This is a genomic window from Nonomuraea sp. NPDC005650 (assembly GCF_040605375.1).
Lineage (GTDB): Bacteria > Actinomycetota > Actinomycetes > Streptosporangiales > Streptosporangiaceae > Nonomuraea.
Genome location: NZ_JBEXCR010000045.1, coordinates 56429 through 111495 on the forward strand (window position 1 = coordinate 56429; position 55067 = coordinate 111495).

The following is a 55067-nucleotide window of genomic DNA, read 5'->3' on the forward strand; positions in this document are numbered from 1 at the left end:
AGCGACCGGAACACGGGCGTGTCCTCGACCTTGGAGCGCAGGTAGAGCCCGATGAGCCCGAGCGGCGCCGCCAGCAGGAACGGGACGCGCCAGCCCCAGCTCTGCAGCGCCTCGGCCGTGACCGTCGAGGTGATCAGGAAGCCGACGCCGGAGCCGGCCACGCTGGCCAGGCCCACGGTCACCGGGACGGCGGCGGCGAACCGGGCCCGCCGATCTTCGGGCGCGTACTCCACGATGAACGCCGACGCCCCCGTGTACTCGCCGCCCGTCGAGAAGCCCTGCGCGCAGCGCAGCAGGAACAGCAGGATCGGCGCGGCCGTGCCCCAGGCGGCGTAGGTGGGCAGGATGCCGATGAGGAACGTGGCGCCGCTCATCGTCAGGATGGTCAGCGCCAGCATCCTGTTGCGGCCGAGGCGGTCGCCGTACCTGCCGAAGAAGGCGGCCCCGAGCGGGCGGGCGACGAACCCGCCCGCGAAGATCGCCCAGGTGGCGAGCAGCGCGGCGGCCGGGTCGTAGTCGGGGAAGAACAGCTTGGCGATCGTCGCGGACATCACCGCGTACGCCGCCGAGTCGAACCATTCGACGAAGTTGCCGATCGCGGAGGCCATGGTGACCTTGCGCCGGACGGCCGCGGAGGTGTGGGGGGTCATTGCTCACTCCCTATTTCTGGTGGCGGAGCCGGAGCTGGGCGCGCTGGATCTTCCCGGTCGCCGACCGGGGCAGCTCGTCCACGAACTCGATCTCCCTGGGGTAGGCGAAGCGCGAGTGCGTGGTCTTGGCGAACTCGCGGATCTCCCGTGCCAGCTCCTCGCCCGGCAGGTAGCCGGGCGCCGGTCGGACCCACGCCTTGACGGCCTGGCCGCGTACGGGGTCGGGCACCCCGGCCACGCCCACGTCGGCGACGGCGGGGTGGGCGCGCAGCGCCTCCTCGATCTCGTCGGGGCCGACGCGGTAGCCGGAGGTCTTGATCACGTCGTCGACGCGGCCGAGGAACCAGTAGTAGCCGTCCTCGTCCACGCGCGCGTGGTCCTTGGTGTGGAACCACTCGCCGCCGAACACCTCCCGGGAGGCCTCGGGGCGGTTCCAGTAGCCGAGCGGGAACTGCGGGTTGCTCCGCGTACGCAGGCAGATCTCGCCGACCTCGCCCGCCGGGACCGGCCGCTCCCGCTCGTCGAGGAGGGCCACGTCCCAGCCGGGCAGCGGCCGGCCCATGGACCCCTCCTTGACCGGCGTCCCCGGGAAGTTCCCGATCAGCGGGTACGACTCCGTCGAGCCGTAGTAGTCGAGCAGCGTGACCCCGAACTGCTCGCGGAACCAGCCGATCAGGTCGGCGGTGAGCGGCTCGTTGGCGCAACAGATCGTACGGAACCGCTGCGGGTACCGGCGGCCCGCGTCGGGCGTCCCCTCGCGCATCTTGCGCAGGAACGTGGGGTTGACCAGGCCGGTCGTCACCCCGTTGCGCGCCATGCTGGCCAGCAGCCCCTCCGGGTCGAACCCGGCCGCCGGGCGGTAGACCAGGTGCGTCGCGCCCGCCCTGAGCGGGCCCATGAGCTTGGCCATCGACCAGGCCCACTCCCCCGCGCCGTAGAAGACGTCGCCGGGGCGCAGGTCGTGGCAGTGCCGGAACTCGTTGTGGCCGAGCAGCGTGCGGTGCGCGTGCACGATGCCCTTGGCGGGGCCGGTGGTGCCGGAGGTGTAGAAGATCAGCGCGGGGTCGTCGGCGGCGGTGTCGGCGTCCTCGAACTCCGGTGTCAGCAGGCCGATCGCCGGGTCGTCCACGTCGACCACGGTCCCGCCGTACCCGCCCGCCCGCCGGATCGCGCCCGCCTCGGTGACCAGCACGGACGCGCCGGAGTCGGCGAGCCGGTAGGCGATCTGGTCGTCGGCCCAGAGCAGGGACATGGTCACGAGCACGGCGCCGGTACGCAGCACGCCCAGGTAGGTCGCCGGGGTGTCGGTGCGCTGCGGGAGCATGACCGCCACCCGGTCGCCGGGGCGTACGCCGAGGCCGTGCAGGCAGGCGGCCACCTGGCGGGAGCGGTCCTGCACGGCGCCCCAGCGGACCTCCTCGTGCGCTCCTGTGTGGTCCTCGAAGATCAGCGCCACGCTCTCGCGGGGGTGGCGGTCGGCCACGTCCACGGCCATGTTGTAGCGTTCGGGAACGCTCCATTCGGTCACTTGGCGCGTCCCTTCAGAAAACGGGCCATCTCCCGCTGGGGCTCGCCCGAGGCGTACGCGGCGGCGTGCACCTGCTTGGCCGCCGCGACCGAGTCGGCCAGGGCGTCCCGTTCCAGCTCCCTGAGCCGCCCCTTCGTCAGCGCCACCGCCCCGGACGGCAGCGCGGCCAGCTCCTTGGCCTGCGCCACGGCTGCGGCCGGCACGTCGCCCTCCCCCACGAGCCGGGTCAGCAGGCCGAGCCGCTCGGCCTCGGCGCCGTAGACCAGGCGTCCGGTCAGCGCGAACTCGATGGTCTTCGCGCGACCGAGCACGCCCCACATGGCCCAGATGCCGGTGATGCTCGGGATGCCGGACAGCACCTCGGGCTGGCCCATCCGGGTGCCCGCGTGGCCGATGCGCAGGTCGGCCAGGAGCGCGAACTGGAACCCCGAGCCGGCCGCCACCCCGTTCACCGCGGCCACGACGGGCTTGTCCAGGTCGAGCACCGCCCGGTAGAGCCGGTCGAAGCCGTCGATCCAGGCGTCGGAGGCGGCGTGGTCGCCGGGGTCGATCCCGGCGGTCTCTCCCAGGTCCTGACCGGCGCAGAAGGCGCGCCCCGCCCCCGTGAGGACGACGGCGCCCACCTCCGGGTCGGCGCCCGCCGCGCGCAGCAGCTCGATCAGCCGCTCCCGCATCTCGGCGGTCCAGGCGTTCAGCTTCTCCGGACGGTTCAGGGTGATCACCGCGACGGGTCCGTCACGGTCCAGCAGCACACTCACTAGTGTCCCTTCGCAGGTCAACGGGGCTTGCGGGGGATATAACCAGGTCCTGAGGGGTGCTGGCCAACATCAATGTGGACTCTTGGCGATATCAGAGCGATATGGTCAGGGTGATGGAGCTACGCCACCTGCGCTATTTCGTCATGGTCGCCGAGGAGCTGCACTTCGGCCGGGCCGCGGAGCGGCTGCACATGGCGCAGCCGCCGCTGTCCCAGCGCATCCGCGACCTGGAGCGGGAGCTGGGCGTCCGGCTGTTCGACCGCAACCCGCACCGCGTCTCGCTCACCGAGGCCGGCGCGCTGCTGCTGGAACACGCGCGCGGGGTGCTGGAGCGGGCGGACGCGGCCCGCGAGGCCATGCGCCGCATCCGTCCTGGCGACTCGGGCGTGCTCCGGGCCGGTGTGCCGCCGGACACGACGCCGATGGCGCTCAGGACGCTGGTGGCCACGTTCGCCGAGCACGTCCCCGACGTGCTGCTTGAGCTGCACGAGCTGACCACCGCCAGCCAGCTCGCCAAGCTGCGCGCGGAGGAGCTCGACGTGGGCCTCGTCCGGCATCCCTGCGACACGGTGGGGCTGGAGTCCAGCAAGGTCGTCCACCGGCGGCTCGGCGTGGTGCTGCCCGCCGACCACCGCGCGGCCCGGCAGGAGGTGGTACGCCTGCGCTCGCTCGACGGGTCACCCCTGGTGATCTTCCCCCGGGAGATGGCGCCCCAGCTCTATGACCACATGCTGGAGGCGTGCCGGGACAACGGGTTCCTGCCCGGCGCGATCAGGCACGCCCGCAACCCCCACTTCGTGCACGGCCTCGTCATGTCGGGGCTGGGGGCGCACCTGAACGAGGAGCCGTACGACGGGCTGCCCGCCGGGCTGGTGTGGCGGCCGATCGACGAGCCCCGGCTGACCTGGTCGACCTCGGCGGTGTGGCTGCCGGCGCAGGGCGGCGAGGTCGTCACGGCCTTCGCCGACGCGGCCCTGGCGGGGCTGCGCGAGGTCGGCCACGCCTTGCTCGCCTGAGCGCCGGCAGCGCCGGGATCGCCGCCAGCACCACGGCGGTCAGCACGGCGATCCCGAGAAACGTCCTCTGCACCCCGGTGGCATCGGCGAGCAGGCCGAAATACGCCGGGCCGACGAGGTAACCGAGATAGGCGACCGTGGAGATGGCGGACGTGGCCCGGCCCCGTGACCCGTCGGGGACGGGCCGGAGCCCGTAGGACAGCAGGGTGGGAAAGAGCGCCGAGGTGCCCGCGGCGGCCGCGACGATGCCGCCCAGGGCGAGCGGCATCGTGGGCGCGAACGCCGTCAGCACGCCTCCGGCCGTGGCGATCACGCTCGCCGCGACCAGCGTGGCGATCGGGTGGCGCAACGTGACCGTGCCGGTGGCGAACCGGGTCAGCGCCGCCGTCGTGGCGAAGGCCGCCGGCGCGACGGCGGCCAGCGCCGGCGAGGCGGTGAACGCGTCGGTCAGCAGGACGGCGCTCCAGGACTGGTAGGCGTTCTCCGCCGCGAACGCGAACGCGCCGATCGCACCGACCGTGACCAGGGCGATCCACCACGTGAGCGTGCCCTGGCCCTCAGGTGCGGCGGCGTCCTGAGCGGGGATTGAGCGCGTCGTGGCGACGACGGCCAGGCCGAGCGCCACGACCGCCACGGCGCCCGCGGCGAAGTTCACCAGCAGGCTGTCCGCGATCCCGGTGAGCACGCCGGTGCCCAGGCTGGAGACCGCGACCAGGGCGGAGAACGCCGCGTGCGAACGGGTCACGACGGGGCGCCCGGTTCGCTTCTCGACCGTCGCCGCCAGCGTGTTCAGCGCCACATCGGCCGCCCCCGAACTCGCTCCCGTCAGCAGGATGCCGGCGCACAACGCGGCGTAGTTCACCGCGGCGGCGAAGAGCACGACGCCCATGACGCCCAGCAGCGCGAGCAGCACTCCGGCGACACGCAGGCCGAGCACGTCGACGAGCCGCCCGGTCAGCAGCATCGCGGGCAGGGCTCCGGCGCCGACGAAGAGCAGCACAACGCCGAACTCCGCGTCGCTCACACCGGCTCGGTCACGCAGCAGGGGCAGGGTGGCGCCCCACACGCCCCAGAAGACGCCGAATCCGGCGAAGCCGAGGAACGGCGCCGCGCGGAACAGGGCAGCGGGGGGAGCGATCACGGTCGACACATGTGTAACGCTACACAAATAAGATGGTGCCGTGCCAACCGACCGCAGACGCGTGACGCTGAAGGATGTGGCGGCTCGTGCCGGGGTGTCCCCCATGACCGCCTCCTACGCCTTCACCCGGCCGGCGCGGGTCGCGTCCGCCACCCGCGAGCGCGTGCGCCGTGCGGCCGACGAGCTGGGCTACCGCCCCGACGCCGTGGGCCGCGCGCTGAAATCCGGGCGAACGCATCAGATCGGGGTGGTCTTCAGCGAGCACCTGGCGTACGCGTTCGACGATCCCCAGGCGGCACAGTTCCTGGCCGGGGTCGCGGAGGTCTGCGTCGAGGAGGGCAGGGGCCTGACGTTCATCCCCACGCGGGGCGACGCCGCCGACGCCGATCGCGTGCTGTCCGCGGCGGTCGACGGCTTCGTGCTGTGGACCACCGCGGAGGACGATCCGGTGCTGGCGGCGGTCGCCGGCGACCCCCGCCCCGCCGTCATCCAGGGCGGCCCGCCGCGCCGGGGGATCGCGTGCGTCACCCAGGACGACTACCGGGCCGCGCTCGCGATCGCGTCCCAGGGGCTCCGCGACGGCCGGACGCCCGTCGTGATCTCCTTCCCGCTCGATCGCGACCGCGAGCACCTGGTGACGACCGGCGCCGGGCTGCCGCCACACGCGCCCTTCCCCGTCACCGACGCCCGCCTGCGCGGCTATCGCGCCGCCGTCGAGCAGGCCGGGCTCAGCTGGACGAGCACACCGGTCGCCGTCGTGGCACGCAACACCCAGCAGGACGGCCTCGACGCGGCACGGGAGCTCGCCCCCCTGCTCACCCCCGATGCGCTCGTCATCGCCATGAGCGACGAACTCGCCCTGGGCGCCCACCAGGCCCTCCACGAGACGCACCCGGAGGCGGCCTACCTCGGCTGGGACGCGTCGCCGGCCGGCCGGCGGCTCGGCATCACGTCCGTCACCAACCCGCTGCGTGACCAGGGACGCCGCTGCGCGCGGCTGGCCCTCGACCCCGGCCGCCCCCCGGACGACCAAGAGATCCCGTGGAGCGTCACGTCCTGATCCGCGACCCGCCGCAGGGCGTCGACGGATCCTCAACAAGATCTCAACGGCCGCCGCCGCACTCTTCGGCCGTGACAGACCGTACTCCTGGGACGCCGCCTCCCGGGCCGCGCACTCCGGCCGAGTTCGTCGCGGGGCTGCGCCGCCTCAAGGCGTGGTCGGGGCTGACCTACCGGCAGCTCGAAGCCCGCGCGACGGCCGCCGGGGACTGCCTGCCGTACAGCACGCTGGCCTCGGCGTTCGGCCGCAACCGGCTGCCCCGGCGGGAGCTGGTCGGCGCCTTCACCAGAGCCTGCGGCTGCCGCCCCGAGGAGACGGCCGCCTGGCTGGACGCGCACCGCGGCCTCGCCACGCAGGCCGTCACCGCCCCGGCCGCCTCCCCCGGCGACGATCCGGTCTGGCCGCTGGGCGAGGAGCTGGCCGTCCTCGGCTACCGCCTGGTCATGGCCGCCGCGAGCAGGACCCCCGACCCCGCCACCGAGGCCGCGACCCGCCAGATCATCGGCGAACTCGCCGATCTGGCCAGGAGACGGGGTTAGGCGGCCCCGAGCCGGCGTACGACGACGCCCACCACCCACTCCGGACTGACATATCCGAAATGTCGGGAGTCGAAGGATTCCTTGGCGTTGTCGCCCCGCACCGCCAGATGCCCGGCGGGCACGGTGGGCCCGCCGGGCACGGGGAAGCCGACGCGGTCGCCGCCCGTGGCCACGGCCCGCTTGATGAGCAGCTCCACGTCCCAGTCGAAGACCTCTCCCTCTTCCTCCTCCCAGGCCCGGCTCTGGGCCGCCGTCGCGTCGGTGGCCCCGCCCGTGGGCGTCTTGAAGACCACGGCCTGCCCCCGCCTGACCGCCGCCGCCGCGACCCGCCGTACCAGGACCTTGTCCCCCGGCCGGTACGTGGGCCCCATGCTGTGCCCCCGCACCGTCACCACCAGGTAGCGCCTCCGGAGCACCACCATCACCACGAGCACCAGGACCACAACGATCGCGACAATCATGGAACGCTCTCCGCATCGACGTATCCCGAGGCCTGCCTGGCCCACAACCTGGCGTACGAGCCTGCGCGGGCGAGCAGCTCGTCGTGCCGGCCCATCTCCCCCACCCGCCCATCGACCAGCACCGCGATCAGGTCGGCGGCGCGGATGGAGCCGAGCCGGTGGGAGATGAGCACGCTGGTCCGACCGGCCCTGATCTCCCGCAGCCGGCTGTGCACCTCGTACTCGGCGTCGGGGTCCAGCCCCGCGCTCGGCTCGTCCAGGATCATCAGGTCCCGGTCGCCGCGCAGGAACGCGCGGGCCAGGGCCACCCGCTGCCACTGCCCGCCCGACAGCGGCACGCCCGTCTCGGGGTCGCCGTCGTCGTTCTCGCCGAAGAACATGCGGGTGAGGGGCGTGTCGTAGCCGCGGGGCAGCCGGGCCAGGGCGTCGTGGACCCCGGCTCGCCGCGCCGCCTCCTCGACCGGAGCCGTCCGTCCCAGCACCGCCAGGTCGCCCACGGCGATGTTGTCGGCGGCGCTGAAGTCGTACGCCATGAAGTCCTGGAAGACCGCGCCGATCCGGGCGCGCAGCCCGTCGGCGGGGAGGTCGCGCAGGTCCACGCCGTCCCAGAGGATCGCGCCGCGCTGCGGGTCGTAGAACCTGCACAGCAGCTTGACCAGCGTGCTCTTGCCCGCGCCGTTCAGGCCGACCAGCGCGACGGCCCGGCCGTGCGGGATGAACAGGCTGACGCCGCGCAGCACCCACGGATGGTCCTCGCTGTAGCGGAACCACACGTCGCGCAGCTCGATGCCGCGCCGCAGCGGCGGCGGCCCGCCCGCGTCCGGCGAGGGCAGGTCGGGCTCGGCGCGGCGGACAGCGGTGTAGTGCCCGAACATCAGGAGCTGCTGGTGCGCCTGGCCGGTGGAGCCGACCAGCCCCTCGATCGCGCCCTGGATCCCGGCCACCGCCGCGATGAACATCGACACGTCGCCGACGGACAGCCCGCTCCCGACGGCCCAGATCAGCCCGGCGCCGGCGGTGAGCGCGGACAGCGCCGCGAGCGCGCCCTGCGCGGCCAGCTCGCGCCGGTCCATGGCGCGTTTGGCGGCGTCCACCGCCCGCCGCTCGGCGATCATCCGGCCGCGCAGGAAGCCGCCCAGACCGAAGAGCCGGATCTCCTTGGCGCCGTCCACGCTGCCGAGCAGGTTTCCGTAGAACAGCTCGCGCCGCTCGGCGGGGCCGACCTCCCACAGCACCCGCGCCCGCCGCCTCGACAGGCGCAGCTCGGCGAGGAGCGCGGGCAGCGCCGAGACGATCACGACGGCGGTGAACGCGGGGCTGATCACCAGGAGCGACGCGACGAACCCGGCCAGCGTCACCATCCCGCGCCCGAGGCCGAACAGCGCGTCCACGACGCGGCCGGGCGTGGCGGCGCTCTGCTCGGCCAGCCGCAGGCGGTCGAGCATGACCGGGTCCTCGAACCGGGCCAGCCCCCGCCAGCGCCCGACCGCCGCGAAGAGCTCGGCCCGCGCGCTCAGCCCCGCCCGCCGGTCCAGCTCGGCGCGGAGGTACTGACCGGCCTGCTGGACGAGCGCGCCGGTCAGCGCGGCCGCGGCCAGCCCGGCCGCGAGCGGGGTGAGGGGGCGGCCGGTGACCAGCCCGTCCAGGACCAGCCCGTCCAGAACCAGCTTGGTCAGCCACGCCATGACCACGGGCGCGGCCGAGGCGAGCAGCACGCAGGCCAGGTAGGCGAGGAGGGTGACGGAGGCGGCCCGCCACACCAGGGTCAGGGCCTGCCCGGCGGTCGATCTCACCCGATCGCCGGGAGGGGCTGCCGCAGGACGCCGGGCCCGGTCGCGATCACGCGCCCGGAGGCGTCCACGACGCAGTAGCCGGGGAAGGAGTTGGCCCCGAACGCCCGGCTGACCTGCCCGCCGAGCTCCTCGACCACCACCTGCGCGACCGGCCCGAGCTGCTCGGCCATCGGGGCGGCGCGGCCCTGGTCGCCGACGACGACCGCGAGGACCCGCGCCGCCGTCTCCCGCGCCGTCTCCACGAAGCCCGGCAGGGCCTCCTTGCACGGCCCGCAGTCGGTCGAGAAGAACGCGACCACGGTGTTGCCGGTCAGCCTGCCGCCGGACACGCGCTCGCCGCCGACCGTCACCGCGTCGAAGTCACCGATCTGCGAGCCGACCGGCAGGATGTCCTGAAGGTCGAAGTGGTCTCCCTGCAGCAGCCCCTGCAGCTGGGTGGCCTGCTGTTTGAGTCGCCTGATCACCCCGAACGTGAGCAGCAGGTCCAGCAGGCAGAGTGCTGCCACCAGGACGACGGCCACGACGAGTACGGTCATGCTGTTCCCCCCTGTTGTCGGGTTCGCTGACGGGCGGTTCGACGTCGTTGATGCGGAAGAGCTTCACGAGCTCGTCGAGGCGGGAGACGAGCAGCGCCGGCACCACCGCGGTCGCGCCCGTGACGGCCAGCCCGGCGGCGGGCACCGGGTCCGTCGACCGCGGCACGGCGACCAGCCCGATCACCGCGAATGCGGCCGGCAGGCCGTTGCGTACGAGGTGGGCGGCGCCCAGCGGCGTGTCGGAGACGCCGAAACACCGGCACGGCGGTCATGCGCGTGAACGCCGTCCAGTCGCGGAGCTTGCCCAGCACCGACAGGGCGAAGACGAGGCCGATGACGCAGCGGGATCCGGCGGCAAGATAGTCCATGCGTTCTCCTGAGGGCTCAGCCGTCACCGCGTGCCCGGCACGGGTGACGGCCGTCGGGATCATCGGTCAGCAGTCGCCCCGGGTGGTGCAGGTGCAGCCGCTGCCGCCGACCTTCGGGCAGCACTGGACCCACGTCGGACGCGCCCCCAGGACGCAGCACTGGAGGTAGCACCCACCGGGGCAGCTGTTGCAGGCGGCCGCGGCCTCGGCTCTGGGGACAAGGCGCTGGAGCAGGTTGTCGGCGAGTCTTGCGATCGTTGCGGTCATCGCAGTGGTTCCTCCCTGCGCGGATGGCTGGATGACCTTCACCTTGACTCGGACATTCAGGGCGTACAAGGGATGAAGCACGTTCCGAAATGTTCCGAACACCCGCACTGCCGGGCGAACGGGCTCATATGATCTTAGGAATTTCGGTCCCACGAGAATGAGGTGTCATGGAGCGAGTGACGGTGCGCAGGGCCGGTGTGGTGGCGTTGGCCCTGGCCACCCTGGTGGGGACCGGCTCCACCGCGCAGGCCGACACGACCCCCGCCGTGAGCTCCTGCGAGCTGGGCTTCTGCCTGTACGAGCACGACAAGTTCAAGGGCAAGGAAGAGGAGTTCCAGTTCGAGGCCTACAACGTGTGTTACAAGGCCCTCCGCGTGAACAACATGGCGAGTTCCATGAGGAACCCCAGCGGTGCCCGGGTGCAGCTCTACGACTCCGCCAACTGCTCCGGCGCGTACGGCTACGCGGCAAGCCCGCACTCCTCGGACGGCGACCTGACGAACAACGGGTTCGACAACAAGGCCAGCTCCCTCAAGTACATCAAGTCGTAAGCCCCGATATCAGCCGCCCGAAAAGCCGGCCACCAGCAGCGCGCCCACGGCCGATGGGAGGAGTCAGAATGCCCGTTCGGCTGTGGGGAGCGGTCGGGGTGCTGCTGATCGCGGCGACGGCCGCCTGTTCGACGGCGGCGGCGACGGAGCCACCGGTTCCGGTGCCGCCACCGGGGGTGGAGGCGCGCGAGCTCACCGTCCCCTTCGACCGGTACAACTTCTCCCCCTCGGACATCAGCATCCTTGAGGGCGCCGAGGAGCTCCTCGTCCGCGACTGCATGAGGCAGCGGGGCCTGGTGTGGGAGGCGCTGCCGCAGAGCGCGGCGGAGGACCTGGAGCCGCCCAACCGCCGCCGCTACGGTGTCGTCGAACCGGAGATGGCCCGCCTCTTCGGCTATCACGCCCCGCCGGACCGCCCTACCGTGGCCCGGCGTGCCGTCGCGCGCGAGAACCGTACGCGGAGCCTGTCGGCGCAGGAACGGCAGGCCGCGTACGGCGAGAAGGACGGCTGCCTGCCCCGGGCGCAGGCCCAGCTGCAGCAGGGCGCCCCGCAGGCCGACGGGGCCCTGTTCAACAGGCTCATCTCGGAGACCTTCAAGCAGTCCCAGCGGGATCCGGCGGTCGTCCAGGTCTTCCGGTCCTGGAGTACGTGCATGCGGGAGCAGGGCCGGCAGTACACCGATCCGCTCGCCGCCGTCACCGACCAGCGGTGGATGGAGGACGGCCCCGCTTCCCAGGAGGAGATCCGCGCGGCGCAGGCGGACGTGCGCTGCAAGGCGAAGACCGGCCTCGTCTCCATCTGGTCCGCCGCGGAGAAACGCATCCAGAACGAGGCCATCGGCGCTCACCCCGCCGAGTTCCAGGCGCTGCGGGCGACCAAGGATCGGCAGTTCGCGGCTGCCCGCGCCGTCCTCGCCCGCGGCTGACCGGCGCCCACCGCAACAGTGAGCCACCGCTTCCCGCCCGCCGGAAGCGGACCGGAAGCGATCCGGTAGCGCCTTACGCAACGGTCGGGTTCGTCCTGGAAGATCATTTCACCTCTTCCTCATGCGAGGTCCCGTCAAATGTCCGAGCCCTTACCCCGCGCGTCGGCCCGTGCCCGAAGCCTGGCCGTGCTGGCCCTGCTCGCCGTGCTGGGCACCCTGTTCACCGCGCCCGCCGCCTCCGCCGCGGCGGGCGCGCCGATGCTCCCCCTGTTCGTCCGCCGCGCCAGTGACGGCCACCTGCTCGCCTACGAGCCCAAAGGCACCGGCGGCCTGCAGAGCCCCGTCGACCTCGGCGGCGGCTTCGCCGCGGCGACCGCGATCCTGCGCGCCACCACCTCGGAGAACGGCACCCGTAATGACCTGTTCTTCCGCCTGGGCGGCGAGCTCTACTACACCGCCGAACGCGGCACCTCGACCATGCCGGTCGCCTCGAACATGGACGTCTACAACCTGATCATGACCCCGGGCAACCTGGGCAGCAGCGCCTCGCCCGAGATCATCGCCCGCGACACCGCCGGCGCCCTGTGGCTGTACCCGGGCCGCTCCGACGGCGGGCTCGCCGCGCGCGTGCAGGCCGGGACCGCCGGCTGGAACGGCATGGACGCCCTGGCCGGATACGGCGACTACACCGGCGACGGCAAGAACGACCTGCTGGCCAGGACCACCGCCGGCACCCTCTACATCTACCCGGGGACGGGCAGCACCACCGCCAACCAGATCCTGGGCGCCCGCCTCAGCGCGGGCACCGGCTGGGACGCCTACACCGCCCTGGTCTCGACCGGCGACAACAACGGGGACGGCAAGGCCGACCTGATCGCCCGCGACTCGGCCGGGGCGCTGTGGCTGTTCAAGGGCACCGGCGTCGCCTCGGCGCCCTTCGCCGCCAAGGAGAAGATCGGCAACGCCGGCTGGACCGCCTTCAACGCCTTCTTCTGAGTCCTCCCATCCCCATCCACGGCTGAAAGCTGACCATGTTCACCACCACATCGCGGTTATCGGGATGGCTGCGCGCGACTCTCGCCTCCCTCACCGTCATCGCCGGCGCGCAGGTCGTCCCTCTGCCCGCCGCCGCCAACGCCGCGGTCGCCGAGTACGACCTCGCCCATGCCGCGTCGGTCCGCGCCGCCCAGTGCCTGCTCACCGTCGTGCAGCGCAAGGGCGGCCAGGACATGAAGGCCGTGGCCCGCGCCGGGCTGGGCGGCACCGACGACGTCCTGCTGCGCAACGCCGCCGACGAGTACCGGGCCGACCCGCCGACCCCGCTGCACACCGCCTTCGACCAGGACGAAGAGCGGACCGGGGCCAAGCTGGACGAGCTCGGCGACCGGCATTACGTCTGGGAGGAGTCGCTGGCCTTGCCGCCCCCGAAGGGGTACACGGATGTCGAGTTCCAGTGGATCAAGCAGAAGGACAACCCGTTCAGCAAAGTGGGCCTGATGCCCTGGATCGGCAACCAGTTCTGGCAGGCCGAGGACGATTTCTACGCCGACCAGACGCCGGAGGCGGCCAAGGAGTCCGTGGAGGCGGCCAGGCAGATCGCCGCCGAGCGTTATCCCGAGGACGGCGACGACTACGAGGGGTGGCGGGCGTGGGAGGACATGACCTTCATGCACCCCATGTACGCCGACGACGCGCGGACGTTCCTGGAGCGCGGCGGGTTCCCGACCAGTGCGCCCGATCCGGACAGCATGGAGTTCCGGGTCGACGTCGAGAACCTCAAGGCCCGCTACGCCTCCTGCGCCACCGCCAACCCGCCGGACCCGCACCGGGTGCTGGACGCCGAGTTCGCCGCCGCCTCGCAGGAGTGGCAGCAGGAGGTCGACGGGCAGCGCGCTCAGCGTGACACCATCTTGAAGGAGGAGGCCGAGGCCTCCGCCGACCTCCAGGTCGCCTCCCAAGCGCTGGGTGAGGCGCTGGGCCAGTCGATCATCGCGAGCCGGTTGGCCGACTGGCAGGCGTACTGGCTCAAGCAGTCGCCGGACGATTTGTCCTATCCGAGTGCGGCGCAGTTCGCCAGGGTCAAGACCGACGTCGTCAAGGCCCAGGCGATGGCGCTGGGCCGGGTGTACGTGGCCGCGCGGGCCGCCCAGTCGGCGCAGCGGCATGCCGCCGCCGCCGTCACGGCCCAGCAGGCGGCGTACGCGATCGCCGACGCCGCCGGGCTGCCCCGGGGCCGTGGTCTGCTGTACGGCCAGCAGGCGGTGCAGGTCACCCGGGCCTCTGCCGCCGCCACGCTGGCCGTTTCGAAGGCGACCGAGACGGCGGGCAACGCCACCCGCGCGTCGGCCGCGGACAGCAAGACGCTGATGGCGCTGGCCGAGACGCAGGCGCACGCTTCGCAGGCGGAGTTCCGGCGGATGGCCGCCGAGGAGGCGGCCGCGCAGGCCAAGGCCGCCGCCGAGGGCGCGGCGACGCAGGCGGCTTTGGCGGCGGAGAACGCGGCCAAGGCCAAGAACGCCCAGGCCAGGGCCGAGGCCGCTGAGCAGACGGCGAAGGCGGCCGCGGCCGACGCCCGCGCCCAGCGGGAGATCGCCGAGGCCGAGCGCGACAACGCGGAGCGGCAGAAGAACATCGCCGCCGAGCAGCGCGCCAACGCGGCCGCCGCCGAGTCCAGGGCCGTGAGCGAACGCGCCAACGCCGCGAACGCGCTGAGCGCCGCCCAGGGCGCCGGTGCCACGGCCTCCGAGAAGAAGGAAGCGGCGCTGGAGGCCGAGCAGAAGGCGGCCGCGGCCCGTACCACCGCCCTGGAGGCCGAGAGCAGCCGGGACGCCCTGCTGTCCAAGGCCGCCGCCCGCGAGGCGTACGCCGCCGCAGCCGAGGGCACCGATGCCGCCGAGGGCGCCAGGACCGCCGCCACCCAGGCGCGTTCCGCGGCCGATCGGGCGACGACCGCCGCGACCAACGTCCGCGCCGCCGCCGACCAGGCCACCGCGGCCGCGAGCGCGGCCCGCGAGGCGGCCACGCGCGCCGAGGCGTCCGCGGCGCGCGCCCGGTCCGCCTCCGACGCGGCCCAGCGCGACGTGGCGATCACCAACGCGTCGGTGAAGAAGGCCCACGCGGCGGCGGCCGACGCCATCCAGGCCTCGTGGGACGCCTCCATCAACGTCCGCGACGCGGAGGAGTACGCGAAGACCGCCGTGGCCAACGCGGTCAGGGCCAGGGCCGACGCCGTCGTCGCGCGCAAGGAGGCCGACGCCGCGCACGTCAGCGCGGTCAAGACCGCCGGGTTCGCCTACGCCACCGCCCAGGCGGCGCTGGCCGCCCGCGACTCCGCCTCCCAGGTGATCAAGCCGGCCAACGACGCCATCGAGCTCGGCTCCCCGTACAAGGAGACCGACGCCTCGGCGGGCCTGGCCGTGCTGACCGCGCAGGCATCCAAGACGCTCGCCGCCCAGCAGGCCGCCGTCGCCCAGGCCAAGGCCGCCCAGGCGAAGAAGGCCGCCGCCGAGGCGAAGGCGCTGGCGGCCCAGGCCGACGCCGACGCCAAGGCGGCCGCCACCGCGGCGGCCGACGCGGCGGAGTCCGCGGCCTCTGCCGTGGCCTCCCTCGCCCAGGCGCGGGCCTCGGCGGCCGAGGCGGCAGCGGCGGCCAAGGCGGCGGTGAAGGCCGAGGCCAACACCGTCGAGTACGACCGCCAGGCCACCGCCGACGCCGCGGCAGCCGACTCGGCCGCCACCGCCGCCGAAGGCTACGCCAGTGACGCCCGCGACTCGGCCGACGAGGCCGAACGGGACGCCGCCTCGGCCCGCGACGCCGCCGGCGCCGCGGAACGGGACGCCGCCACCGCCCGCGACGTCGCCTCCAAGGCGGAAGCCGACGCGACCACCGCGGAGGAAGCCGCCAAGAACGCGCGGCAGAGCGCGGAGGAGGCGCAGGCCGCGGCGATCAGGGCCGAAGCGCAGGCGCGCCAGCGAACCCGGGACAGCCAGCGCATCGTCACCTGGGACGGCGGCTTCGCGCTGACGGAGGTGTCGACCGACCTGACCGTGGACTCCTGGAGCGGGTCGTGCACCACCGGCTGGGGCGGCGACGGGACCTGTGACATCGACATCCCGCTGCACATCCACGGGACGGTGTACTACAACGTCCTGACGTGCCAGCTGACGAGCACGTCCGAAGCGGACTGCGTCCGCGACAACCTGGTGGCCAAGGACGTCGACTTCATCGAGCACCGCACGCTGCACATGGACGTGCGGAAGGTGATCCAGGAGTCGTTCAACAACCTGGTGCACGCCGTGCTCGGCGACTTCATCGACTGCGCCAACTTCAAGGCCTCGGGCTGTGCCTGGGTCGCCGGCGAGATCTTCGGCCCGCTGATCATCGGCAAGATCGCGAAGAGCGTGGTCGCCTTCCGGAACTCCGTGCGCACCGGAGTCGGCGCCGAGGAGGCCGTGGCGGGCCTGGAGGCCGAGCAGGGCCTCGAACAGGGGACCGTGCTCGGACTCGAGGCGCAGGCGGTGGCCGAGCTCGAGGCACTCGAAGGCGCTAGTGTTTCGCTCAACAGCCTCAGAGCCGAGTTGATGGAGTTGATCCGCCGCAGGGCGCTGGGGCTGGACCAGGCGACCGCCACGTTCAGGAGAAGCGAGATGGAGACCGCGCTCCGCATCGAATCAGAGCGCGGAGTACAGCTCACCCGGTCGACGGGAACGAGCGAGGACTGGTTCGACCAGTACCGGCGCTCCTACGACGCGGTCGGCAACTTCGGCGCGCAGTTCTTCGAGAGGCAATGGCCGGCGCTGCAGGATCAGATCCGTTCGCATCTGTCGAAGGCGAGATTCGTGCCCGTGGACGTCTCCCAGTTCACGCCCGCGCAGATAGCCGAGGTCAAGGCGTTCATCGAACCGCTGGGGCCGAACGTCTTCATCGTGGGTGGCTGATGGCGAACGACATCATCGTCTCCGACGAGTACGCGTGGAGCGCGTCGCACGGGCTGTTCGAGTGGGTGGTCGAACGCCTCCTGGAGGCCGTAGACGACGCGGCCACCAGGGAACACCTCGAACTCGTCCTCAGCGCCGAGCTCGGCGCCGTCGACCTGCGAAGGCTGCCGGACGCCGGGCGCGCGCAGATCATGCGTTCCCTGCGCGGGCACCTGGTCCCCGCGGCCGAGTCGGGCCTGGCGCTCACGCAGCCCGAGCCCGCCCGGCGCTTCACCGTCGGCCATGTCAAGGTCCTGGCCCTCATGGCCGAGGACGTGGCCAGATCCGCCGCGGACGAGGAGGCCACCTGAGCACGTCCCGTCCACGCCGGCCGTGACTCGGCTCGGGAGCCGTCCGCCGCGGCTCCCGAGCCTGCCGACTGAGGGGCGGGCGCGTGCCCGCCCCTGCTCAGGCCGTCAGCAGGTCGTCCAGCTCGGCCGCGAAAAGCAAGGCCGGGTCGAATCCCGTCCCGGCGAAGTGGCCGGCGAGCTCCAGCGACAGGACACCGTGCAGCCGGGTCCAGAAGCTCAGGGCCCGGTGCAGGATCGCGGGCGGGGCGGGGTGGCCGTCCACGCTCGTCGTCTGGCTGACCCGGCCCGACGGCGCGCCGAGCCTGTCCAAGGACATCCACCCCGCGATCGTCGCCGCGTCCGCCGCCCGACGTGCCCCTCGCCACGGACTTCCTCGGCAAAGGTCTCGAAGTCTGGCTGCACGACCTGAAGATCACCGCCGAAGCCCGCGCCGGTCGCTAGGCTCGCGGCGTGATGGAGGAACTGGACCTCGACCTCGGCGACGACCGCACCCTGCACGTTTACGACACCCACCCGGGCAGCGCGGCCGACCGGCTGACCGTCTTCTGGCACCATGGCACGCCCAACATCGGGACTCCCCCGGAACCGCTCTTCCCCGCCTCCGAGCGGCTCGGCATCCGCTGGGTGTCGTACGACCGGCCCGGGTACGGCCGCTCGACGCCCTCGCCAGGCCGGGACCTCGCATCGGCCGCCGGTTACACGGCCAGGGTCGCCGACGCGCTGGGCATCGGCCGGTTCGCGGTCATGGGGCACTCCGGCGGTGGCCCGCATGCCCTGGCCTGCGCTGCCCTGCTCGGGGACCGGGTCCTGGCCGCCGTCGGCGTGTGCGGGCCGGCGCCGTACGGGGTGGAGGATCTTGACTGGTTCGCGGGCATGTGCGACTCCGGCCAGGCCTCACTGCGCGCCGCCCGCGCGGGTCGTGCGGCCAAGGAGCGGCACGAGGCGTCGGCCGGGTACGACCCCGAGATGTTCACGCCGGCCGATCATGCCGCGCTGGAAGGCGACTGGTCCTGGTTCGGCGGCGTCGTCGGCCCGGCGGTGGAGGGCGGCCCGGGCGGGCTGATCGACGACGACCTCGCGTACGTGCGTCCATGGGGCTGCGATCCCGCGCGGATCGCGGTGCCGACCCTGATCGTGCACGGCGACCGGGACCGCGTCATACCCAGCTCGCACGGGAGATGGCTCGCCCGGCACTGCCCTCCGGCGGAGCTGCGGACCTTCCCTGACGACGGCCACATCTCGGTCCTTCGCTCGGCGCCGGCCGCGCTGGACTGGATCCGCGCGAACGTCCCATAAGGACGTCCCACACGTAGGACCCTCAGGCGCGCGGGCCGGTGTGCAGGACGGCGAACAGCCCCCGCGCCCGGGTGCCGTCCGGCAGGCTCCAGGAGCCGGCGACGTGGCCGGTCGCCTCCGGCGGAAGGAGAGGAGCGGGACGGAGGACCCGGTGCAGGCGGAGGACCGTACCGTCCGGTGCGGGCAGCTCGGTGCCCTCGTGGTCGTCGACGGCGGTGGCGGCGAAGCCCGTGAGGGCGGGGCCGAGGTAGGAGCGGGTGACCTCCCGGTCCGGGGTGTCGCTGGCGTTCTGGTCCTGGGCCTGGGCCCGGCCCTCGATCAGGGCCAGCAACTGGGCGACCAGCACCGGGTCATGGCAGCCGTCGTAGGCCCAGCGCCGCCCCAGCACCCCGTGCTCCATGGTGCCGACGAGGGCGTGCTCCGCCCCGTCGAGCGGGGCGCCGCGATAGGTGAGCGGCACCAGGTAGGCGGCCGGGTGCGTGCCGGAGCTGTCGGTGACCACCAGGAACTCGATCCCGACCTCGCCCTGGGGGTCGTCCAGCCGGAAGCCGCCGGCCTTGGCCAACTCCGGCTCGCCAGCGCCCCTCTGGTACCACGGCCGCGAGGGCAGCCAGGAGGTGAGCAGTTCCAGCTTGGTCGGCGTGAGGACGGTGTGGTGGATGACGGCCATGCCGATGGTTCTCTTCCGTTGAAGGGGACGACCTTCACATTTTCCCAGGCTTGGCGGCCGCCTGTGACGAGGACCGGCCGGTGATCTCAGTGGTTGAGCGGAGTACCGTTGGTTGACGGGCCAGGTGGCCTGGCGGCGGACCTCGCGGGCAACGACCTACCCTCGGCGCCCGAGGCGTCCGGATCGCGGACGGACGGGGGCGACTTTGACCGAGGACGAGCTCGAACAGCGCTTACGCGGGCACCCGGCGGTGACCGAGTGCGTCGTGGTCGAGGGCGAGCAACTGATCGCCTACGTCGTGGCCGGCGAGGCGGACGGGGCGCGGATCAAGGAGTTCCTGACGGAGTTCGTGCCGCGGCGGCGGCTGCCCGAGGTGGTCGCGGTGGTGCCCGAGTTGCCGCGCACGCCCGAGGGCGAGATCGACATCGCGGCCCTGCCCCTGCCGGTGGCGGAGGGAGAGCGACCCGCGGGCGGCAAGGCCGGCTTCGTGACCGCCGGGAGCGGTCCTCTGATGGTCGGGGGCACGCTCCTGTTCGGATTCCTCGCCTTTGGGACCACCAACGTCTTCTGGCCCTATTCCACCGACCTGTCCGGGGTGCCGCTGCCTTGGGCGGCGCTGTTCTTCGGGCTCTACCTTTTCGAGTGGGCCTCGTTCGGGCTGGGCGTGATGGTTCTGCTGCGGGGCCGCTCGGCGCTGGCCCGGCTGGGCCGTTCCGCGCCGCTGACCACGGCGGCCTGGCTGGCGCTCGTCTGGCTGCTGGTGGCGTGGTGGCCGCAGGACAACTTCTACCGCCTGGCCGCCAAGACCGACTGGCCGCAACAGGCCGCCCTGGTCTACGGGTTCAACGTCACCCTCATGATCGCCGCGGCGATCCTCGTCGCCTTCGTCTCAGGCCGGCGGCGGTGAACCCGCGTCAGACGAACATGGCGCCGAGCGCCTCGTTGGCGGTCCGTACGGCCCGCTCCGCCTCGTCGAGCTCCCGGAGCGTCCGGGCGGCGAGCGCGATCCCCAGGTAGGGAACGGGGTCGAACGCGGCGGTCGGAATGGTGACCAGGAGGATCGCACCGAGCTCCCGGCAGCGTGCGGCCAGCCGGGTGACGTGCTCGCGCAGCGCGGTCGACGGCAGCCGGGCGCCCAGCGGCAGGCAGTCCAGGGTGCGCACCAGGTGCCCGGCGCCGTGCAGGCCGTCCAGCGCCGTCTGAACGGTGAAGGCCGCTGAGGGGCCGGTGAGCCGCAGGTTGATCTCGGTAGGCGCCAGCAGGCCCGCCGGGTCGGCCACGAAGTCCACGTCGTACCAGCCGCGGTAACCGTGGCGGGCCAGCGCCGCGCCCACGGCGGAGCCGAACGCGGCCGCGGTCCGCGCCTGCCCGGCGGGGAGCGTGCCGGGTCCGACGGTGACGCCCTGGTAGCGGGTGCCGTCGATCGCCATCGTGCCCGTACCGACCGGGTGTACCTGCCCGTCGGCGGCGATGACGGCGTCGAACGTGGGGTCGGCGACGCCCGCGATGTACTCCTCCAGCAGCAGGCCGCGCACCCTGCGGGGCGGCGGGGACGTGGTCACGACCTGGATGCCGGCGCCGCCCACTCCGTACTCATTTTTCAGCACATACGGCATGGCCGCCCGCCTCAGCTCCCGGCGCGTCGCGATCCGGCGCTGTGCCGCGATCCGGATCCCGCGATGGTCCGGGGCCAGCTCGCGGAACAGCTCGTGGGAGCCGCGCTTGGACTCGAAGCGGCGGATGCACTCCAGCACCCCGGCAGGAGCGGGCCGGATCCGGTCGAACGCGGGCGAGTACCCCCAGGTCAGCACCGCCACCTCGGGCGAGACGAGCTCGGGCAGCCCGGCGAGGGCCGCCGACACCCGCCCGTCCGCCGCGACCCCGCCGCGCACCCGCACCTCGCCCCAGCCCAGCGTCTCGGCCAGGTGCCCGACCCACCACTCCGGTACGGGCAGCGGCAGCACGATGTGGGCGGGCCGCGGACTGGCGAAGGCCGCCAGGCAGGAGTAGTGGTCACGCCCGGCCGGCATCCCGCCGAAGGCGGCGTTGAACTCGGCCGCGTTGCCGACATGGACGGCCGGCAGCCCACCCGTCCAGGCCCGCACCCACGACGGCTCGGCGCTCACCCGGTCAGGAAATCCCATAGATCACCTGATGTGCAAGGCTTGAGGGCCGGCCAGCGCGGGGTGGGGACCCCGCCGGGCGGTGGGAAAGCTCATCCGGGGTGCGGCGAAGGGAGGGTGACAACCGTTCGCAGAAGGGTGAGAGTGTGACGACCGAGTCGCGCGAGCACATGGACGACGACGAACTCGTCGCCCGCTTCCGGCTGGATCCGGAGGAGTTCACGGCCGTCTACGACCGTTACTTCCGCGAGGTGTACCTGTACGTGGCCGGCCGCCTCGACGTGCAGGCCGGGGAGGACATCGCGGCGGAGACGTTCTGCCTGGCCTTCCGGGACCGGGAGCGCTTCGACCCCACCCGCGGAGGGGTACGGCCGTGGCTGTTCGGCATCGCCACGAACCTGATGGCCCGCCACCGCAGGAAAGAGGCCCGCCACTACCGGGCACTGGCCCGTACGAGTGCCGATCCTCCGGCAGACAGCCATGAGGGCCGTGTGGTCGACACGGTCACGGCACAACGCATGGGCCCCCGCCTGGCCAGGGCGCTGGCCACGCTGAACCGGGGCGAGCGCGACGTGTTGACGTTGAGCTACCTGGCGGAGCTCACGCACCAGGAAGTAGCCGATGCCCTCGGCATCTCCTACGGAACCGTCGGTTCCCGTCTCAACCGTGCTCGCAAGAAGATCCACCAGTCGATGGCCAAGGAGGACAACCGTGGATGACCTGCGCGAGATCCGAACCCTGCTCGCCAAGCCCGATCCGTCTCCCGAGGTGGTCGACCGGGGGCGCCGGCAGTTGCGTTCCAGCATGCGCCGCCGGAGTCCCGCGCGGCGGGCGCGATGGCTGCTGGTCCCGGTGGCCGCGGCGGCCGCCGCCGCCGCATTCGTGATCGTGCCCGGCCGTTCCGGTGACGCCCCGCCGTCGACCGGGAGCGCGCGGGACGTTCTGCTGGTCGCCGCCGCCACCGCGCAGCGGACTCCGGAGGGCTCCGGTACGTACTGGCACATCACCGTCACCCATGAGGGGCATCCGAAAGCGGAGTACTGGTATCGGCGGGACGGCCGGTTCTGGCTCAAAGGCGAGGGGCTCAAAGGTGAGGGCAAGCTCTTCGAGTTCCCCGGAGGGCCTCAGCCGTTCAGGGTGGGGGCGCTGAGCATGAGCTTCGACGAGCTGCGGCGGCTGCCTGACGACGAGAACGCCCTGTACGCCCGGCTGCGGTCGGCCGTGGCCGAGGCCGGCCTCCGTACCAGCGCGGGATCGCCGGGCGCTGCCGAGCTGGACGGCTTCGCCGTTGAGACGCTGGTCTCGCTGATCAGTGAGGCGCCGGTCCCGCCCCGGACCCGCGCGGCCGCCTACCGGGCGCTCGCCTCGCGGCCGGGGGTCGTGGACCTGGGCGAGGCCGACGGCGGGCGGCGGCTGCAGATTCCGCTGGCCGGCGGTACGGGCACCGTGGTCGTGGACCCGGACACCGCGAGGGTTCGCGACACGCCCGTCTGGGTCCCTCTCACCGGAGGAGTCATGTCCACCGATGAGGGCGGGGTGACGATCGACGCCGAATGGGTGGACCGGCTTCCCGCCGAATGAAGCGCCGGTCGAGGTGCCTGGACCCGCCCGGAGACAGCGGTACGACAGCTCGACGACAACGATCATCGCCATGATGCGGCGAGCGCGCCTACGGCGGGGGTGCTGGGCGCCTCGCACGGCCCCTACCGTGACCTGGCCACCTGCAACTACTGGATGTACGGCGTCCGCGCGGGCGGGCGCGCGACCACCGACTGCTACTACTACAACCCGCCCATCACCTGCCCGGGAGGCGTCTGCCACCCCGACCCCAGAGGCTGGTAGTTCACCGAGCAGTGATCCGCAGGTCCGCACAGGTGCGTCCCACCTGTGCGGACCTGGCGTGGTCAGTCGCTCTCGACCGGCTCCAGCACGAACACCGGGATCTCCCGGTCCGTCTTCTCCTGATAGTCGGCGTACGGCGGATAGGCCGCCACCGCACGCTCCCACCACTCGGCCTTCTCCGCGCCGGTCACCTCACGGGCCTTCATGTCCTGCTTGGCAGGACCGTCCTGAAGCTCCGCAAGGGGATGGGCCTGGAGATTGAAGTACCAGACGGGGTGCTTGGGAGCGCCGCCCAGCGAGGCGACCACCGCGTATCGGCCGTCATGCTCCACCCGCATCAGCGGCGTCTTGCGGATCTTGCCGCTCTTGACGCCCAGGGTGGTCAGCAAGACGACCGCCCATCCCGTGTCCCTCAGGGTCGTTCCCCTGGTACCGCCGGAGCTCTCGTACAGCTCCACCTGCTCGCGTACCCACTGCGTCGGGCTGGCTTCGTACTCGCCCACAAGAGGCATGGCATCCGTCCCTAGGTCGGCCAACTCACGTGCAGCTTGATCCAACACCCGACCCGTGCGTTTTCATCCACCGAGGTCAAGGGATGAGGGAGACCTCGGGGAAGCGGGTGTCGGGGGCCTCGAACAGGCGGGTCGGCCTGCCCCGCAGGTGCAGGTCGAAGAAGGCCCCGACGTAGGCGCGCTGGGCGGCCACCGAACGGCCGGGATCGATCGTGCCCACGTAATCCGCGAGCGGCACCGTGGGGAGCTTGGCCGCGATCTGCGGCAGCAGCGGCTGCAGGTCGGTGAACGAGCCGTGGGCCGCGCCCTTGAAGCGCACCTCCCGCTTCCAGCCGGTCGAGGCCCGCCAGAACGACTTCCAGCTCGGCTCGTTGTCACGCGTGTGGGTTCCGGCCGCCAGTTGCAGGAACGGCCTGGTCACACCGCGGGTGGCCACCGGGCCGACATAGGCGCCGTCGAGGTTGACGCCCACGTCCACGCGGGCGTCGTCGCGGGTCAGCTGCGCGGCGACGGACCCGCCCAGCGACTGTCCCAGCGCCCCCACCCGCGAGGCGTCGGGCGCGCCGAGCATCCCCTCAGGCAGCTTGCCGCCGATCGGGCGGCCGTGGGCCAGGGCGGTGACCTGGTCCAGGACGTAGCGAATGTCCGCCAGGCGCGCCCGCGAGTGCTTGGCCAGCAGCTTGGCGATGACCTTCGGCGTCAGCTTCGGGGGCAGCGGCAGGGCGCGCACCACGCGTCCGCCGGGGAACTCCACCTGGTCGGCCTCGTAGGTGTGGTCGACGGTGACGACCAGGTAGCCGCGCGCGGCCAGGTCCTCGACCAGGGTGGTGCCCAGCGTACGCGGCCCGCCGTCCCCCGAGCTGAACAGCACCACCGGCAGCTTCCCCGCGCGCGGCTCGACCGGCGCGCCCACGCGGGCGTGGGTGCGCGTGGCGGCCCACGCGACGGCGCCCCTGGCGATGCCCAGGGGCGGCGCCGAGTGCCGATCCCAGTCGGCGGCGGCCAGCGGCGCCATGTGCGGCGCGAGCGGCCCGCCGCCCGCCGCCGCCGGGTACCACAGGCTGATCATCAGCTCCCGGTACGGCTTGGCCGCCGCCAGCGGATCGGGCCGCGACCGGTCGACCAGCCGCACGTCCACGGTCCCGACCGGATACGGCCCACCGGGCGCGGGCAGGCTCACCCCGATCGGATTCGCGCCGCCGGCCGGGCGCAGGCTCGCCGCGACCGGGCTCCCGGCGGCGGCGGCGCCGGCCGCGGGTGTGAAGCCCGCCAGCACCAGCACGGCCAGCCCCGCGACCTTGCCCGCGACCTTCGAGGCGGGAGACGAACCCACCACCAGATCCGCATTTTTCGTGACAAAGGGCATGCGTAAACTCCTCCAACGGAAAGGGATGCCCGACAGGCTGACAGCCCGGCACGCCCGCGGACCAGCGGCGGAGGTCTCACGCGCGTATGCGACTTTCGGATGACGGTCATCCCTGCGGAGGAGCGGGAGCGAACCCGCAGGACAACTAGGGTGAACCGCATGAGACCCGCCGACCGTCTGGCGGCCCGCCTCACCGCGCTGAGCCGATGGTCGACCGTGCCCGCCGACGCGCTGCTCGCCGCCGCGCTGTTCCTAGCCACACTCGGACCCGGCCAGGTGCTGTCCGGTCCCCCATGGCTGCTCGCGCTGCAGGCCGCGCTGGTGGCGCCGCTGGCCTGGAGGCGGCGCGCCCCGATGACGGTCATGGGCGCGATCGGTCTGGCCGCCGCCGTCCAATGGACGCTGGACGTGCAGCTTCCCGCCGACGCCGCCCTCCTGGTGGCCCTCTACACGGTCGCCGCGCGCCGCCCGTGGCGCCACGCCCTGCCGGCGGCGCTCGCGCTGCAGGCCGGCGTGCTGCTGGCCGCCGCCCGCTGGGCGCCGCCCGGCCAGTTCCCCTTCACGACGGCCGCGCTGAGCGCGATGGCGGCCACCGCCCTCACGACCGGCCTGTGGATGCGGGTACGGCGAGCGTACGTGACCTCTCTCGAACATGACCGCGAGCAGCGGGCACGGCTGGCCGTCGCCGAGGAACGCGCGCGGATGACCCGCGACATGCACGACATCGTCACCCACAACCTGTCGGTCATGGTGGCGCTGGCCGACAGCGCCGCCCACGTCCGTCACAGCGCGCCGGACCGGGCCGCGGCGGCGACGGAGCAGATCGCCGCGACGGGACGCCAGGCCCTGCAGGACATGCGCCGCTCCCTGAGCGCCGGCCGCGACCACGCCACCTCGGACGAGACGCGGCAGCCAGCACCGGGGATCGCCGAGCTCGGCCCGCTGGCCGAGCGGATGCGCGCGGCCGGGCTGGCGACGGGTGTCCGGGTGGCCGGTGACACCGAGGCCGTTCCCGCCACCGCGCAGCTGACGATCTACCGGCTGGTTCAGGAGGCGCTCACGAACACGCTGCGGCACGCGCCCGGGGCCGCCGCCGAGGTGCGGGTCGAAGTGTCGTCGTGCCGCGCCGAGGTGGAGGTCACCGACGTTCGCGGCCCGGTCGCGCCCGGCGACCCCGGGCTCCGGAGCGAGGGGCGCGGGATCGCGGGCATGCGGGAACGGGTGGCCGCCTACGGCGGGACCCTGGACGCCGGGCCGGTGACGGGCGGCGGATGGCGGGTGCTGGCCGTGCTGGACCTGGGGGCGCCACGATGATCCGGCTGCTGATCGCCGACGACGAGTCGCTGCTGCGGATGGCCTTCCGCATGATCTTCGAGGCCGAGCCGGACATGGAGGTGGCCGGGGAAGCCGGCGACGGCGAACAGGCGGCCCGGCTCGCGCGGCACCTGCGCCCGGACGTGGTGCTGATGGACGTGCGCATGCCCGGCCTGGACGGCATCGAGGCCACCCGCAGGATCGTGCGCGACAGCCCGCGCTCGCGCGTGCTCATCCTGACCACCTTCGATCTGGACGAGTACGCCTTCGCCGGGCTGAAGGCCGGAGCGGCCGGGTTCCTGCCGAAGAACACGCGGCCGCAGGAGCTGCTGACCGCGATCCGCGACGTCGCGGCGGGAGAGGCGGCGCTGTCGCCGCGCGTCACCCGCCGCGTGCTGGAGAGGTTCGCGCCGCAGATGGCGCCGGGGCCCGCCGAGCGGGACGAACGGCTGGCGCGGCTGACCGCGCGCGAGCACGAGGTGCTGGCGCAGGTGGCGCGCGGGCTGTCCAACGCCGAGGTCGCCGCGGCGCTGCATCTGGCCGAGGCGACGGTCAAGACGCATCTGAGCCGCGTGCTGGACAAGCTCGGGCTGCGCGATCGCGCCCAGGTGGTCGTCTTCGCCTACGAAAGCGGCCTCGTCCGCCCCGCCGCCGATGAAGACCTCGATTGGGGAGGGTCATGACCGTCGTCCTGTCCGTGGAGCCGAGGTCCCGCGCCAAGGACCGCGTCGGCCGGGTCACCGACTTCATGCACTCCCTCGACGTCATCGCGGGCGGCGGGATCGTGATCGACCCCAAGGTCGTCGGGCACATCGGCAACATCTTCGCCAAGCTCGGCCTCCAGCCCGAAGACGGCAACCGGCGCGTCCTCGCGGTCCTCACCCACCTCCAAGCGGCCGGGCCGGACCCCCGTTCGTGACGGCCGGTCCCGCATCGTGTGATGAAACGATGACAACCCGGCGGGGCTCCGAATTCCTCTGATTCGCTGCTGGCCATGCAACCGACGAACCTCTCTCGCCCGCGTCGTACCGCAGCGGTCCTGGCCATCGCGGCCGGGCTCACGCTCACGGGTTGCGGCGCGTTCACCGACTCCTCCGGCGCGGGGCAGCCCACGGCGACCCAGCGGGCCGCGACCGGCGTCAGGGTGCTCTGGATGGGTGACTCCATCGCGGGCGCGCAGGCCCCGGCGCTGGAGGCGGCGTTGACGGCCGGCGGCGTCGCGTTCAGGAACGCCACGTCCGCCGGCGGCGGCAACGTCGTCGCCGGTGACCACGAGGTGACGGCCATGGGAGCCAGGGACACCTGGAAGACGTTGAAGGAGAACCTCGCCTCCTTCCGGCCGACCGTGATCGCCTACCAGATCACCACCTACGACTGGGGCACCGCCCGCCAGCAGCTGGCGGCCTACCAGAAGCTCTTCCGGACGGCGAAGGACGCCGGTGCCCGGCTCGTCCTGGTGTCCGCCCCGCCGTTCAAGATCGACGAGTTCTTCAAGCCTCACCAGGATGCGATCGAGAGCGCGCCCGCGATGGCCGCAAAGGTCACCGGCGTTCGCTACCTGGACGCCTCTGAGCTGTGGGGGGACGACTACGCCGCCGCCCAGGCCCAGCGCGCCAAGGACGGCATCCACTCCTGCCAGCAGGGGTCGGCGGCCTTCGCCACCTGGTTCGCCAAGCGGCTCGGCGAGCTGGCCGGGTTCGCCCCGGCGGCCCCCGGCGTCTGGGCCACCGGGCCGTGGACCGGCGACGAGCGCTTCGCCAAACTCGGCTGCGGCTGATGGAGCCGACGACGTCCGCCCCACGCCGCGCGCATGTCGGCGCGCTGGACGGGCTGCGCGGGCTCGCCGTCGTCGCGGTCCTGCTGTTTCACGCCGGGCATCTGCGCGGCGGGTTCCTGGGCGTCGATCTGTTCTTCGTGCTGTCCGGCTTCCTGATCACCGGCCTGCTGCTGGAGGAGCTCGGCAGGTCCGGCCGGATCCGCCTGGCGGCCTTCTGGGAGCGCCGGGCTCGCCGCCTCCTGCCCGCGCTGACCGTCATGGTCGCGGCAACGCTGCTGCTGGCCTGGGCGTTCGCCCGGCCGGACCTGCTGCGGTACGCCCTCCAGGACGCGCCGTGGGTGGCCGCCCAGAGCGTGAACTGGCACTTCATCGGCGAGCAGGTCGGCTACTGGAACGCCTCCGGCACCCGCCTGTTCGCCCACCTGTGGAGCATCGGCGTCGAATGGCAGTTCTACCTGGCCTGGCCCTTGATCGTGGCGCTGGCCGGGAGAGGGCCCGGCGGGCACCGGCGGGTGGCGCTCGTCGCGGTGGCCGGTGCGCTCGGCTCGCTCCTGCTCATGATCAGGCTCGGGGCGGCCGTGGACACCACCCGCGCCTACGAGGGCACCGACACCCGGGCCTTCTCCCTGCTCCTCGGCGCCGCCGCGGCCACGGCGCCCGTCCGGGCCGCGGTGACCCGCCTGTCGCGCACCGCCGTGGACGTGAGCTGCGTCCTGCTGCTGTGCGGGCTGTCAGCCGCGTGGCTGCTGACCGGCGGGGAGAAAGCCCCCGGCCTGTTCCAGGGCGGGATGTTCGCGCACTCCCTGGGCAGCGCCGTGCTGATCGCGCTCCTGGCGCACGTACCGGACGGCCTGGCGGGCCGGGTGATCGGCGGCGCCGTACCGCGCCGGCTGGGCGAGCTGTCCTACAGCCTGTACCTGTGGCACTGGCCGGTCTACCTGCTCCTGCCCCGGCCTCCGGCCGGGCTCGACGGCTGGGGCTGGGACTGGGGCTGGGGCTGGACGGTCGTCGCGGCCGGGCTGTCACTGGCGGCTGCGATAATCTCGAAGGCCACCGTCGAAGATCCGGTACGGCTGCGCGTCCGCTGGGCCACCGGGCGGCGCGGATGGGCGGCGGTGGCCGCCGCGGCGGTGCTGGCGGCGGGGGTGTGGGCGGCGATACCGCGGCCGCGGCCCGGCGCCGGCACGGTCGACGTGAGCAGGCTCAGCCAGTCATCACCGGACGGATCCCGCCGGGAAACAAGGGAGCGGACAGATGCCGAGGGTCTTACGCCACCTGGCGGCCGTCCTGGTCGCGGCGGCGACGCTGGCGGGTTGCGGGATCAGTGACACCGACGTGCGGCCCGCCGGTGACCCGGTACACGGCGGCCTGACCGAGAGCCTCGGCAGTTCGCTGCGGGTGTACTTCGTCACGCCCCAGGGCACCTGGCCGGTCTCCCGGCCGGCACCGGCGGGGGCCCGGTTGCAGCAGGCCATGGACGCGCTGCTCGAGGGCCCCACGGCGGCCGAGCGGGCGCGGGGGCTGGTCACGCAACTGCCCGCGGCGCCGCAGCCGGTCCTGGCCAGGACGGTTCAAGGCCGCGTGCGGCTGCAGTTGCCGTGGCTGGTGCGTGACCTGCGCCCGGCGGCGGTGAGCCAGCTGGTCTGCACGGCCGCGGAGGCCCCGGGCGTGGGCGACGACCCTGTCGTCGAGGTGTTCGAGCCCGGCCTGGCAGGCCGGCCCTGGCCGGTCAGGTGCGACGAGAGCGGATCGGCCGTCCCGGCCGAGCGGGAGGCCTCCTCGTGACCCGCGCCCCGCTGACAGAACGGGGGGCCTCCTCGTGAGCCGCGTGCTGCTGATAGAAGACGACCCGGCCGTACGCCGCGGCGTGAGTCTCGGCCTGCGCCACAGAGGCCACGAGACCCTGCTCGTCTCGACCGGCGAGGACGGGCTGGCCGAACTCGTCGCGAGCGCGCCCGACATCGTGCTGCTCGACCTGATGCTGCCCGGCATGAGCGGCCTGGAGACCTGCCGCCGCATCCGCGCCTTCAGCCAGGTGCCCATCGTGATCCTGTCCGCGCGCGACGACGACGTGGACGTCGTCGTGGGCCTGGAAGCCGGCGCGGACGACTATGTGATCAAGCCGGCCAGCAGCGAGGTCATCGAAGCCCGCATGCGCGCGGTGCTGCGCCGTACCGCCCCGCCCGCCTCCTCCGACCAGGCCCGCACCACCCACGGCGACCTGTTCGTCGACCGGGTCGCGCTGCGCGTGCTCAAGCACGGCGAGCAGGTCGCGCTGGCGCCGACGGAGCTGAAGCTGCTGCTGTTCCTGTCGGTCGCGCCCGAACAGACCTTCAGCCGCCAGCAACTCCTGGAACAGGTGTGGGAGCACACCTTCCACGGCGACTACCGCCTGGTCGACGCGTGCGTGATGCGGCTGCGGGCCAAGATCGAGGACGATCCCCGCAACCCCCGCTACGTCCAGACCGTGCGCGGTTTCGGCTACCGGTTCGGGCCGCTGTGATCCGGCCGCGCCTCGCGCGCGGCCTGCGGGCCCAGCTGGTCCTGGTGTTCCTCCTGGTCTCCGTGATCAGCGCGCTGACCGCCGCCACGATCACCTACCGCCAGGGCCTCACCGCGATCGTGGACCGCGCCCAGGCCGACGTGCTGCGGGAACTGCGCGCCCATCTGGCCTCCCGCGCGCCCGACCTGCCCGCCGACCCCGCCGAGGCGGACCTGCGCAAGCTGGCCCGGCAGCTGGACCAGGCGGCGGGCACGCGCGGCTGGCGCACCGCCCTGTCCTATCGCGGCGGCCCGCTCGTCACCGCCGGGAAGCAGGCGCCGCCGCTGCCCGCGCGGCTGCGCGACCAGGCGGCCTCGGCGCGCACCGCGCTGGCCCAGCGCTTCCACCACGCCCGGACGCCCTGGCTGGCCGTGGCCCTCCCCGTCACCGCCGCCGCGCACCCGCACGACCCCCCGCCGCTCGTCGTCTACGCCTCCCTCTCCCTGGCCTCCCAGCAGCAGGACGTGGACAGCCTGGCCGCCGCCGCCCGCGCCGGGGCCCTCCCCGTCGCCCTGGCCTCCATCGTCCCGGCGCTGCTGGCCGCGCGCAGGCTGCTGCGACCGGTACGGCGGCTGCGCACGGCCGCCGAGCAGGTGGCGGCGGGCGGCCTGGACACCCGCGTGAGCGTCACCGGCGACGACGAGCTCGCCGACCTCGGCCGCACCTTCAACACCATGGCGGCCACGCTCCAGGCCGACGCGGCCACGCTGCGCGACATGGAAGCGCGGGCGCGCCGGTTCGCCGCCGACGTCTCCCACGAGTTGCGTACGCCGCTGACCGCCATGACCGCCGTGACCGAGGTCCTCGACGCCGACGCCGACTCCGGCCGCCTCGCGCCGCTCACCGCCGAGGCGCTGCAGCTGGTCTCCGACGAGACCCGCAAGCTCACCCGCCTGGTGGAGGACCTGATCGAGGTGTCCCGCTTCGACGCGGGCGCCGCCGTACTGAATCTGGACGAGGTCGACCTGGGCGAGTTCATCGCCAAGACGCTCGAACTGCGGCACTGGCACGACCGGGTCCGGACCGACATCCCCCCGGGCCTGCGCGCCCTGCTCGACCCGCGCCGCGTCGACGTCATCCTCGCCAACCTCGTCGGCAACGCGCTGCGGCACGGCGGCCCGGCGGGGTCGGTGCTCATCCGGGTCCAGGCCGGTGCCGGCCAGATCGTCGTCACGGTCTCCGACGACGGGCCCGGCATCCCCGCCGACCTTCTCCCCCACGTCTTCGACCGGTTCACCAAAGGCGACGCCGCACGTACCCGCACCGAGGGCAGCGGCCTGGGCCTGGCCATCGCCGCCGAGAACGCGCGCCTGCACGGCGGCACCCTCACCGCCGCCGCCGGCCCCCACGGCGGAGCCGTCCTGACCCTCACCCTCCCCCAGGGGTTGGGTGAGTCGGCAGGGCGGCGAGCCAGCGGGTCAGGAGCCGGTTGACCTCGTGGGGGCGTTCCTGCTGGATCCAGTGGCCGCACCCGTCGAGGAGGTGGGAGGAGACCAGGCCCGGCAGGGTGTCGGGGTAGGCGTCGATCGCGTCGGCCAGCCAGGTGGTGGAGGCGTCCTGGGCGCCGCCGATGAACAGGGACGGCTGGACGACGGGGGCCGCGTCCCAAGGGGCGAGGTCCTCCCAGTCCCGGTCCATGTTCCGGTAGCGGTTGAGGGCGCCGCTCAGGCCCGTCCGCTCGAACTCCGCGGCGTAGACGTCCAGGTCGTCCCGGCTCAGCCAGGACGGCGGCGGGCCGCCGGGGAACCGGTCGCGCAGCCTGCCGCCGCGGGCCACGAAGTGGGGATCGGGCAGGCCGGGGGCGGGCATGGTGTCGGCCGACAGCGCCGCGTAGAAGCCGGCCAGCCAGCCCCGGACGTCCGGCTCGATCTCGGCCTCGGCCCGGCCGGGCGTCTGGAAGTAGCTGACGTAGAACTCCTCCTCGCCGCCCATCCGGGCGAAGATCTCGCTGGGCCGGGGCCCGCCGCGAGGGGTGTAGGGCACGCTCAGCAGCCCGGCGGCCGTGAAGACGTCAGGCCGGACCAACGCGCTGTTGGCCGCGATGGTCGCCCCCCAGTCGTGGCCGACGATGATCGCCGTCTCCTCGCCCAGGGCGCGCACCACCGCGACGTTGTCCTCGACCAGCTCCAGCATCCTGTACGCCGCCACCGCCTCCGGCCTGGACGAGCGGCCGTACCCGCGCACGTCCAGGGCCACCGCCCGGTATCCGGCGGCGGCCAGCGCCGGGAGCTGGTGGCGCCAGGAGTACCAGGACTCGGGGAACCCGTGCACCAGCAGCACGAGCGGCCCGGAACCCTGCTCGACCAGATGGATCCGGCCTGCAGGTGAAGGCACCAGGCGGTGTGTTCCCGTGACCTCGGTCGCCCGTGACATGAACCCTCCTCAACTGAAGCACGCCCCCGTCGGCGCACGTCAGAATCATGCGCGGGATCCCGGGAACCCATGAATTCCGTTTGCTGTTTCAGCAAGAGCCCGCTGCCATGCAGGTGTGGCGCGCGTCCGGTGAACGAAAACGCGATGACGACCGGCACCGCCGGCGCCGGTATTTTTGCGCGGTCTCCCGAAACCGCGAGAGCTACGTTTCCGGGGTGCACGCGAGCCGGTGAACGCCGCCTCGACCGGCGACGGCGTGCGGCCCTTCGCGCGTCCCGCGCGAGGGAGACGGCTCACACCAGGAGAAACTCTCATGACCATGCCCTCAACCGCCCCATCACACCGCCGCCGCGGCCTGCGCCTGTCCGCGCTCGCCGCCGTCGTGGCCGGGGGCGCGCTGCTGGCGGGGAACGTCAGCTCGGCCGAGGCGGTGCCACCGGAGGTGATCAGCCGATGGGACAACGAGATCGTCCATTCCAACTCCCTCAGCCCCGGTTTCGGCGGGCTCCTGGGGACCGGCGCGTACACGATCACCGCGAAGCTCTACGCCGAGAACACCGGTGCCACGGCGATCAGCTACCTCTGCACGATCGGGACCGGCCCCAACTCCGACGGCGACATCACCGAGGTGACGCTGGCGCCGCACAGCAGGCACAGCATCTTCCTCAACGTCGTGCACAACTACCCCAGCACGGGACCGCTCAGCTTCGGCTGCACCAAACCGGCGGGAGCGCCGCAGGTGCTGATGAAGCAGGTGAAGATCACTGCCGTGAAGGTGAACACGCTGGACAACCAGCCGTTCGGCTGACCTGACCGGCCGGAGACGACGAAGGGCCGCGGCATCCTGATGCCGCGGCTCAGTGCCGCCGCGGGTCACCAGGGCGGACCCGGACGTGGTGCTCGTCTTCGCTCGGGTGCCGGTTCCTGCCGCGCCGCCCCGACCCCGACCCTTCCCTGGTCCTCGGCGGTGGAGACCGGAACCGGCGTTCTTCCTGGGTCAGGTGGGGCTGGTGGTGTGGTCGAGGGTGGCGGCCCAGCTGGCCAGGAGCCGGAGAAGGAGTGAGCGATATGCGTGGTGTGGTGCTGCACGCCCCGGGCGACGTCCGGGTGGAGGAGCTCTCCGACCCGAAGATCACCGCGCCGACGGATGCCGTCATCCGGCTGTCGGCGACCTGTGTCTGCGGCTCGGACCTGTGGCCCTTCCGCGGGGTGGACTCCGTCGAGCAGCCGACGCCGATGGGGCACGAGTACGTCGGGATCCTCGAGGAGGTCGGCAGCGAGGTCAAGAACGTCAAGCCCGGCCAATTCGTCGTCGGCTCGTTCGTCGCCTCCGACGGGACCTGCGAGATCTGCCGCTCCGGCTACCCCTCCTCCTGCGTCCACCGTGTGTTCATGAACGAGGTCGCCACCCAGGCGGAACGAGCCCTGATCCCGCACGCCGACGGCACGCTCGTGGCCACCCCTGGCATGCCCGACGCGGACCTGATCCCCAGCCTCCTGACCGCCTCCGACGTGCTGGGCACCGGCTGGTTCGGCGCGGTGGCCGCGCAGGCCGGCCCCGGCAAGACGGTCGCGGTCGTCGGCGACGGCGCGGTCGGCCTGCTGGCAGTGCTGGCCGCCAAGCAGCTCGGCGCCGAGCGGATCATCGCCATGAGCAGGCACGAGACGCGGCAGAAGCTCGCGCTGGAGTTCGGCGCCACCGACATCGTCACCGAGCGCGGGGACGACGGCGTGGCCCGGGTCAAGGACCTGACCGGCGGCATGGGCGCCCACTCGGTCGTCGAGGCGGTCGGCACCCAGGAGTCGATGCAGCAGGCCATCCGCGCCGCCCGCCCCGGCGGCCACGTCGGCTTCGTGGGCGTCAACCACGGCGTCGCGCTCAGCGGCGCAGAGCTCTTCTTCGCCCAGGTCAGCCTGCTCGGCGGCCCGGCCCCGGTGCGCCGGTTCCTGCCCGAGCTGATCGAGTTGATCTGGGACCGGAAGATCGACCCCGGCAAGGCGGCCCTCACCGCGTACGCGCTGCGGCTGCCCAAGCCCGGCGGGGACGGCAAGGTCGACCTGGGCGGGGCCGTGCTGATCGCGGGTGTGACGGTGAGCGTGCTGCTGGTGGCCGAGTGGGGTGGCCGGACGTACGCCTGGACGTCCGGGGTGATCCTGGCGCTGATCGGCGCGGTGGTGGTGCTGGCGGCGCTGTTCGTCTGGTGGGAACGCCGTGCGGTCAACCCGCTGCTGCCGCTGCGGCTGTTCGCCGATCCCACCCTGCGCGTCGCGCTGCCCGCCACCGCGCTGCTCGGCGCGCTGCTCGGCGGATCGATCGTCTACCTGCCCACCTATCTCCAGGCCGCGTACGGCATGGGGGCCACCCAGGCGGGCCTGGCGCTCAATCCGTACGTGCTGACGTTCATGGCGGTCTCCTCCCTCGCCGGCGCGCGCATCGGCGCGAGCGGCCGGTTCAAGCCGTACCTGATCGCCGGTGCGGCGATCGCGGTGCTGGGATTCGCGCTGCTGGGCCGGCTCACCCCCGGCGTTCCCTACGCCGTGCTGGCCGTGGAGATCGCGGTGCTGGGCGTCGGGTTCGGGCTGCTCATGCAGAACCTGGTGGTCGTCGCGCAGAACGCGGCCTCCCCCGCGGATCTGGCCGCCACCACCTCGGCAGCGGTATCCGTTCGCGGCCTGGGTCTCTCGCTCGGCGTGGCGGTCTTCGGCACCCTCCTGGCCCGGGAGCTCCAGGACCGCGCCCCGGGCCCGGCGGCGACCGCCGCCATCCCGGACGTCCTGTTCTGGGGCGCCCCGGCCGCCGCCGTCCTGGTGGCGCTGCTGGCCCTGCTGCCCCGCAAGGCCCGGGGGGAGGCGACAGCACCACCCGCTAGTCGCCGCCCACGCGGTAGTCGAGCAGCACGAGACGGTCGTCGATCGCGGTGGTGCCGGTGAGGTTCAGGTCGAGGACGGGGAGCTCGGTGAAGAGGGGCTCCTCGCCGGCCGCTCCGTGGATCATGGGGAAGACCATGACGCGGAGCCGGTCGACCAGGCCGAGCCGGAAGAGGCTGCGGACGAGGGACTGGCTGCCGATCGTACGCATCGGGAGCCCGTCGGCCTCGGCCTTCAACGCGGGCACGGACGTTTCGACCGGCTCGTCGATGATCGTGGTGTTCGCCCAGGTGAGTGGCGGTTGGAGCGTCTTGGAGAACACGATCTTGGGCAGCTCGGCCATCCGGGAGAACGTCGGGTCGTCGCCCGTGGCGACGATCTCGGACATCTGCCGGTACGTCGTCGCGCCCATGAGCATGACGTGTTCCTCGTCGAGCTGCGCGTGCACCCACTCGAACAGCCCCGGCGCGCCGTAGCCCCAGTACGGGGCCGATCTCGGCCCGCCGCCACCGTATCCGTCGAGGGTGCTGAACATGTCGACTCTGAGCTCACGCATAGGTCCTCCTGACCAGGTCATCACGGCACGAGACGGAGCCGGAGCGGCTGACGCCCCGACACCGTACCTGGACAGACCTCCGCCGCCGGGCAAACTCATCGGCCGATCCCGAAGTCCGCCCTACCCGCACCCGCCCGCTCACCGGTGCCGCCACGGACAGGACTACCCTTCGACGCAGACCGGGCCGCCCAGCCACCGCCCGCGTCCGCATCGGGCTGTTCGAGCACTGACGACTGAGGCGAATCGATGACCGACACCGCACCAAAGTCCCAGGCAAAGGTCGCCGGCCGTCCGCTGGTGCCCGCGCTGATCTTCATCGCCCTGGTCGTCGCGGTGGTGGGCAGCCTCGGGGCGCCGCTGATCACCGCGGTGGCGGGCGAGTTCGGCGTCTCGCTGGCCGCGGCGCAGTGGACGCTCACCGCCCCGCTGCTGGTGGGCGCGATCGCCACCCCGGTCCTCGGGCGCCTGGGCACCGGGCCGCGTCGGCGCCAGGTCATCCTCGCCACCCTCGCCACGGTGGTGGCCGGCAGCCTGCTGACCGTGGTGCCGCCGTCGTTCGGCTGGTTATTGGCGGGGCGGGTGGCCCAGGGCGCCGGCCTGGGCCTGACCGCGCTGATGATGGGCGTCGCCCGTGACCACCTGCCGGAGCGGCGTTCGGGGGCGACGATCGGGTTGCTGTCGGTGGCGTCCATTGCCGGCATCGGCGTCGGCTACCCGCTCGCCGGGCTCCTCACGGAGGTCTCCGGGCTGCGGGCGGCGTACGGGCTCGGTCTGCTGATCACCGCGGTCGCGCTGGCGGCGGCCTGGTGGGCGGTGCCGCAGCCGCCACCGGGCCGGACGGTGGCGGTCGACGTGCTCGGGGCCACGCTGCTGGGTGCCGGTCTCCTGCTCCTGCTGCTGGCGATCGGCCAGACCGCCCTGTGGACCGAGAGCCCGGCGCTCGCCTGCTCACTGCCGGCCGCCGCGGCCGTGCTGCTGGCAGGGTGGGTACGCCGCGAACGCCGGTGTGACACCCCGCTGGTGGACCTGGCGCTGCTGCGGCACCCCGCGGTGGCCGGTGCCAACGTGACCATGTTCCTCGGCGGTGTCGGCATGTACCTGCTGCTGACGCTGGTCACCCGTTACGTGCAGACGCCCGCGGCGACCGGCTACGGCTTCGGCGTGAACGTTTTCGTCGCGGGCTTGGTGCTCGTGCCGTTCTCGGCGCTGGGGTTCGCGGGCGGCAAGCTGGCGCCGTCGCTGCGCAGGCGGCTTGCGGCCGCCACCGTGCTTGCCGTCGGGGGCGCCGTGGTGCTGGTGGCGCTGGTGGTGTTCGCGCTGGCCCGCGGCCAGTTGTTCATGGCGTTCGCCGTGATGGGGCTGCTCGGACTCGGCGTCGGCACCTTCTCCGCCGCCATGCCGGCCGCGATCCTTGCCGCCACGCCGCAAGAGGAGACCTCCAGCGCGATGAGCTTCAACCAGGTCGTACGCAGCGTGAGTTACTCCCTCGGCAGCGCGCTCGGCGGCCTGGTGCTCGCCGCCCATACCGGCCCGGGAGCGACTTTCCCCGCCGAGTCCGGCTACACCGCGGCGGCCTGGGCCGGGGCGGCGTCGATGACGGTGACGATCGTGATCAGCCTGGTGCTGCGGCGCACCGCCATGGCGCGTGATCATTCAGCAGATCGCTGAGGGCTACTGCTGGTCGCCGCCCGGTCCGGCTTGAGGTTGAGGCGTGCGTAGCGCGGCGGAACGTGCCGGAGCCCACCGATACGCTGACCATGCGGGCGCTGATTCCGGTTCACGGTCCGGCACCGGCTGATGTGGGAGAATTTCGCGCCATGGCATCCTCCCTGTCTGCCGCCGTCATCGAGTCGCGCCGGCCGGTGCCGCGCGAGGCGCGGAAGGTGTCCCGGCTCTGATGGCGGACAAGCGCGCCAAGCCCGCCGCCCAGTCGATCGACGTGAGCCGCCTTCCCGAGGACGTCATCGCGCTCATCGACGCCCTCGACCCCGGGGAGGAGCTGGTCATCACACGGGGCGGCGAGTCGATCGCGGCGATCTCCAGCACCCTTCGCGTACTCCACGGCACCGTCGTCGATCCCGGCACTCCGGAGGAGGAGGCCGACGAGCAGCCTCCGATCGACTACGACAACGTGACGGTCGTCGCCACCGCGATGAAGCTGTCGGCGTCGGCCCGGGTGTCGCTGTCCACCCAGCTCGGCCCGGACTACGTCGTGCTCGACATGCACGCCGCCCCGACCACGGCCGACGTGCTGCTGACGCCGCCGGTCAGCCCGCAGTTGATCGCCAGCCTCCGGTCGATGTTCCCGAAGGCGCGCGTCATCATCACCGAAATCGACGACGACGAGCTCGGGGTCAACTACTACGGACCGGTACGGCGCCTGCTCGACGCGGGCGCGGAGGCATATCTGCCGCCGGCGACCATCCCCCGCCTGGCGAGGCAACTCGACTACACCCTCACGCAGCTGCGCCCGATCACCGGCAGCGCCACCACGCCGGCGGAGATCGAACCCACCCCGCCACCACCCGGAGACACGGTCTGAACGGATCACGAGCTGGGGTCGCCCCGCATGACCTGTCCGCAGGTGACCGACGACCGGTCGCCGCGGCTCTCGATCAGGTCTCCACGGAGAGCGGCGTCGCGATGGCCTCCAGGCTCTTGCGCTCGGCCTTGACCCCGAACAGCAGCTCGACCAGCCCCGCCGCGATCATCACGACGCCGCCGACGGCGAACGCGAACGCCGTGTCCCCGGGCACCCCGGTCGCGACCAGCGAGGCGAAGACGAGCGGCCCCGCGATGCCGCCGGCCGCCGTGCCGATCGCGAAGAAGAACGCGATGGCCATGGCCCTGGTCTCCATGGGGAAGATCTCGCTGACGGTCAGGTACGCCGAACTGGCCCCGGCCGAGGCGACGAAGAGCACGGCGGACCAGCACGCGGTCAGCGTGACGGCGGTCAGCATGCCCTGGTCGAACAGCCACGCCGTGCCCAGCAGGAGCAGCCCGGACCCGATGTACGTGGCCGAGATCATCGGGATCCTGCCCACGGTGTCGAAGAGGCGGCCGAGCAGCAGCGGGCCGAGGAAGTTCCCGACCGCGATCACGGCGAAGTAGTAGCCGGTATTGGTGTCGATCTTGAAGAAGGTGGTCAGGATCTGCGCGTACCCGAAGGTGATCGCGTTGTAGAGGAACGCCTGGCCGATGAAGAGCGACAGGCCGAGGATCGTACGTTTGGGGTAGAGCGCCACCATGGTGTGGGCGATCCGGATGAATCCGATGGACTTGCGCTGGCGCACGGTGATCGACTCCGACGGCTCCGGCAGGTCCACGCCGATCTGCCGTTCGATGCCGCCGACGATCTCCTCGGCCTCCTTCTCCCTGCCGTGGATGAACAGCCAGCGCGGGCTCTCCGGCACGTGCCGCCGTACCAGCAGGATCGCCAGGCCCAGCACCACGCCCAGGCCGAACGCGACGCGCCAGCCGATGTTCACCGGCAGGTCGCTCAGCAGCGGCACCGTCAGCAGCGCGCCGCCGGCGGCGCCGAGCCAGTAGCTGCCGTTGATGATGATGTCGATGCGCCCCCGGTGGTGACTCGGGATGAGCTCGTCGATGGCGGAGTTGATGGCCGCGTACTCGCCGCCGATCCCGAACCCCGTCATGAACCTGAACAGGAAGAACCACCACGCGTGGAAGGAGAACGCGGTCATCAGGGTCGCCGCCAGATAGACGACCAGCGTGATGAGGAAGAGTTTCTTCCTGCCGAACCTGTCGGTCAGCCAGCCGAAGAACAGCGCGCCCGCGCAGGCGCCCGCGACGTAGAGCGCCGCGGCCAGGCCCGCGACCTGCGCCTGAGTGATCTCCAGGCCGCTGCCCGGCTTGGCGAGCTGCCCGGAGAGGTTGCCGACGATGGTGACCTCGAGCCCGTCGAGTATCCAGACGGTGCCGAGCCCTACGACGATCATCCAGTGCCAGCGGGACCAGGGGAGCCGATCAAGGCGCGCGGGCACTTTGGTGGTAATGGTGCCGGTCTCCACGTCGCTCATAAGCCTTCGTGACTACCCGCGTACCTGCCGGGTACGCCTCCTGCCCCGGTTACCGCATCGCCGTCGAGGCGTGCGGGAAGTCGAGCGTGAAGGGCGGCGCGGGCGGCAGGGGCGCGGCGTGCTCGGCCCGGAAGGACTGCAGCAGGTACGCCACCAGCCGCCGCGACCCCGCCGCCGCGTCCTGGTTCGTGCCGGTGGCGACGCCGCAGTTGGCCTTGAGCAGCAGCATGAGGTCGGCCAGGTCGAAGTCGGCCCGCAGCCGCCCCGCGGCCTTGGCCCGCCGTACCACCTCGGCCAAGCCCTGCTCGGCCCGCACCCGCAGGCGCTCGTAGTCCATCGCGTCGGGGAAGGCCGTCAGGAACGCCTCCGTGAACCCCCGATCGGCGACCTGCATCGCGCACACCTTCTCGATCGCCGAGCAGAACCCGCGCCACGGGTCCGGATCGGCCAGCGCCTCGTCCACCACCGACGCGCACGTGGCCAGTTCGTCGCCGAACACCTCCGTGATCAGCGACTCCCGCGACGGAAAGCGCCGGTAGAGCGTGGCCACGCCGACCCCCGCGCGACGCGCGATGGCCGCCATGGGCACGTCGAGCCCGCGGGTGGCGAACGCCTCCCGCGCGGCCTCGAGGATGCGTACCCGATTGTGCAGCGCGTCGGCCCGCAGCGCCTGCGCGGGCTCCATCTGAGAGGGATGAGCAGGCATGTTTCTCACATTAGCGTAAGTGGACGGGTCCATCCGTTTAGCCCGCTAGCGTCTCTCACGTGGAGATGAATGCGACCGAGATGCGCGCGGCCCTGTTCGACCGGTACGGGCCGCCAGAGGTGCTCTATGTGGGCACGGTGCCCAGGCCGGTCCCCGGGCCCGGCGAGGTGCTGGTGCGCGTGCACGCCGCCAGCGTGAACGGCGGCGAGCTGCACGGCCGGGCGGGCAAGGTGCGGCTCGTGACGGACCTGACGCAGCGGGGCTTCCCCAAACGCATGGGGCTCGACTTCACCGGCGAGGTCGTCGCCCTGGGCCCGGACCCGGCCGAACCCGGCCCCCGGGTGGGCGACCGGGTGTGGGGCGTGCTGGGCCGCACGTTCGGCAGCCTCGCCGAATACCTGACCGTCCGCCCCCGCTACCTGTCCCTCGTCCCGGCGGGCCTCGACCTGGTAGAGGCCGCGGCACTCCCGGTGGGCACGACGGCGATCACGGCCCTGCGCGACAAGACGAAACTGCGGCCGGGCGAGCGGCTGCTCGTACGCGGCGGCAGCGGTGGCGTGGGCGTCACGGCGGTGCAGCTCGGCAGGGCACTCGGTGCCCACGTCACCGCCCTGGCCGGGGCGGGCAGCCTCGACCTCGTCCGCGACCTCGGCGCCCACGAGGTGTACGACTACGCCACCACGCGGCCCGCGGATCTGCCGCGTTTCGACGTGGTCATGGACACCGTCGGCACCGAACACCCCGCCTACCGGCGCCTGCTGACCCCGTCGGGCCGCATGGTGGCAATCGCCTTCGACGTCAACCGGGCCGCCTCGTCCCTGTCGTACGTGGCCGCCTCCACCGTGTACGGGCCGCGGCGCGTGCGCTTCTTCAGCGGCCGGCCCACCCACCGCCTCTTCGCCGACCTCACCCGGTACGTGGAGACCGGCGCCCTCCGCCCGGTCGTGGACACCGTGTTCCCCCTGGACGAGATCGCGAAGGCGCATCGGGCCCTGGAGGCGGGCGGCGTCCGCGGCAAGATCATCGTTCGCGTCGTCTGACTCAACGGCCGACCGGCATCGATCCCAGCGCGTCGGGCGGTGGCGGCCCGGAGCGTGCCGCTGATCGCGGCGGGCGGACGCGGCTCCGAGGAGGTCGTGTCCGCGCCGGCGGCTCAGGCCGGTGACGTGAACGTACGCGGGGGCGAGCAGTGGGCCGGTGCCGACCCGCGGATCGAGGTCACCGCCGATGAGGCGATCCGGCGACTGGCGGCCGACCCCGCGCGGTTCGCTCCGCACCGCCCTCACCGCCCTCCGCACCGACAATGGCCTACGCTGACACGATGGCCGAAATGACCGAACGGGACCCGAAAGCGGACCTCCACCATTACCTCAAGACCGCCCGCGAGTCCCTCCTGTGGAAGCTCGACGGCCTGTCCGAGTACGACGTCCGCCGCCCGTTCACCCCGACCGGCACCAACCTCCTCGGCCTGGTCAAACACCTGGCCGGCGTCGAGCTCGGCTACTTCGGCGAGACCTTCGGCCGCCCGTCCGGCGAGCCGCTGCCCTGGCTCGACGACGACGCCGAGCCGAACGCCGACATGTGGGCCACCCCGGACGAGTCCCGCGAGCAGATGATCGCCCTCTACCACCGCGCCTGGGCCCACGCGGACGCCACGATCGAGGAACTGCCCCTGGACGCGACCGGCCACGTCGTCTGGTGGCCGGCCGACCGCAACCCGGTCACCCTGCACCGCATCCTCGTCCACGTGACCGCCGAGACCAACCGCCACGCCGGGCACGCCGACATCGTCCGCGAGCTGATCGACGGCGCCGCCGGCCGCCACAGCCAGGACTCCCTGCCGAACGCCGACGACGCCTCATGGTGGACGGACTACCTCGAACGCCTCGAACAGGCCGCCCACAAGGCCGCCGAGAACCAGCCGCAAGGCGCATAACGGGGCCACGGAGATCAACTCCGGCACGGCTCGCCGAACAGTTGCGCATGGGGCCTGCGCGACCGGTGATGGCCCTACCGTCGGTGCAGGGGGGCCGCTCGCCGAGCGAGCCACTGCTCCCGGGTGATCGCGTACTCGACCTCGCCAAGATCGCTGCCAGGGAGCGGCTCGTCCCATTCCATGTGGAACGTACGGATGTGCTCCATGCCGAGTGCCGTCATGGTCGCGCGGGAGGCGGTGTTGACCGCCATGGTCTCGGCGAAGACGCGGGTCAGCCGGAGATCTTCGAACCCGTGTCGAACGAGCTCGCGGGCTCCCTCACTGGCCAATCCCTGGCGCCAGCGGCGACGCAGGAGCCGGTACCCGAGCTCGGCCTGTCCCTCGACCGGCCCTTGGTCGCTCCGCTCCGGCGGCTCCAGGATCCACCAGCCGACGAACTGCCCGTCGACGAACCCGGCCCAGAAACCCAGCCCCGCCACACGGCCCGCGACCGCGAGCCTGCCCCGATGGAGAACCTCGACCTCCTCACGGCTCCGAGCGCGACCGTTGCCGAGGTACCGCATGACCTCGGGGTCGGCGTCGAGCTCGATCTCGTGTTCAAGGTGTTCGTCGGACAGCGGGACAAGCTCGATGCGATCGGTTCGCAGTATCGCCTGAAACATGGGCCGCATTCTCGCGCACGAGACACTCGCCGGTCATTCGAGTATTTCCGGGAGACCGGCGCGCGGGAGGCCTGAAGTATCCATCGTCACTCCATGGGCTCTCCCCTTGAACGGCACGGTCGCCGGCGCGGCACCTTCGCCCGCGACGTGAACCCGTCCGGCCCACGACGATCTCACCGCCCGCCCCCGGGCCCCTACGCCGAGTCGCCCACCACCCAGCAGCCCGCCTTCACCGACGGCGCCCCCTACGCCGATCGCCGCGGCCCTGCGGCTGCCGGGCCGAAGCACCGCCGCATCGAGTCAGCGGCTGGGTGTGTAGACCAGGTCCACCCACCCCCGGCCGGCCTTCGCGGAGAACGTCGCCAGCACCCGCGTGATGTCCCCGTTCAGGTCCGTCACCACCGCTCGGGCGTCCTCGCCCTCGTCGCGCACCACCGTGGCCAGGTGCCGGTCGTCCCACCACCCGATCGTCCACTCCCTCGACTCGTCGTTGACCCGCTTGACCAGCTTGCCCGACGTGAAGTCCCAGACGCAGAAGTTCGACGCCTCCATCGACAGGCACAGCGTGAGAAGACGCTTGCCCGAGGGCGAGAACGCGTCCGCGCCGTGCATGATGCCGACCTTGCGCAGCGTGCGATGCGTACGCCCGTCCGGCCGGATCACCCGGACGTTCCACTCCTGGTCCCAGGCGTTGGCGGCCAGGTACCGGCCGTCCGGAGTCCACTGGAAGGCCGCATCCTGGTCGATGCCGCGGACGGTGACGGCCTTCGAGGTGCCGGTGACGGGGTCGACGATCACGAAACCGACGGTGGTGATCCCGTCCTTCCTGATGCTGAGGACGAGCTTGCGGCCGTCTCGCGTCCACGCGGGGTAGGCGGTGCTGAGCGGCTTGCGTACCGTACGGATGCGCTTCGCCTTGCCCTTGTCGTCGAAGACGACAACAGAGTCGAACGCCCCGGGCGAGGAGTAGGGCACGCCCGCGACCCTCCCGCCTTTCGGCGCGGGCACCAGCTCGTCGTACCCCTTCTTCTTCCTGAAGGAGATGCCGTCAGCGGAACGGAGGTAGGCGGCGCGGTGCGACGGTGACACCTCTTTGCTCACGGCGGTCACCCGCCACGGGTCGCCGTCTCGTTCGTGCAGCACGACGCCGACCTCGGGCACGTTCACGTCGCGGTCGCCGAGCGGCCGGGCGGCCGCGGGCGCGGCGCTGACGGTGGCCAGGAGCAGGGCCGCCGACAGCGTGCCGGGTAAGAGCAGAGAGCGGATCATCACGGCAGCATAGAGAACAATCGGGATCCGGGAGAACGAGCCGATCGCCGCGCTCGGGACCGTGCGCGATCGTCCGGTCTGCGGTGGTCTACTTGATCGCATGGCACTGAAGGAGTTCTACCCGCCGATCGAGCCGTACGACTCCGGTCTGCTCGATGTCGGAGACGGCAACGAGATCTACTGGGAGACCTGCGGAAACCCGGCCGGCAAGCCGGTGGTCTTCCTGCACGGCGGGCCCGGCGGCGGCATCCTGCCGGCCTTCCGCCGGTTCTTCGACCCGGCCGCGTACCGGATCGTGCTGTTCGACCAGCGCAACTGCGGTGCCAGCCGGCCGAGCGCCGCGGACCCGGAGGTGTCGTTGCGGCACAACACCACCTCGCACCTGGTCGCCGACATGGAACGGCTCCGCGAGCACCTGTCCGTCGACCGCTGGCTGGTCTTCGGCGGGAGCTGGGGCAGCACCCTCGCCCTCTCGTACGCCCAGGCCCACCCCGACCGCGTCACCGAGCTCGTGCTACGCGGCATCTACCTCGTCCGGCCCTCCGACGAGGACTGGACGTTCACCTCCACAGGCGCGGCCCGGCTCTTTCCCGCCGAGTGGGCCGCGTTCCGCGACGCGATCCCGGCGGACGAGCGATACGACCTGGTCGCCGCGTACGGCCGCCGCATCGGCGACGCCGACCCTGCCGTCCACCTGCCGGCGGCCCGCGCCTGGATGGACTGGGAGTTCTCGGCCAACACCCTGCTGCCCGTCGATCCACCGCCACTCGACGACGCCGCCATCCTCCTTTTCGCCCGCATCACCCACCACTACATCAGCAACGGCGGCTTCCTCCCCAAAGAGGGCCTCCTGGCGGGCGTCGACCGCATCCGGCACATCCCCACCGTGATCGTCAACGGCCGCTACGACATGAAGACCCCGCCCGACCAGGCCTGGGACCTGCACCAGGCCTGGCCCGAGGCCGAGTTCCACCTTGTTGAGGACGCGGGCCACGGCGGTTCCGAACCCGGCACCCGGCACCGCCTGATCGACGCCACCGACCGCTTCCGCGCGTAGCCGGCGCCGTTGCCCCATGCGTCCTGGACGGCAGGAGGGCCGAAGCTGATGTCGGCCGGCGCTCCCCCAGTGGCCGAATACCGCCACGCGGCGGTGACCTGGGCTCCCAACGTGGGATGTATCGGCTTCACCCGTTTCCCTGCGGCTCGCAGTGAGAAGGACTACCGCATGTCCCAAACGAGACCCCCCAGTCCAACTGAGGAGACCAGCGGCGGCGGCGAGCCGAGTCTGAAGCAGGTGATGGGCCCGGGCCTGTTGCTGCTGTTCATCATCGGCGACATTCTCGGCACCGGGATCTACGCGCTGACCGGCGAGATCGCCGGTGAGGTGGGCGGCGCCGCCTGGCTGCCGTTCGCCATCGCCTTCGCGGTCGCGCTGATCACGGCGTGCTCGTACCTGGAGTTGGTGACCAAATACCCACAGGCCGCCGGAGCCGCACTCTACGTGCACAAGGCCTTCGGCAAACACCTCCTGACCTTCCTGGTGTGCTTCGCGGTGATGTGCTCCGGTATCACCTCGGCCTCGGCGGCCTCCCGGGCCTTCGCCGCCAACCTCGCCACCGGTTTCGGTCTGGACGTCGGCAACGGCGTCATCCTGCTGATCGCGCTGGCGTTCATGCTCCTGGTGCTGGCCGTCAATCTGCGCGGCGTGGGCGAGAGCGTCAAGATCAACGTGGTGCTCACCGCGGTCGAGCTCTCGGGCCTGCTGATCGTCATCCTGGTCAGCCTGTACTTCATCCTCGGCGGGAACGCCGACTTCTCCCGCGTCGTCACCTTCGAGACCGCCTCCGACAAGAGCGTGTTCCTGGCGGTCAGCACGGCGACGTCGCTGGCCTTCTTCGCCATGGTCGGGTTCGAGGACTCGGTCAACATGGCGGAGGAGACCAAGAATCCGGCCCGGATCTTCCCTCGCATGATGTTCACCGGGCTCGGGATCACCGGGTTGATCTACGTGCTCGTGTCCATCTGCGCCGTCGCCGTCGTCCCCGTCGGGCAGCTCTCCGAGAGCGAGACCCCGCTCGCGACGGTGGTGCAGACCGCGGCCCCCGGCTTCCCGATCGCCGATCTGCTGCCGTTCATCTCGATGTTCGCCGTGGCGAACTCCGCGTTGATCAACATGCTGATGGCCAGCCGGCTGCTGTACGGCATGGGCAAGCAGGGCGTGCTGCCGCCCTTCCTGGCCAAGGTTCACCCGGGGCGGCGCACGCCGCAGGCGGCGATCGTGTTCACCACCGTGATCGCGCTCGGGCTGATCACGTACGTCTCGCTGAGCCCCGACAGCCCGGTCGTGTCGCTGCTGGGCGGGACGACGTCGCTGCTCCTGCTGGCGGTCTTCGCGCTGGTCAACGTGTCCGTTCTGGTCCTGCGCAGGGAAAGGGCGGAGACCGAGCACTTCCGCGCCGGACGCGTCCTGCCCGTGGTGGGCACGGTCACGTGCCTGTACCTGGTCCTGCCGTGGTCCTCGGGACGTCCCTCCGGCCAGTACGAGATCGCGGGCGTGCTGCTCGCGCTCGGTCTGATCCTCTGGGTCGTCACCTGGTACACCCACAAGAAGGAGAACGCGGGGGCCGGCTGACCGAGCCGTCCCGGCGGCCCCGACGGGGCCGCCGGGACGGCGTGAGGCGGGCATGTGTCGTGGGCCAGGAAACATCGATGTACCCGTGGCGACCGTTCCATTCCGTAGTCAACCAACTACAGAATGCGATATATCCAGGTCAGCTCCACGGAAGGACATCCAATGCGACGCGTTCCCGCCCTCCTGGCCATCGCCGCCTCCGGCGTGCTCGTGCTCACCTGCGCCGGCCCGGCCTCCGCCGCGCCAGGGGTCGTGCGCCTGTACGGACCCGACGGTCAGGTGGCGACGGTCGTCGACCCGCAGCCCTATGACTGCCATCAGGGCTTCGGCGACGACACTGCCCTGGTGAACCGGACCGAGGGCACGGTCCTGGTCTTCCAGGACTTCAACTGCCGGACCAGGGTCTTCGACCCGGTCAGCCCCGGCGAGACCAGATACGGCAACATCGGCAGCTTCCAGGCGCTGGACTGATCCGGCTCGTGGTAGCCCGTACCGGCTTCCCCGATCAGTACAGCCAGAGGGCATTACGGCGGTGACGCGCCGGGTGGACTTCGAGATCATCGACCGGCTCGGCGGCGTTGGCCGTCCGGCGGATCGCTTCGAGCCGGAGACGCAGGCGCCGGCGCGCTTGCCGCTCCTCGTTCCTGGCCCATTGCGCCACCCACCGGTCTCGAAGATCGGCTCTGGCCCAGGAGTAGACGTCGGCCCTGTGGCGGACGGAGGCCGGGCGCGCCCGATGACCGGCTCGTTCCGCCTCGCGCAGGCATGCGGCGCTGTAACGCAGATCGACTATCGTCACCGATCGCCACGGCTTTCCGTACCGGTCGCCTCCGTCGCGAATCGGGCGGTCGATGTGATGGGCAGTGCGGGACATGAGGCTCCCTGGTAGCACCGCCAGGTATCTCCTGGCGGACTACCTGAAGCCGCTCGGCCCCGTTGATCGCTCGTGCCGCATGTCCGGACCCTAGCATCGTCGACAGCCGGGACGCTCAGCCCGACGTACAGGCAGCCGCGGTGCACGGCGCCCGAGCCGCGCGTCCGGCGGCGCCGCAGCCCGAGATCATGGCTCGCTAAGGTGGCTGGCATGCTGCATCCAGCTGCGGTCCGGCTCGGGCGTGAGGCCGCTCGGCGCCTGGCGGCCTCCAGGGCCTGCGAGATCAGGCCGGGACTGACCGACAGGGAGTTCGCCTGGATCGAGGCGGACTACGACATCGAGTTCGCCGACGATCACCGCGCTTTCCTCGCCGAAGGGCTCCCCATCAACTCCGCCCGGCCGGAGGAGGGCGCCACCTGGGAGCGGCCCTGGCCGGACTGGCGCGACGGCGACGAGGAGGAGCTTCGCCTCCATGTGGAGTGGCCCGTACGCCAGGTTCTGCACGACGTGGAACGCGGCGCCTGGCTGAGGTCATGGGGAGCCCGGCCCGAAGACAGGGCGGAGGCGCTCCGGGTCGCGGGGCACGAACTGGCGAGGGCGCCGAAGCTGATCCCGCTGTACGCGCACCGCTTCCTGCCCGGCGGACGCGGCACGTACGGCAGGCAGGTGCTGTCGGTATGGGGAACGGACATCATCAGCTACGGCAGAGACCTCGCGGAATACATCACCAACGACTTCCACCCGCGCGATGCCGACGCCGATCCTTGGGAACGGGGGGACGACGTCCCGGTATGGAGTGAATTCCTCGATCCGGTCGCCGAAGAACAGGCCATCACCGCCCACCGGCCCGAGGGCTGAGGAGTACCTGCCCTGTCCTGGTGGCAGGGCAGGGCGCGGCGGTCTTCGTGACGTTGTCCTCGAACGGCTCGTACGAGACCGGGAACCCGGCCACGGTCGTCATGGCTTTGTGCGTGCCCGCCCGTAGACGGCCGGGCGGAGATCAGTGTCGAATGGGAGCGGCACACGGGCGGACGTCGGCGGAGCATTGGGAGAGCAATGAAGCCGTTAGCCATCGCACTGGTAGCAGTCCTGATGGCCGCGGGCTGTTCGACGCCGAGACGGGACAAGATCACGGTTGCCTGCAGCTCGAGCGAGCAGTGGTGCGCGATGATGGTGAAAAGGTTCTCCGATGCCACCGGCGTGGAGGCCGACTTCGTGCGGCTGTCGAGTGGCGAGGCGCTGGATCGGATCAAGGCGGCCAGGGCGCGGCAGGAGTTCGACGTCTGGCATGGCGGTGAGGCCGCCTCCTACGTGGCGGCCAAGAGCCAGGGGCTGTTGGCGCCGTACAAATCCGAAAAATCCGGGGAAATCCGGCAGGGGTGGGCCGACAAGGAGAACGCCTGGAGCGGCGTCTACGTCAGCGTGCTGGCCTTCTGCAACAACACCAAGGAGCTGGCCAAGCGGGGCATGAAGCCGATCCGCTCCTGGCGGGAACTCCTGGACGAGCGCCTGCGCGGCGGCGTCGCCATCGCCCATCCGGCCACCTCCGGAACCGCCTACGCCGGCCTGTGGACGCAGATGGAGCTCAACGGCCGAAATCAGGACGCCGCGCTCGGCTACATGCGCAGCCTCCACCCGAACGTGCTGAGATACAACGCCGCCGGCGCCGCGGCCGCCGTACAGGCGGCCAAGGGGGAGGCGGCGGTCGGCGTCGTCTTCTCCCATGACTGCGTCGCCGCCCAGGAGCAGGGCTATCCGAACCTGCAGGTGACCTTCCCGCAGGAAGGCACCGGTTACGAGCTCGGCGGCCTGGCGGTGCTGGCCGGGGCACACAACCCCGAGAGCGCGCGCAAGTACGTCGACTGGGCGCTGAGCGGCGCGTCCCAGCGGCTGGGGCCGCTGGTGAAGTTCTACGCCCTGCCCACCAACACCCACGTGCCCGCGAACTCCAAGGCCGTCGACCTGACGACGGTCAAGCTGGTCTCCTACGACGTGGAGGTCGCCGGGCGCGCCAAGCAGTCGCTCGTCGGCCGGTTCAGCGCGGAGATCGCCAGGCCGCCCACCTAGGAACAGCCCTCGAACTGCGGGACCGCGACCACCGACAGGTCGATGCCCGACTTGCCGAACCATTTGTCCAGCAACATGTTTGCCGTGCCGTCCTGGTACATCTGGGTGATGGCCCGGTTGAGCTCCTCGCAGCCGTCGACGTCGCCCTTGCGGATGCCGATCGCCGTGCGTTGCTCGTTGAAGGTCGCGCCGACCAGGTGCAGGTCGACGCCCGGCTTGGTGAGCAGCCCCGCCAGGATCTGGCTGTTGGTGGAGATGGCGTCGATCCTGCCGTCCTTGATCATCTCCAGGCAGACGTTGTAGTCGGGTGCGGGCACGGCGATCGCCTTGACCTGGCGCTCGTCGATGATCCGCTGGGCGATGTTCGTGCCGCGCACCCAGCAGATCTTGCGGCCCGCCAGGTCGCGGACGTCACGGATGACGCCCTTGTCGGCCGGCCGCACCGCGATGTCCTGGAAGTCGACGTGGTACGGCCCGGCGAAGTCGATCACCTTCTTCCGCTCCGGGGTGACCGACATGTGGGCGAACACCAGGTCGGCACGCCCGTCCGTGAGCACGGTGAGCTGGTCGCCGGCCTTGATCTCCAGCCAGCGGATCTGCTTGCCCAGCCGGGCGACGAGGTCCTTGGCCACGTCGATGTTGAACCCGTAGTACACGCCGCCCTGCCCCTTGAAACTGATCAGCGGCACGTCGGAGCGGATCGCGACGATCAGCTCGTCCTTGTCCACGAGGGATTCCGGCCGCGCGGCGCCGCAGGACGTGAGCAGCAGGACCAGGCAGATCAGCAGTCTTCTCACCGGTACTCCCTGAGCCGTGGCCAGATGCCGACGAGGATGAGCAGGGCGCCGGCGGTCAGCCCGGCGGGGATCCACCGCCACAGTGTCTCCAGGGCCCCGTCGCCGTTGTCGATGGCGCGTTCGAAGTCGGACTCGTAGCGCCGGACGAGCTCCTCCAGCACCTTGTCGTAGCGTTCGTAGGCCTGGGTCAGCTCGCCGTCCCAGAACTTGATCGCCGCCTCGGCCGGCATGGTCCGCATCCGCGCGTCGGCCTGCTGGAACCGCTGGTAGGCGGCGAAGACCCGGCTCCGGTCCTCGCCCGTCAGGCCGCCGAGCAGGCCCTGGAAGTTCGCGTTCAGCTTGCCCTGGTAGTCGGGCAGGCTGGTGGACTCGACGGCCACGATCGTGCGGGACTTGTCCAGGAACGTGTGCTCGTAGGTGTCCTTGCGGAAGCGGTCGAGCAGGTAGCGGCTCTGGTCTCCGTGCATGGTCTTGCTGATCGCCCGTGCTCTGGTCAGCGTGAGCACCGAGTCGAACCCGTGGCCCTTGGCCTGCTCCAGCGCCTCGCCCTGCTGGTTGAGCAGGGCCGTGCCGGTCACCAGCCCGGCCGCGGTGAGCATGGTGGCGACCATCAGGGCCGGCGCGAACACCCGGCGGAACCTGCGGGTCAGGTAAGCCTGCAGGATCAGCAGGCAGACCAGCGCGAGCAGCCCGGTGACGACGACCGCGGCACGGGCCAGCGAGGTGGTCGAGCGCTCGGCGGCGTGCGCGCGCCGGACGATCGTCCCGGTCTCCAGGGTCAGGTTGTACGCCTGCGGGAGCAGTTCGCGGTGCATGAGGTCGGTGGCCCGCTGGTAGGCCTCGACCACGTGGTCGGGCGGCTGTCCCGCGGTGTGCTCGGACTGCACGTCCAGCAGCCGCGCCTGCGTCGCCAGCCGTTCGTAGCGGCCCAGCCCCTCGATCAGCGACTCGACCGTGCGCTGCTCGGTCGGGTCGTCCAGGGCCAGCCGGTACGCCTTGAGCAGGCTCTCGGAGATCTCCAGCCGCCGCTGGTCGTAGCTGGTCAGGTCGGCCTGCTGCTGCGGGCCGTACTCCCTGCCCAGCAGCAGGGCCTCGGCCACCAGCGCATCCATCTCCGACATCTGCCGATACAGGCCCGTGGTGGCCAGCACCTGCGGCCCGGCGTCGTGCCCGATGGTACGCAGGCCCGAGCCCGTACTGCCCGCGCCGGCCAGAATCGCGGCCAGCAGCAGCACCAGCGTTCCCAGGGACAGGCCCGCCAGCGTGCGTAACCGCCCGGAGACCGACTCCTTGCGCCGGGCCGAGGGCATCGCCGTCACCGTCATGGCCCGCTCCGGCGGGAGACGCCCGGATCGTTCGCGTGCACCGTGCCCCCTAGATCGGCTCCTCCTGGAAATCGAGCATGGCCGCGGGCGAGGCCGGTCCGCAAGAGGGGCCGGCGGCAGTCAGGGGTGACCGGCCCCGGGCGCGCTCGCTCAATCGGCGACGAGGCGGGTCCCGTCGGCCTGCTCCCGCTGGCGTCGCAGCTCGTAGGTGCCCGGTGCGATGCCGGTGAAGGCGTGTTCGGGGTGCGCGAGGTAGGCGACCGCGTCCTGCGCGACCGTCAGCACGCCGAGCACCAATCCGCCGCCGAACCGCTCCGGGGCGAAGAACGCCTTCCCGGCGGCGAGCAGGAGGTGGGTGTTGGCCTGGGCCTGGCCGCGGACGATCGGGACGCCCTCCTCGGGGACGGGGGTGCGGGCCGGATCGCGGTTGACCGGTACGACGGCGACGTCGCCCTGGAACTGCAGGCCGGCCAGGATGGGGATCTCGGCCTGCCGGTCGAGGTGCTCGTCGACGGTGACGCCGAAGGTGGCGATGGCCTGTCCGATGGTGGGCATCTGCTCGTGCTCCTTCTGCCGGGGTGGGGCGGGGGGTCAGGATCGTCGTTGTGCCGTGGCGTACTGGGCCGGGGTGAGGCCGTAGGTCCAGGCGGCGGCCTGCAGGGGGTCGGTGCAGTCGGCGGGGACGGTGAGGCCGAAGCGGCGGCGGGTGCCGTCCCGTTCGACGGTGCCGTTGGTGCACAGCAGGACCCGCACGTGCGTGGTGTAGACGCCTTCTGGGACGTCGTGCAGGGTGAGGGTCTGGCCGGGGTTGCCGGGGTCGGGCACGGCGGTGCCGACCTGGGCCAGGCCGGCCTCGGCGATGAAGCGGTCCCAGCCGCGGCGTTCGATGGCGCAGCGGCGGATCTCGGCGTTGGTCTCGCGGAGGATCTCGTCGGCGGTGAGGGTGTCGTCGATGACGGCTCGGGTGACGTGGGTGCCGTGCCAGAAGTACAGCCCGAACCCGTCGTCCCAGCCGGCCGCGGGGCCGTCGGCGCGGTGTGGCCGGTACGTGCCCGAGTCGTCGTCGCCGACCTGCTCGAGGTGCAGCTCGGCGGGGCGCGGGCAGAGCATGACGAAGTCCCGGAAGGGCCACCACCACCAGCCGGCGGGCGCGAATCGCGCCGCCGCGGCCCGCTCCGCGACGTCCGCCCACGACGGGTCCTCATCGACCGGCGGGGCCACGTCCGGCCCGAAGCCGGCCGGCGGGACCGCGTCCGGCCCGAAGCCGGCCGGCGGGACCGCGTCCGGCCCGAAGCCGGCCGGCGGGACCGTTTCCTGGCCGAAGCAGTCGACGAGGGTCAGCCAGGTGTCGGACCGCTGGCCCGACAGGTAGGCCCGCCACAGCCGGCGCACCTCGCCGCGGATCGTGTCCTGCCGCGGCCCGCCCACCGCCGCGTCCACCGCCGCCCGTACGGCCGCGTCCGACGCCTCGGCGACCGTGGCCAGCACGCCGGCGGGCACGCTCCGGCTCGTCTCGCGGGCCGGCGGGACGTGCGCGGTGTCCCGCACCGCCGCGGCCTTCGCGGACTTCATCGTCGCGTCGATCTCGGCGTGCAGGGCGGCGGCCGCCGCGCCGTGCACCGGGTCCCTGACCGCGCCGTCGGCCGCGGCCCGGACCGCGGCGCGCACCGCGTGGCCGACGGCCTGGCCGGCGGTGTCGTCCACCGCGCGGTAGACGGAGTCCAGGACGCGGGTGTTGCGGTGGCCGGCGCCCAGGCAGGCGGCGATGGGCGCGGCGAACGCGCCGACGAGCGGTGAGGGCACCCACCCGACCCGTTCCGGGAACGGGACCCCGATCTCCCGGTAGCACGCACGGGCGGCGGACTCCCACGCGCGCCTCTCGGCGGCGGTGCCGTGCCGGGGCGTGCGCGCCGCCTGCCGATCTTCGGCTGCCGAACGGGGCGGACCCGGTGGATTCACAGTGGAGACCTCCAGCTGAGGCGGCCTCCGGCTCAGCCTGGGGACGCCGCGATGAACACCGTGCCGCGCGGACCGTCCACGCCGGTGATCATGACCAGGCGCAGCACACTACCCGCCCGTCACGACAATTTCCGGCCGTTCGCCGACGCCGTGCGTCGCCCTGACACCACGGCTTGACACTGCTGCCGATCTCCGTACATTCGTACAAATGCAAGAGACCGCCGTCGAAGACGCGTTACGGCCTCATCCCGACGGCCTCGCCGCGTGGCAGGCCTACAGCGACCGGCTGCTGGAGCAGGGCGACGCCAGGGGCACGCTGATCCGGCTCGAACAGCGCCTGGCACGCACCCGCCCCGCCGACCGCCCGGCCATGGAGCGCGAGATCGCCGACCTCGTCGCGGCGCACGAGGGCGGATGGGACGACGGGTTGCCGGCGACCGCGCTTGTGCTCTCCCGCCGGTACGGCTTCGCCACGGAGGTGGCCGTCCAGTGGTCGGACGACGTCCGCGAGGTCGTGGAGCAGGTGCTGCGCGACCGGTTCGTCACCACACTGCGCATCTCGTCGCGCGCCACGACCGACGAGGACTGGGACGACGATGACGAGGACTGGGACGACGACGAGGAGGAGGACGCCGAGCTGCCCCCTGGGCGGCTGGACATGAAGCTCCTCGACGGGCTGG

General features: G+C 72.2%; 56 protein-coding genes and 1 pseudogene (2 of these 57 running past the window's edge). 33 read left to right on the plus strand and 24 right to left on the minus strand.

What is annotated here, in order from left to right; genetic code table 11:
• The 3 genes in view from ABZS69_RS52090 to ABZS69_RS52100 are tightly spaced (at most 10 nt apart) and all read right to left on the minus strand, a layout consistent with a single transcriptional unit that may run on beyond the window.
• Window positions 1-650: the beginning of an MFS transporter gene (locus ABZS69_RS52090; protein ID WP_355388025.1), read on the minus strand. Its footprint begins 661 nt before the window's first position; only the first 650 of its 1311 coding nucleotides appear in the window; the start codon lies at window positions 648-650; its stop codon lies beyond the left edge, outside the window.
• A gap of 10 nt (window positions 651-660) precedes the next feature.
• Entirely contained in the window at window positions 661-2178 is a 1518-nt protein-coding gene (locus tag ABZS69_RS52095; protein ID WP_355388028.1) for an AMP-binding protein, read from the minus strand.
• Window positions 2175-2930, minus strand: a complete 756-nt coding sequence (locus ABZS69_RS52100) for an enoyl-CoA hydratase/isomerase family protein (protein ID WP_355388031.1) — start codon at window positions 2928-2930, stop codon at window positions 2175-2177. Before ABZS69_RS52100 ends, ABZS69_RS52095 begins: the two co-directional genes overlap by 4 nt.
• A gap of 119 nt (window positions 2931-3049) precedes the next feature.
• Here ABZS69_RS52100 and ABZS69_RS52105 point away from each other — a divergent pair, with 119 nt between their 5' ends.
• Window positions 3050-3952 (plus strand): LysR substrate-binding domain-containing protein, encoded by a 903-nt coding sequence (locus ABZS69_RS52105; protein WP_355388034.1) that lies wholly within the window; start codon window positions 3050-3052, stop codon window positions 3950-3952.
• Here ABZS69_RS52105 and ABZS69_RS52110 read toward each other — a convergent pair.
• Complete coding sequence (locus tag ABZS69_RS52110) at window positions 3888-5102, minus strand: MFS transporter (RefSeq protein ID WP_355388037.1); 1215 nt, start codon at window positions 5100-5102, stop codon at window positions 3888-3890. The genes ABZS69_RS52105 and ABZS69_RS52110 overlap by 65 nt on opposite strands.
• Before the next feature lie 31 nt (window positions 5103-5133).
• Here ABZS69_RS52110 and ABZS69_RS52115 point away from each other — a divergent pair, with 31 nt between their 5' ends.
• On the plus strand, window positions 5134-6153 hold the full coding sequence (locus tag ABZS69_RS52115; protein ID WP_355388040.1) for a LacI family DNA-binding transcriptional regulator: 1020 nt from the start codon (window positions 5134-5136) through the stop codon (window positions 6151-6153).
• A 71-nt stretch (window positions 6154-6224) separates the two neighbouring features.
• On the plus strand, window positions 6225-6692 hold the full coding sequence (locus tag ABZS69_RS52120; protein ID WP_355388043.1) for a hypothetical protein: 468 nt from the start codon (window positions 6225-6227) through the stop codon (window positions 6690-6692).
• Here the strand turns inward: ABZS69_RS52120 and ABZS69_RS52125 are convergent.
• The 4 genes from ABZS69_RS52125 to ABZS69_RS52140 all read right to left on the minus strand — a co-directional run bounded on the left by ABZS69_RS52125 (window position 6689) and on the right by ABZS69_RS52140 (window position 10117).
• Complete coding sequence (locus ABZS69_RS52125) at window positions 6689-7153, minus strand: S26 family signal peptidase (RefSeq protein ID WP_355388046.1); 465 nt, start codon at window positions 7151-7153, stop codon at window positions 6689-6691. The genes ABZS69_RS52120 and ABZS69_RS52125 overlap by 4 nt on opposite strands.
• Window positions 7150-8946, minus strand: coding sequence for an ABC transporter ATP-binding protein (locus tag ABZS69_RS52130; RefSeq protein WP_355388048.1), 1797 nt, complete (start codon window positions 8944-8946; stop codon window positions 7150-7152). The genes ABZS69_RS52125 and ABZS69_RS52130 overlap by 4 nt, the downstream gene beginning before the upstream one ends.
• Window positions 8943-9482 (minus strand): TlpA disulfide reductase family protein, encoded by a 540-nt coding sequence (locus ABZS69_RS52135; protein WP_355388051.1) that lies wholly within the window; start codon window positions 9480-9482, stop codon window positions 8943-8945. Before ABZS69_RS52135 ends, ABZS69_RS52130 begins: the two co-directional genes overlap by 4 nt.
• 434 nt (window positions 9483-9916) lie before the next feature.
• On the minus strand, window positions 9917-10117 hold the full coding sequence (locus ABZS69_RS52140) for a hypothetical protein (protein WP_355388054.1): 201 nt from the start codon (window positions 10115-10117) through the stop codon (window positions 9917-9919).
• A gap of 167 nt (window positions 10118-10284) precedes the next feature.
• Between ABZS69_RS52140 and ABZS69_RS52145 the strand changes: the two genes are divergently transcribed.
• From ABZS69_RS52145 to ABZS69_RS52165, 5 genes are all read left to right on the plus strand, one after another.
• Window positions 10285-10668, plus strand: a complete 384-nt coding sequence (locus tag ABZS69_RS52145) for a peptidase inhibitor family I36 protein (RefSeq protein ID WP_355388062.1) — start codon at window positions 10285-10287, stop codon at window positions 10666-10668.
• Between the two features lie 68 nt (window positions 10669-10736).
• Window positions 10737-11594, plus strand: coding sequence for a hypothetical protein (locus tag ABZS69_RS52150; protein ID WP_355388065.1), 858 nt, complete (start codon window positions 10737-10739; stop codon window positions 11592-11594).
• A gap of 138 nt (window positions 11595-11732) precedes the next feature.
• Window positions 11733-12590, plus strand: coding sequence for an FG-GAP-like repeat-containing protein (locus tag ABZS69_RS52155; RefSeq protein ID WP_355388068.1), 858 nt, complete (start codon window positions 11733-11735; stop codon window positions 12588-12590).
• 35 nt (window positions 12591-12625) lie between these two features.
• Window positions 12626-16531 carry a hypothetical protein gene (locus tag ABZS69_RS52160; protein ID WP_355388071.1) on the plus strand — a complete coding sequence of 1302 codons (3906 nt, stop codon included), beginning with the start codon at window positions 12626-12628 and terminating at the stop codon, window positions 16529-16531.
• On the plus strand, window positions 16531-16881 hold the full coding sequence (locus ABZS69_RS52165; RefSeq protein WP_355388074.1) for a hypothetical protein: 351 nt from the start codon (window positions 16531-16533) through the stop codon (window positions 16879-16881). Before ABZS69_RS52160 ends, ABZS69_RS52165 begins: the two co-directional genes overlap by 1 nt.
• A gap of 97 nt (window positions 16882-16978) precedes the next feature.
• Here the strand turns inward: ABZS69_RS52165 and ABZS69_RS52170 are convergent, their stop codons facing one another.
• The gene (locus ABZS69_RS52170; RefSeq protein ID WP_355388077.1) at window positions 16979-17197 is read right to left on the minus strand and encodes a TetR-like C-terminal domain-containing protein; all 219 of its coding nucleotides are present in this window, start codon (window positions 17195-17197) and stop codon (window positions 16979-16981) included.
• A 137-nt stretch (window positions 17198-17334) separates the two neighbouring features.
• Between ABZS69_RS52170 and ABZS69_RS52175 the strand changes: the two genes are divergently transcribed.
• Window positions 17335-18177 carry an alpha/beta fold hydrolase gene (locus tag ABZS69_RS52175; RefSeq protein WP_355388194.1) on the plus strand — a complete coding sequence of 281 codons (843 nt, stop codon included), beginning with the start codon at window positions 17335-17337 and terminating at the stop codon, window positions 18175-18177.
• Between the two features lie 22 nt (window positions 18178-18199).
• Here the strand turns inward: ABZS69_RS52175 and ABZS69_RS52180 are convergent, their stop codons facing one another.
• Window positions 18200-18847, minus strand: coding sequence for a 1,4-alpha-glucan branching protein (locus ABZS69_RS52180; protein WP_355388080.1), 648 nt, complete (start codon window positions 18845-18847; stop codon window positions 18200-18202).
• A 205-nt stretch (window positions 18848-19052) separates the two neighbouring features.
• Between ABZS69_RS52180 and ABZS69_RS52185 the strand changes: the two genes are divergently transcribed.
• On the plus strand, window positions 19053-19754 hold the full coding sequence (locus tag ABZS69_RS52185) for a hypothetical protein (RefSeq protein ID WP_355388083.1): 702 nt from the start codon (window positions 19053-19055) through the stop codon (window positions 19752-19754).
• Window positions 19755-19761: 7 nt separating this feature from the next.
• On the opposite strand, the gene ABZS69_RS52190 is transcribed toward ABZS69_RS52185, so the two are convergent.
• Window positions 19762-20991, minus strand: a complete 1230-nt coding sequence (locus ABZS69_RS52190; protein ID WP_355388086.1) for a hypothetical protein — start codon at window positions 20989-20991, stop codon at window positions 19762-19764.
• Between the two features lie 125 nt (window positions 20992-21116).
• On the opposite strand from ABZS69_RS52190, the gene ABZS69_RS52195 reads away from it, so the two are divergent.
• From ABZS69_RS52195 to ABZS69_RS52205, 3 genes are all read left to right on the plus strand, one after another.
• Window positions 21117-21689: an RNA polymerase sigma factor gene (locus tag ABZS69_RS52195; RefSeq protein WP_355388089.1), complete on the plus strand. Its 573-nt coding sequence runs from the start codon at window positions 21117-21119 to the stop codon at window positions 21687-21689.
• A complete protein-coding gene (locus ABZS69_RS52200; protein ID WP_355388092.1) occupies window positions 21682-22551 on the plus strand; it encodes a CU044_5270 family protein in 870 nt (289 codons plus the stop codon). Before ABZS69_RS52195 ends, ABZS69_RS52200 begins: the two co-directional genes overlap by 8 nt.
• 99 nt (window positions 22552-22650) lie before the next feature.
• On the plus strand, window positions 22651-22812 hold the full coding sequence (locus ABZS69_RS52205) for a hypothetical protein (protein WP_355388094.1): 162 nt from the start codon (window positions 22651-22653) through the stop codon (window positions 22810-22812).
• Between the two features lie 62 nt (window positions 22813-22874).
• Here ABZS69_RS52205 and ABZS69_RS52210 read toward each other — a convergent pair whose 3' ends face one another.
• Together ABZS69_RS52210 and ABZS69_RS52215 are read right to left on the minus strand one after the other, a co-directional pair.
• Window positions 22875-23324 (minus strand): nitroreductase family deazaflavin-dependent oxidoreductase, encoded by a 450-nt coding sequence (locus tag ABZS69_RS52210; RefSeq protein WP_355388097.1) that lies wholly within the window; start codon window positions 23322-23324, stop codon window positions 22875-22877.
• Between the two features lie 76 nt (window positions 23325-23400).
• Window positions 23401-24690, minus strand: a complete 1290-nt coding sequence (locus ABZS69_RS52215) for a lipase (RefSeq protein WP_355388100.1) — start codon at window positions 24688-24690, stop codon at window positions 23401-23403.
• Between the two features lie 159 nt (window positions 24691-24849).
• Here ABZS69_RS52215 and ABZS69_RS52220 point away from each other — a divergent pair, with 159 nt between their 5' ends.
• From ABZS69_RS52220 to ABZS69_RS52255, 8 genes are all read left to right on the plus strand, one after another.
• Window positions 24850-26004, plus strand: a complete 1155-nt coding sequence (locus tag ABZS69_RS52220; RefSeq protein WP_355388103.1) for a histidine kinase — start codon at window positions 24850-24852, stop codon at window positions 26002-26004.
• The gene (locus tag ABZS69_RS52225) at window positions 26001-26687 is read left to right on the plus strand and encodes a response regulator transcription factor (protein WP_355388106.1); all 687 of its coding nucleotides are present in this window, start codon (window positions 26001-26003) and stop codon (window positions 26685-26687) included. The genes ABZS69_RS52220 and ABZS69_RS52225 overlap by 4 nt, the downstream gene beginning before the upstream one ends.
• Complete coding sequence (locus ABZS69_RS52230; RefSeq protein ID WP_355388109.1) at window positions 26684-26923, plus strand: hypothetical protein; 240 nt, start codon at window positions 26684-26686, stop codon at window positions 26921-26923. The genes ABZS69_RS52225 and ABZS69_RS52230 overlap by 4 nt, the downstream gene beginning before the upstream one ends.
• Window positions 26924-26998: 75 nt before the next feature.
• Window positions 26999-27781, plus strand: a complete 783-nt coding sequence (locus ABZS69_RS52235) for an SGNH/GDSL hydrolase family protein (RefSeq protein ID WP_355388112.1) — start codon at window positions 26999-27001, stop codon at window positions 27779-27781.
• Window positions 27781-29109, plus strand: a complete 1329-nt coding sequence (locus tag ABZS69_RS52240; protein ID WP_355388115.1) for an acyltransferase — start codon at window positions 27781-27783, stop codon at window positions 29107-29109. The genes ABZS69_RS52235 and ABZS69_RS52240 overlap by 1 nt, the downstream gene beginning before the upstream one ends.
• Window positions 29036-29566: a GerMN domain-containing protein gene (locus ABZS69_RS52245; protein WP_355388118.1), complete on the plus strand. Its 531-nt coding sequence runs from the start codon at window positions 29036-29038 to the stop codon at window positions 29564-29566. Before ABZS69_RS52240 ends, ABZS69_RS52245 begins: the two co-directional genes overlap by 74 nt.
• Window positions 29567-29600: 34 nt before the next feature.
• Complete coding sequence (locus tag ABZS69_RS52250) at window positions 29601-30284, plus strand: response regulator transcription factor (RefSeq protein ID WP_355388121.1); 684 nt, start codon at window positions 29601-29603, stop codon at window positions 30282-30284.
• The gene (locus ABZS69_RS52255; protein WP_355388123.1) at window positions 30281-31756 is read left to right on the plus strand and encodes a HAMP domain-containing sensor histidine kinase; all 1476 of its coding nucleotides are present in this window, start codon (window positions 30281-30283) and stop codon (window positions 31754-31756) included. The genes ABZS69_RS52250 and ABZS69_RS52255 overlap by 4 nt, the downstream gene beginning before the upstream one ends.
• On the opposite strand, the gene ABZS69_RS52260 is transcribed toward ABZS69_RS52255, so the two are convergent.
• Window positions 31692-32696, minus strand: coding sequence for an alpha/beta hydrolase (locus tag ABZS69_RS52260; protein WP_355388126.1), 1005 nt, complete (start codon window positions 32694-32696; stop codon window positions 31692-31694). The genes ABZS69_RS52255 and ABZS69_RS52260 overlap by 65 nt on opposite strands.
• Window positions 32697-33009: 313 nt before the next feature.
• Here ABZS69_RS52260 and ABZS69_RS52265 point away from each other — a divergent pair, with 313 nt between their 5' ends.
• Entirely contained in the window at window positions 33010-33504 is a 495-nt protein-coding gene (locus ABZS69_RS52265; RefSeq protein ID WP_355388129.1) for a hypothetical protein, read from the plus strand.
• A 260-nt stretch (window positions 33505-33764) separates the two neighbouring features.
• Window positions 33765-34691 (plus strand): annotated as a pseudogene (locus ABZS69_RS52270) (zinc-binding dehydrogenase); the annotation flags it as partial.
• An 871-nt stretch (window positions 34692-35562) separates the two neighbouring features.
• Here ABZS69_RS52270 and ABZS69_RS52275 read toward each other — a convergent pair.
• Entirely contained in the window at window positions 35563-36120 is a 558-nt protein-coding gene (locus tag ABZS69_RS52275) for a dihydrofolate reductase family protein (protein ID WP_355388132.1), read from the minus strand.
• A gap of 246 nt (window positions 36121-36366) precedes the next feature.
• Between ABZS69_RS52275 and ABZS69_RS52280 the strand changes: the two genes are divergently transcribed.
• A complete protein-coding gene (locus ABZS69_RS52280; protein ID WP_355388135.1) occupies window positions 36367-37788 on the plus strand; it encodes an MFS transporter in 1422 nt (473 codons plus the stop codon).
• Between the two features lie 229 nt (window positions 37789-38017).
• Complete coding sequence (locus tag ABZS69_RS52285) at window positions 38018-38662, plus strand: hypothetical protein (protein WP_355388138.1); 645 nt, start codon at window positions 38018-38020, stop codon at window positions 38660-38662.
• Window positions 38663-38735: 73 nt separating this feature from the next.
• Here the strand turns inward: ABZS69_RS52285 and ABZS69_RS52290 are convergent, their stop codons facing one another.
• Window positions 38736-40160, minus strand: a complete 1425-nt coding sequence (locus ABZS69_RS52290; protein WP_355388141.1) for an MFS transporter — start codon at window positions 40158-40160, stop codon at window positions 38736-38738.
• A gap of 49 nt (window positions 40161-40209) precedes the next feature.
• Entirely contained in the window at window positions 40210-40866 is a 657-nt protein-coding gene (locus tag ABZS69_RS52295; protein WP_355388143.1) for a helix-turn-helix domain-containing protein, read from the minus strand.
• A gap of 65 nt (window positions 40867-40931) precedes the next feature.
• Between ABZS69_RS52295 and ABZS69_RS52300 the strand changes: the two genes are divergently transcribed.
• Both ABZS69_RS52300 and ABZS69_RS52305 read left to right on the plus strand, forming a co-directional pair.
• Complete coding sequence (locus ABZS69_RS52300; protein ID WP_355388197.1) at window positions 40932-41906, plus strand: NAD(P)-dependent alcohol dehydrogenase; 975 nt, start codon at window positions 40932-40934, stop codon at window positions 41904-41906.
• Between the two features lie 290 nt (window positions 41907-42196).
• Window positions 42197-42802 carry a DinB family protein gene (locus ABZS69_RS52305; protein ID WP_355388146.1) on the plus strand — a complete coding sequence of 202 codons (606 nt, stop codon included), beginning with the start codon at window positions 42197-42199 and terminating at the stop codon, window positions 42800-42802.
• A gap of 74 nt (window positions 42803-42876) precedes the next feature.
• On the opposite strand, the gene ABZS69_RS52310 is transcribed toward ABZS69_RS52305, so the two are convergent.
• Window positions 42877-43464: a GNAT family N-acetyltransferase gene (locus ABZS69_RS52310; RefSeq protein WP_355388149.1), complete on the minus strand. Its 588-nt coding sequence runs from the start codon at window positions 43462-43464 to the stop codon at window positions 42877-42879.
• A gap of 300 nt (window positions 43465-43764) precedes the next feature.
• On the minus strand, window positions 43765-44733 hold the full coding sequence (locus ABZS69_RS52315; RefSeq protein WP_355388152.1) for a WD40 repeat domain-containing protein: 969 nt from the start codon (window positions 44731-44733) through the stop codon (window positions 43765-43767).
• 106 nt (window positions 44734-44839) lie between these two features.
• On the opposite strand from ABZS69_RS52315, the gene pip reads away from it, so the two are divergent.
• From pip to ABZS69_RS52330, 3 genes are all read left to right on the plus strand, one after another.
• Window positions 44840-45790 carry a prolyl aminopeptidase gene (gene pip / locus ABZS69_RS52320; RefSeq protein ID WP_355388200.1) on the plus strand — a complete coding sequence of 317 codons (951 nt, stop codon included), beginning with the start codon at window positions 44840-44842 and terminating at the stop codon, window positions 45788-45790.
• A 168-nt stretch (window positions 45791-45958) separates the two neighbouring features.
• Window positions 45959-47365, plus strand: a complete 1407-nt coding sequence (locus ABZS69_RS52325; RefSeq protein ID WP_355388155.1) for an APC family permease — start codon at window positions 45959-45961, stop codon at window positions 47363-47365.
• 162 nt (window positions 47366-47527) lie between these two features.
• The gene (locus tag ABZS69_RS52330) at window positions 47528-47836 is read left to right on the plus strand and encodes a hypothetical protein (protein ID WP_355388158.1); all 309 of its coding nucleotides are present in this window, start codon (window positions 47528-47530) and stop codon (window positions 47834-47836) included.
• 34 nt (window positions 47837-47870) lie between these two features.
• On the opposite strand, the gene ABZS69_RS52335 is transcribed toward ABZS69_RS52330, so the two are convergent.
• Window positions 47871-48239 (minus strand): hypothetical protein, encoded by a 369-nt coding sequence (locus ABZS69_RS52335; RefSeq protein WP_355388161.1) that lies wholly within the window; start codon window positions 48237-48239, stop codon window positions 47871-47873.
• A gap of 210 nt (window positions 48240-48449) precedes the next feature.
• Here ABZS69_RS52335 and ABZS69_RS52340 point away from each other — a divergent pair, with 210 nt between their 5' ends.
• Entirely contained in the window at window positions 48450-49097 is a 648-nt protein-coding gene (locus ABZS69_RS52340) for a hypothetical protein (RefSeq protein ID WP_355388164.1), read from the plus strand.
• 234 nt (window positions 49098-49331) lie between these two features.
• Window positions 49332-50306: an ABC transporter substrate-binding protein gene (locus ABZS69_RS52345; protein WP_355388203.1), complete on the plus strand. Its 975-nt coding sequence runs from the start codon at window positions 49332-49334 to the stop codon at window positions 50304-50306.
• On the opposite strand, the gene ABZS69_RS52350 is transcribed toward ABZS69_RS52345, so the two are convergent.
• The 4 genes from ABZS69_RS52350 to ABZS69_RS52365 all read right to left on the minus strand — a co-directional run bounded on the left by ABZS69_RS52350 (window position 50303) and on the right by ABZS69_RS52365 (window position 54387).
• Window positions 50303-51103 (minus strand): transporter substrate-binding domain-containing protein, encoded by an 801-nt coding sequence (locus ABZS69_RS52350; RefSeq protein ID WP_355388167.1) that lies wholly within the window; start codon window positions 51101-51103, stop codon window positions 50303-50305. The two genes, ABZS69_RS52345 and ABZS69_RS52350, sit on opposite strands and share 4 nt — an antisense overlap.
• Window positions 51100-52428 carry a hypothetical protein gene (locus ABZS69_RS52355; protein WP_355388170.1) on the minus strand — a complete coding sequence of 443 codons (1329 nt, stop codon included), beginning with the start codon at window positions 52426-52428 and terminating at the stop codon, window positions 51100-51102. Before ABZS69_RS52355 ends, ABZS69_RS52350 begins: the two co-directional genes overlap by 4 nt.
• A 150-nt stretch (window positions 52429-52578) precedes the next feature.
• Window positions 52579-52983 carry a hypothetical protein gene (locus ABZS69_RS52360; RefSeq protein WP_355388173.1) on the minus strand — a complete coding sequence of 135 codons (405 nt, stop codon included), beginning with the start codon at window positions 52981-52983 and terminating at the stop codon, window positions 52579-52581.
• Window positions 52984-53019: 36 nt separating this feature from the next.
• On the minus strand, window positions 53020-54387 hold the full coding sequence (locus ABZS69_RS52365) for a DUF6745 domain-containing protein (RefSeq protein ID WP_355388176.1): 1368 nt from the start codon (window positions 54385-54387) through the stop codon (window positions 53020-53022).
• 208 nt (window positions 54388-54595) lie between these two features.
• Here ABZS69_RS52365 and ABZS69_RS52370 point away from each other — a divergent pair, with 208 nt between their 5' ends.
• A protein-coding gene (locus tag ABZS69_RS52370) for a hypothetical protein (protein WP_355388179.1) crosses the window boundary here: on the plus strand, window positions 54596-55067 show its 5' portion. It continues 437 nt past the right edge of the window; only the first 472 of its 909 coding nucleotides appear in the window; it begins with the start codon at window positions 54596-54598; its stop codon lies beyond the right edge, outside the window.

Excerpts from the sequence above, each read along its gene's own strand:
- ABZS69_RS52235 (WP_355388112.1), top strand. The coding sequence starts at position 26,999 with ATGCAACCGACGAACCTCTCTCGCCCGCGTCGTACCGCAGCGGTCCTG.
- ABZS69_RS52355 (WP_355388170.1), bottom strand. The coding sequence starts at position 52,428 with ATGACGGTGACGGCGATGCCCTCGGCCCGGCGCAAGGAGTCGGTCTCC.
- ABZS69_RS52265 (WP_355388129.1), top strand. The coding sequence starts at position 33,010 with ATGACCATGCCCTCAACCGCCCCATCACACCGCCGCCGCGGCCTGCGC.
- ABZS69_RS52305 (WP_355388146.1), top strand. The coding sequence starts at position 42,197 with ATGACCGAACGGGACCCGAAAGCGGACCTCCACCATTACCTCAAGACC.
- ABZS69_RS52165 (WP_355388074.1), top strand. The coding sequence starts at position 16,531 with ATGGCGAACGACATCATCGTCTCCGACGAGTACGCGTGGAGCGCGTCG.
- ABZS69_RS52190 (WP_355388086.1), bottom strand. The coding sequence starts at position 20,991 with ATGGGATTTCCTGACCGGGTGAGCGCCGAGCCGTCGTGGGTGCGGGCC.
- ABZS69_RS52150 (WP_355388065.1), top strand. The coding sequence starts at position 10,737 with ATGCCCGTTCGGCTGTGGGGAGCGGTCGGGGTGCTGCTGATCGCGGCG.
- ABZS69_RS52135 (WP_355388051.1), bottom strand. The coding sequence starts at position 9,482 with ATGACCGTACTCGTCGTGGCCGTCGTCCTGGTGGCAGCACTCTGCCTG.
- ABZS69_RS52180 (WP_355388080.1), bottom strand. The coding sequence starts at position 18,847 with ATGGCCGTCATCCACCACACCGTCCTCACGCCGACCAAGCTGGAACTG.
- ABZS69_RS52280 (WP_355388135.1), top strand. The coding sequence starts at position 36,367 with ATGACCGACACCGCACCAAAGTCCCAGGCAAAGGTCGCCGGCCGTCCG.
- ABZS69_RS52240 (WP_355388115.1), top strand. The coding sequence starts at position 27,781 with ATGGAGCCGACGACGTCCGCCCCACGCCGCGCGCATGTCGGCGCGCTG.
- ABZS69_RS52230 (WP_355388109.1), top strand. The coding sequence starts at position 26,684 with ATGACCGTCGTCCTGTCCGTGGAGCCGAGGTCCCGCGCCAAGGACCGC.
- ABZS69_RS52360 (WP_355388173.1), bottom strand. The coding sequence starts at position 52,983 with ATGCCCACCATCGGACAGGCCATCGCCACCTTCGGCGTCACCGTCGAC.
- ABZS69_RS52290 (WP_355388141.1), bottom strand. The coding sequence starts at position 40,160 with ATGAGCGACGTGGAGACCGGCACCATTACCACCAAAGTGCCCGCGCGC.
- ABZS69_RS52245 (WP_355388118.1), top strand. The coding sequence starts at position 29,036 with ATGCCGAGGGTCTTACGCCACCTGGCGGCCGTCCTGGTCGCGGCGGCG.
- ABZS69_RS52145 (WP_355388062.1), top strand. The coding sequence starts at position 10,285 with ATGGAGCGAGTGACGGTGCGCAGGGCCGGTGTGGTGGCGTTGGCCCTG.
- ABZS69_RS52260 (WP_355388126.1), bottom strand. The coding sequence starts at position 32,696 with ATGTCACGGGCGACCGAGGTCACGGGAACACACCGCCTGGTGCCTTCA.
- ABZS69_RS52220 (WP_355388103.1), top strand. The coding sequence starts at position 24,850 with ATGAGACCCGCCGACCGTCTGGCGGCCCGCCTCACCGCGCTGAGCCGA.
- ABZS69_RS52300 (WP_355388197.1), top strand. The coding sequence starts at position 40,932 with ATGAATGCGACCGAGATGCGCGCGGCCCTGTTCGACCGGTACGGGCCG.
- ABZS69_RS52315 (WP_355388152.1), bottom strand. The coding sequence starts at position 44,733 with ATGATCCGCTCTCTGCTCTTACCCGGCACGCTGTCGGCGGCCCTGCTC.
- ABZS69_RS52345 (WP_355388203.1), top strand. The coding sequence starts at position 49,332 with ATGGCCGCGGGCTGTTCGACGCCGAGACGGGACAAGATCACGGTTGCC.
- ABZS69_RS52170 (WP_355388077.1), bottom strand. The coding sequence starts at position 17,197 with ATGTCCTTGGACAGGCTCGGCGCGCCGTCGGGCCGGGTCAGCCAGACG.
- ABZS69_RS52285 (WP_355388138.1), top strand. The coding sequence starts at position 38,018 with ATGGCGGACAAGCGCGCCAAGCCCGCCGCCCAGTCGATCGACGTGAGC.
- ABZS69_RS52125 (WP_355388046.1), bottom strand. The coding sequence starts at position 7,153 with ATGATTGTCGCGATCGTTGTGGTCCTGGTGCTCGTGGTGATGGTGGTG.
- ABZS69_RS52140 (WP_355388054.1), bottom strand. The coding sequence starts at position 10,117 with ATGACCGCAACGATCGCAAGACTCGCCGACAACCTGCTCCAGCGCCTT.
- ABZS69_RS52225 (WP_355388106.1), top strand. The coding sequence starts at position 26,001 with ATGATCCGGCTGCTGATCGCCGACGACGAGTCGCTGCTGCGGATGGCC.
- ABZS69_RS52105 (WP_355388034.1), top strand. The coding sequence starts at position 3,050 with ATGGAGCTACGCCACCTGCGCTATTTCGTCATGGTCGCCGAGGAGCTG.
- ABZS69_RS52275 (WP_355388132.1), bottom strand. The coding sequence starts at position 36,120 with ATGCGTGAGCTCAGAGTCGACATGTTCAGCACCCTCGACGGATACGGT.
- ABZS69_RS52295 (WP_355388143.1), bottom strand. The coding sequence starts at position 40,866 with ATGCCTGCTCATCCCTCTCAGATGGAGCCCGCGCAGGCGCTGCGGGCC.
- ABZS69_RS52215 (WP_355388100.1), bottom strand. The coding sequence starts at position 24,690 with ATGCCCTTTGTCACGAAAAATGCGGATCTGGTGGTGGGTTCGTCTCCC.
- ABZS69_RS52335 (WP_355388161.1), bottom strand. The coding sequence starts at position 48,239 with ATGTCCCGCACTGCCCATCACATCGACCGCCCGATTCGCGACGGAGGC.
- ABZS69_RS52340 (WP_355388164.1), top strand. The coding sequence starts at position 48,450 with ATGCTGCATCCAGCTGCGGTCCGGCTCGGGCGTGAGGCCGCTCGGCGC.
- ABZS69_RS52155 (WP_355388068.1), top strand. The coding sequence starts at position 11,733 with ATGTCCGAGCCCTTACCCCGCGCGTCGGCCCGTGCCCGAAGCCTGGCC.
- ABZS69_RS52160 (WP_355388071.1), top strand. The coding sequence starts at position 12,626 with ATGTTCACCACCACATCGCGGTTATCGGGATGGCTGCGCGCGACTCTC.
- ABZS69_RS52325 (WP_355388155.1), top strand. The coding sequence starts at position 45,959 with ATGTCCCAAACGAGACCCCCCAGTCCAACTGAGGAGACCAGCGGCGGC.
- ABZS69_RS52310 (WP_355388149.1), bottom strand. The coding sequence starts at position 43,464 with ATGTTTCAGGCGATACTGCGAACCGATCGCATCGAGCTTGTCCCGCTG.
- ABZS69_RS52210 (WP_355388097.1), bottom strand. The coding sequence starts at position 23,324 with ATGCCTCTTGTGGGCGAGTACGAAGCCAGCCCGACGCAGTGGGTACGC.
- ABZS69_RS52175 (WP_355388194.1), top strand. The coding sequence starts at position 17,335 with ATGGAGGAACTGGACCTCGACCTCGGCGACGACCGCACCCTGCACGTT.
- ABZS69_RS52330 (WP_355388158.1), top strand. The coding sequence starts at position 47,528 with ATGCGACGCGTTCCCGCCCTCCTGGCCATCGCCGCCTCCGGCGTGCTC.